We start from the raw sequence: 57,671 nt of genomic DNA, 5'->3' as shown, positions 1-57,671 counted from the left end.
GGTGGTCTGGTCGGGGGGCAGCTGGTGGACGTCGGCAGGCCGTCGAGCTTCACCCTGCTGTTCCTCATCGAAGCTGCGATGTTCGTGGTGCTCGGCGTGGTCGCCGCCACGGTGCGCCTGCCCCGTGCCCCCTCGCTCGCCGCCCCGGTGCCCGCCGACGGCACAGCGCCGAAGGCCGGGCTGCGGGTGCTGCTCTCGCACCGGGCCATGGTGCAGCTGTGCGTGCTGGGCTTCGTGATCTTCTTCGCCTGCTACGGACAGTTCGAGTCCGGTCTCGCGGCCTACGGCACCGAGGCCGCCGGGATCGATCCGTCCACCCTGGGCATCGCACTGGCGGCCAACACGGCGGTCATCGTCATCGCGCAGTTCGTCGTGCTCCGTCTCGTGGAGCGGCGGCGGCGCAGCCGTGTCATCGCGTGCGTCGGTCTGATCTGGGCCTTCGCCTGGATCGTGGCGGGGTACGCGGGTCTCGGGCACGGCAGCCAGACCATGGCGACGGCCGCGATGATCTCGACGTACGCCCTGTTCGGACTGGGTGAGTCGATGCTGTCGCCGACGGTGGCGCCGCTGGTCGCCGATCTGGCGCCTCAGGCCATGGTCGGTCAGTACAACTCGGCGTTCGCCCTGGTGAAGCAGCTGGCCCTGGCCGTCGGGCCGGCCGTGGGCGGGCCCATGGGCGCTGCGCTGCACGGGCCGTACATCGTGACATTCGTGCTGTTCTCGCTGGGCATTACCGTGCTGGCCCTCAAACTGGGCCGGCGACTCACCCCCGTACAGGACAATCCGTCGCTCGCGACGGTGCCGTCCCGGGTGGTCGCCGTGTCGCTGCCGGAGAGCGGTCCTGCGGTCACCGCGCCCACCACCGTGCACTGAGAGCCGGGGTCAGTCCGGGAGTGCGAATTCGCACCAGACCGCCTTGCCTCCGCCCGGGGTACGGCGGCTGCCCCAGGACGAGGCGATGGTCGCGACGATGGAGATGCCGCGTCCCGCCTCGTCGGCGGGTTCGGCGCGGCGGCGCCGGGGCAGGTGGTCGTCCCCGTCCGTCACCTCGATGATCAGCCTGCGGTCGGTCCGGCGCAGGCCGAGGCGCATGGGCGGGGTGCCGTGCTGGAGGGAGTTCGCCACGAGCTCGCTCGCGGCGAGCACCCCCAGGTCGCAGAGTTCCACGGGAAAGCGCCAGGACGTCAGGACACCCGTGGCGAAGGCGCGTGCCCTGGGGGCGGCCTCGATGCCGCCGAGCAGTTCGAGCGAGGCGTTGTGGAAGAGCTCCGCGCTCGTACCCGTGCGGGCGGGGTGCTGGACCACGAGGACCGCCACGTCGTCGTCGTGCTCCGCGGTGACACCCAGGGAACGGATGAGCCGGTCGCAGACGACCTGGGGTGATCCCTTGGCGCCCGAGAGTGCGCGCTCCAGGGAGGCCACCCCTTCGTCGATGTCCTCACTGCGGCGTTCGACCAGGCCGTCCGTGTAGAGCACGGCCGTGGAGCCGGGCGGCAGGGCAATCGTCCCCGAGGTGTGGACCCAGCCTCCCGTGCCTCCCGTGCCGAGCGGCGGTCCTGTCGGGTCCGCGGCGCGGTGGACCGTGCCGTCCTCGTCGCACACGAGGATCGGGAGGTGACCGGCGGACGCGTAGACGAGATGACCCTCGTTCGGGTCGTGGACGGCGTAGGCGCAGGTGGCGATCTGGCTGGCGTCGATCTCGGCGGCGAGTACGTCGAGGAGCTGGAGCACCTCGTGCGGCGGCAGATCGAGGCGTGCGTAGGCGCGGACGGCGGTGCGGAGCTGGCCCATGACGGCGGCGGCCCGCACGCCTCGCCCCATGACGTCGCCGATGACGAGCGCGGTCCGGCCGGCGCCCAGGGTGATGACGTCGTACCAGTCGCCACCGACCGCGGCGTCCGTGCCGCCCGGCTGGTACGTGGCGGCGATGCGCAGGTCGTCGGGCTGTTCGAGATCCTGCGGGAGCAGGGAGCGCTGGAGGGTGACGGCCGTTTCGCGGTGGCGGCGCTCGCTGGCGCGGAGCCTCTCCGCCGCCTCGGCGTGGTCGGTGACATCGGTGGCGTAGACGAGGACGCCCGTCTCCCCGTCGGGCCCGTCCGGGCTGCCGGTGGCCACGGGGGTGCAGGTCACCGTGTACGAGTTGCCGGCCAGGACCTTGCGGGACTTGACCGTACGCGGAGTGCCGCTGCGCAGGACCTGGTCCATGAGGGGCAGCAGGCTGAGCTCGGCGAGCTCGGGCATGGCCTCGGCCGCGGTCGCGCCGCAGGGGCGTGGGCCGAAGGCCGTGGTGTAGGCGGCGTTGACGTAGGTGATGCGGTGCTCGGAGCCGTGGAGCAGCGCGACGGGGGCGGGCAGCCGTCCGAGGAGCTCTCCGGCCGGCAGGGCCTCGGGTGAGGGGCCGGCAGCCGGGGGCTGCGAGGTCTCGTCCGGTGGTGCGGCCGCGGTGCTGGGCCGTAGGGACTCGGCGCGGGCGGCGGGTACGGAACTCTGGTCGTCCCGCGCGGCGGCTCGGCGCTGCGTTCCGGGAAGGCGGGCGCTCCAGCGCGTGAAGTTCACGGAATTTCTGGCCTCGTGTGTCGGTCTGGTCCGCTCGGGCGAGCTGCTTCTTCTGCTGGTCCTGCCGGCCGGTGGCTCCCCGTCCGGTTCTCATGTCTCATGCGGGGCCGGGGTGCCGGGGGCCGGGGGCTTCTTTCGTGCTGGTGGCCGTCGCTGCCGGTCACTGTAGGTGACTGCCTGCCGGGTAACTCTGCGCAGGTGTGAGCCCACCTATCGTCACACGCCCAGTGTGACCGGCCGTACTGACAGTTGCCGTACGGCGGTCGGTCCATCCGCTGAACTGCGGGCGTTCCAGGGGCGTACCGGTGGGCGGCGTACGGCGGATCAGCCGGATGTGCCCGGTGGCCTGCCGTTCTTCGGCGGGGTGTCGTCCGACGGGCCCGGGTGCGCGTGTCCCCGGGCGGCGAGGGCGAATTCGGCACGCGGGTGTTCGAGCGAGCCGAGGGAGACGATCTCTCGCTTGAAGAGTCCGGCCAGGGCCCACTCGGCAAGGACACGCGCCTTCCGGTTGAACGTGGGTACGCGGCTGAGGTGGTAGACGCGGTGCATCAGCCAGGCCGGATATCCCTTGAGCTTGCGCCCGTAGACATGGGCCACGCCCTTGTGCAGGCCGAGCGAGGCGACGGAACCGGCGTAGGAGTGCCGGTAGTCCTCGGCCGGCCGTCCCGCGAGCGTGGCCAGGATGTTGTCCGCGAGGACCTTGGCCTGGCGCACGGCGTGCTGGGCGTTCGGCGCGGTGTCCGTGCCCGGCTCGGACGAGGTGAGGTCGGGGACGGCCGCGGCGTCACCGGCGGCCCAGGCGTGTTCGGTGCCGTCGACGGAGAGGGCGGCGGTGCAGCGGATGCGGCCGCGGTCCGTGAGGGGGAGGTCGGTGGCGGCGAGGATCGGCGCGGGTTTGACGCCCGCGGTCCACACCAGCGTGCGGGTCGGGAAGCGTGAGCCGTCGCTGAGCACGGCCACCCGGCCTTCGCAGCTGTCCAGACGGGTGTCGAGCCGTACGTCGATGTTGCGGCCCCGCAGTTCCCTGACGGCATACCTGCCCATGGCCTCGCCGACCTCGGGGAGGATGCGCCCCGTCGCCTCGACCAGGATCCATCTCAGGTCCGTGGGCTTGATGTTGTGGTAGTAGCGCGAGGTGTACCTGGCCATGTCCTCGAGCTCGGCGAGCGCTTCCACACCGGCGTATCCGCCGCCGACGAAGACGAAGGTGAGGGCCGCGTCACGGATGGCGGGGTCCCGGGTGGCCGAGGCGATGTCCATCTGTTCGATGACGTGGTTGCGGAGCCCGATGGCTTCCTCGACGGTCTTGAAGCCGATGCCGAAGTCGGCGAGGCCGGGGACGGGCAGGGTGCGCGACACGGATCCGGGCGCGAGGACGATCTCGTCGTACGGGATCTCCAGGGCGCCGGTGCCGTCCTCGCCGGTGGCGAGCGTCGCGACGGTCACGGTGCGCTTGGCGTGGTCGACGCGCTCCGCCTCGCCGATGACGATCGTGCAGTACTTCAGGACCCGGCGCAGGGGCACGACGACATGGCGCGGCGAGATCGAGCCGGCGGCGGCTTCGGGCAGGAACGGCTGATACGTCATATAGGGCTCGGGGGTGACCACCACGATCTCGGCCTCACCGCTCTTCAGTCTCTGCCGGAGCTTCCGCTGGAGACGCAGCGCGGTGTACATCCCGACGTAGCCGCCGCCGACGACGAGAATGCGCGCACTTGGCCGGGTGCCGGGGGGTGCCCCCCGGGAATCTGGTGCCATCACCATCCCATGACGCAACGGAGTCCGGAGTTTGTCCACAGCCCCGGCAAATTGTGTGACCGGAGCTCCTCGGCCGTCCCGCCGCCGGCGGTCCTCGCCGGCTTCCGGAGCTGTGCAGGTCAGATGGGGCGGAAGGGGCGATGGAGAGGGGGCGAATCAGGGTCCAACCGGTCCTTGCTCCGATCGGGGGGCGCTCCGTGCGGAACTACCCCCTTCTGAATTGACCCGGGCTCAACTATGTTCGTACCCCGTTGGGGTGTCGGATTCGGACTGAGGTCCACACCCCGACCGACAGGCGGGGAAGTCTCCGGGGGGAGACGTCATAACCGGGGGAAGTTATGCACATTCAGGATCTGCATGGGCCGAGCGCTGTCTCATCCACAGATGAGGACCACGGGCGACTGAGCCCCGTGGCAGCGGTAGGTACGGTCGCGGCGGCAGGAGCGACGGGCCCCACGGCCCGGTCCGCGCCGCTCCGCGTGGACGCACAGCGCAATCTCGAACATGTCCTGCGCGCCGCGCGCGAGGTGTTCGGCGAGTTGGGTTACGGCGCGCCGATGGAAGACGTGGCACGCCGCGCGCGGGTCGGTGTCGGGACGGTCTACCGCCGTTTCCCGAGCAAGGACGTGCTGGTGCGCCGGATAGCCGAGGAGGAGACCGCCCGGCTGACCGACCAGGCGCGCTCGGCCCTCGGCCACGAGGACGAGCCGTGGTCGGCGCTCTCCCGCTTCCTGCGGACCTCGGTGGCATCGGGCGCGGGCCGGCTGCTGCCGCCGCAGGTGCTGCGCGTCGGTGCGGAGGCGGACGACCGGCCCGAGGCGGCGGGTATAGGCACGGCCGACAGCGAGACACGTGTCCCGCATCAGCGGCAGGGAGTGGACCAGCCCGGGCTCCGGGTGGTCGGCGCCCCCTCCTCGGGTGAGGAGGGGCTCGACGACGACCCGGGCGCTGCCGAGCTGCTGGAGGTCGTGGGCAGGCTGGTGGACCGGGCCCGTGAGTCGGGTCAGCTGCGGGGTGATGTGACGGTGGGCGATGTGCTGCTGGTCATCGCCACGGCGGCACCGGCTCTGCCCGACCCCGCCCACCAGGCCGCTGCCTCGGCCCGGCTGCTGGACATCCTGCTGGAGGGTCTGCGCCCGCATCCGGCGTAGGGGCTTCGGCCGGCGGGAGGAGCTCCGTCGCCCGAACATCCCCGAACATCCCGGACACCCGTGCGGGCAGGGGGCGTTGCTCCTTCCCCGTCCGGGTGACATCACCCCCCGGGGCACCGGAAGACACCACGGACGAGTGGTTGCTTCCGCTCCGGGGTTCGCCGCGCCGTGGCTCTGTGGCACTGTTGCCCCGGTATTTCGGGTCCGAGGGTGCATTACGGGGGCTCCGCGATGAGCGGTGACGCGCAGCAGCAAGAACCGTCCGACGGTGTCGCTGCCACGGGCAAGGGCAACAGCGGCACGGCGCCGCAGGGCCAGTCGCCTCCGGAGCGTTCCGGGGGCGTGCGGCCGGACGGCTCCGCCGAGGGTGGCACGGTGCTGCCCGGCCCGTGGCCGCCCGCGTCCACCGGTGCCGGGACGCCCCCGGAGCCCGGCGCGACGGGCTCGGTGAACACGGACGCCGTGAACACCGACACCCCGTACGCCGAGACCCCGTACGCCGACAGCGCGTACGCCGACTCCGTGTACGCGGTCCCGCTGCAGCGTGAGGGGCGCGCCGGGTCGGCCGATCTCGGCCCCTCCGACGCGCAGTTGATCCAGGGGATGCGCGAGGGCGACGACCAGGCGTACGAGGAGCTCTTCCGTCGCCACTCCGGCGCGGTGCGCCGCTATGCCCGCACCTGCTGCAGGGACGCGCACACCGCCGACGACCTGACGGCCGAGGTGTTCGCGCGGACGCTCCAGGCGGTGCGCGGCGGGAAGGGGCCGGAGGAAGCCGTCCGTGCCTACCTCATGACGGCCGTCCGGCATGTCGCCGCCGCGTGGACCAGGAGCGCGAAGCGCGAGCATCTCGTCGACGACTTCGCGGTGTTCGCCGCGCAGGCCACCCGCTCCGCCGGGCTTTCGGAGACCGACACCCTCGATCTGGGCGCCGATGTGCTGGCCATGCACGAGGCGGACAGGTCGATGGCCATGCAGGCGTTCCGCAGTCTGCCGGAGCGCTGGCAGGCCGTGCTGTGGCACACCACGGTGGAGGAGGAGTCGCCCAGCGAGGTCGCCCCCCTGTTCGGTCTGACGGCCAACGCCACGGCGGTTCTGGCCGTCCGGGCCCGCGAAGGCCTCAAACAGGCCTATCTGCAGGCCCATGTCAGCCAGTCGCTGACAGCAGGTGGCGACTGCGGGCAGTACGCCGACCGGCTCGGCGCTCATGCCAGGGGCGGCCTGCGCACCCGGGCGGAACGCGGGCTGCGCAAGCATCTGGACGAGTGCGCGAAGTGCCGGATCGCCGCCGGTGAGCTGGACCGGGTGAACGCCGGGATCCCGGCCGTTCTTCCGATCGCCGTCATCGGCTGGTTCGCCGCGGGCTATTCGCTCAAGGCGGCCGGCATCGTGGCCGGCGGCGCAGCGGGGGCCGCCGGTGCCGGAGCCGCCGCGGCGGCCACCGGAGGCGCGTCCTCCGGGAGCGGCGCGGCAGGCGGGGCCGCCGCGTCGGAGGGCCTCGGCGCTCCGGTGAAGGCCGGGATCGCCGCCGCGGTGGCCCTGGCGGTCGCCGCCGGTCTGGTGTGGGCCCTGGTCGGCGACGACCGGCCCGCGCCCGAGCAGAAGCCGGTGGCCGAACCGCCGGCCGCGGCACCCGCCGCCCCCACTCCCCCGCCCGCGCCGGAGCCGACGCCGCCCCCTCCGAAGAAGCCCTCGCCGCCCCCGCCCGCCGCACCCGCGGCGAAGACGCCGCCCGCCCCTGAGCCGACCCCGACACCCACGCCGACGCCGACGCCGACCCCTCCGAAGAAGCCCTCGCCGCCCCCCACACCCACCCCGGCCCCACCCCCTCCGAAGGAGCCGCCGCCGCCCGCGCCGGAGGTCTACCAGGTCAACGAGCTGGCGTACTCCCTCACCGGTGATCACACGGGTCCTGAGATCGTGCTCGGCCGGAGCCGCGGTGTGTTCTGGCAGCGTCAGGGGCTGTCGATCGCCTCCACGACGTACGCCCACGGTGTGACGGCCCCCTCCAGCTCCTCGGTGACCGTCCAGCTCAACCGGGAGTGCACCCGCTACGAGGCGATGGTCGGGGTCGACGACCTGGCCCTGGGGATCGGCGCCGTGCGCTTCTCCGTGTACGACGGCGAGGGGGCGCGGCTGTGGCAGTCCCCCGTGGTCCGGGGCGACGAGCCCGCCGTACCGGTGGACGTCGGCATCGAGGGCGTGGAGGCGATCCGGCTCGTGGTGGAGCCGTCGGGTCCGCTGGGCGGGGTCGTGCCGGCCGACTGGGCGCAGTCACGCATCAGTTGTCGCTGAGCTCCTCGGCGACCGCGGTCAGGAGGCCGAGGACCTCCTGAGGAGCCAGGCCACGCCCCAGGGCGCTCTCCTCGTCGTACCGCCGGAGGCCGAGCTCCTCACGCAGCCGCTCCACCGTCGCGGTCACCTCGGCCTCCTCCACCACCGAGCGGGGACCGTTCGCCCGCCATGCCCCGGACGCAGCGAGGACCCGGGCCGACACCGCGAACCGGTCCAGCCCGGCCAGGACGTCCCCGGCCGCCTCGGCCAGATGAGCGGTGAAATTGTCCGCGCATCCGGACGTCACGGCCAGCCGCAGCGCCTCCACCATTCCGCGCAGTCCCTCGGCGGGCCCGCCGGACGGTTCGTGCACCGCGATGCGCGCCGAGACTCCGAGGACGGCCGCCGTGAACTGCGGTGGCCGGGCGCCGTACGGCTCGCCGCCGACCGCCGCGTCGGCGTACCGGCGTGCCTGCGTGATTTTCCCCTCGCTCAGTGCGACCGCGGCCCGCAGGTAGTCGACGTAGGCCCGGGCGTCCTGCACATGCTGGCGTTCCGCTTCCGCCTCCGCCTCGTCCAGGCCCTTCCTCGCCGTGTCCAGGTCTCCGGCCCGGTAGGAGAGTTCCGCGAGACGGGCGATCAGGAAGGGTGCCTCCGCGTGGGCGCCGATCTCCCGGGCGAGCGCCAGTGCCTCCTGGTAAGCCGCACGCGCCTCCTCGTACCTCCCGCGCGTCATCCGGGCCTCGCCGGCGGCGCTCGCCACCTGGGCGAGCAGAAAACGGTCACCGACGCGACGAGCCAGGACGAGCAGCTCAGCGATGTCCTCGTCGATGCCGTCCATACCCCGAGGGGTGTCGATCAACATGTGGGTGCGGCCCATCAGAGCGACGCCGTACTCCCAGTCACCGCCGTACGCCCGGGCGTTGGCGACGGCCACGTCGTACTGCGCCACGTCGTACTGCGCCACGTCGGGTGTGTACTCGCGGCGCATGTACGAGGTCATCGGCCAGAGCAGTCCGGGAAAGCGGGCGGATTCCGGACCGCCCGAGCCGAAGACCTCGGTGACCTGGCTGACCAGTGCCTGGAACTCCTCGTCCTCGTGCAGGTTCTCGATCGGCCGGCTCTCCGCGGCGAGGAAGAACCGCAGCATGTGCACGCGCATGCGGGGCCAGTAGCGGGGGTCGGCCGGGTCCTGAGGGTCCTCGCCGAGAGCGGCGGTGCGGTTCGCCCAGGCCATGCCCTCGACACGAAAGTTACACACCCACCAGAACCAGCCCATGGCGAGCACCAGACGCAGCGCCTCCCGCTCGGACGGACGGTCGACGACCGTGCGGTGCAGTGCGGCGCGGATGTTGTCGAGGTCCGTCTCCAGGCGCCGGATCCACGGCAGTTGCCCCCCGGAGCGCAGCTGTGGATCGGCTTCCTCGGCCAGCGCGGTGAAGTAGGCGGTGTGGGCCGAGGAGGCGGCCGTCAGGATGTCCGGTCTCTCGGCAGCCCGCTCCGAGGCGTATTCGTGGATGGTCTCCAGGAGGCGGTAGCGCATCTTTGCGCCGTCTGCGTCCTGCATGGGCGCCGCGACCACGAGTGACTTGTCGACGAGCGCGCCGAGCAGGACGGCGGCGTCGGGGCCCGCCACCGCTTCGGCGGCGGCCAGGTCCCAGCCGCCGGCGAAGACGGAGACCTGCCGCAGCACGGTCCGCTCGTCCTGGGACAGCAGCTCCCAGGACCAGTCCACGACCGCCCTGAGTGTCTGCTGGCGGGGCAGCACGGTGCGGCTGCCGCTGGTGAGCAGCCGGAAGCGGTCGTCGAGGCGGTCCGCGATCTGGCGTGGGGTGAGCAGCCTGAGCCGGGCGGCGGCCAGTTCGATGGCGAGCGGGAGCCCGTCGAGTCTGCGGCAGATCTCGCCGATGGCGCGTGGATTGTCGGCGGAGTCGGCCCCCGGGTCGAAGTCCGGCCGCACGGCGCGGGCGCGCTCGGCGAACAGGCGGTGCGCGGGTTCCGGTGGCAGCGGGTCGACGGGGCGTACGGCCTCGCCCGGTACGCCGAGGGGCTCACGGCTGGTGGCGAGGATCCGCAGCCGTGGGCAGTGCGTCAGCAGGGTCTCCGCGAGAGTCGCGGCCGCTGCGATGACGTGCTCGCAGTTGTCGAGCACGAGGAGGAAGGGGCTGTGGCGTGACCGGTGCGCGAGGTGCTCGACGAGCCGCGCGGTGGGGTCGGCCCCGGGGTCGTGCCCGTCGTGCGAGCGGCCCTTCAGGAGAGCCGTCTCGCGCAGGCCGAGAGCGGAGAGCACGGCTCCCGGTACGGCGGACGGGTCGTCCAGCGGGGCGAGTTCGGCGATCCAGGCACCCTGCCCGGCCGCTGCCTCCTCGGCCAGCCTCGTCTTGCCCGAGCCACCGGGTCCTGTGAGTGTGACGAGGCGGGCGCGGGACAGGTCGGAGCGGATGTCGCGGAGTTCGGGCTCGCGGCCGACGAAGGAGGTGAGCCGGGGGCGGATGTTGCCCTCGCTCCTGTGCGGATCGTCCGGGGGCGGTGCGGCGGGCTCTCCGGCGTCGAGGAGCTCCCGGTGGAGTGCGGTGAGCTCCGGTCCAGGATCGGTGCCCAGCCCGTCGGCGAGGGCCCGGCGGGCGTCCTCGTACGCGACGAGCGCGTCGGCCTGCCGGCCCTCGGCACGCAGGCCGCGCAACAGCTGGGCGTGCAGCGGCTCGTGGTACGGGTGGGCTGCGGTGAGCTCTCTGAGCTCCGGTACGAGGCCCCCGGTGGCCCCGCGCCGTAGGTCTGCCTCGATGCGCTGCTGGAGCGCGGTGAGCCGGTGGGCCTCGGCCTGGATCCCGTGTTCCCGCCCGGGAAGGTCGGCGAGCACGGGACCGCGCCACAGGGCGAGCGCCTCGCGCAGGGTGCGGGCCGCCGCCTCGGGTGTGCCCGCGTCGAGCTCGGCGGCGCCCCTGCGGGCGAGCCGCTCGAAGACGTACAGGTCGATGTCGTCGGGGCCGGCGGCCAGCCGGTAGCCGCCCGGGGTCCCGGTGACCGCCTCCCGGCCGAGTACGCGCCGCAGCCGGCTGACGAGGGCCTGGAGGGCGGCGGGGGCGTCCTGCGGGGGATCGCCGTTCCATACGTCGTCGATGAGCGCGGCCACGGCCGCGGGCCGTCCGGCGCGCAGGGCGAGGGCGGCGAGCAGGGTGCGCAGCCGCGCTCCGCCGACGGGCAGCTCCCCGCCGTGCTCGTCTCGCGCCTCGGTGACGCCCAGGATCAGATACCGCACGTGGCCATTGTGTCCCGGCGACGTCGTGTCCCGCGGCGTCCACCCGTCGCACGCGCCAGCGGCGGGTGGGCGCCACGACCGGGGCGGGTGGGCGCTACGACTGGAGGGTGCGGCGGGCCGGGACGACTCCGCCGGCCACCGCTCGCTGCCGTGGGGCCGCCGTGCCGGTCCAGCAGGTCCCCCGGCGGGTGACCAGCCGGCGGAGCCAGAGCTCCGTGGACGCCAGTTCGGCCAGGCCGTCCAGGGGCAGCGGCTCGCCCTCGGCGGCGGCCCGCAGTGCCTTGCGTACGACGCGGGCCTCGACCAGGCCCGCGTCGGCGAGCAGCGGGGCGTCGAAGAGGGCGATCAGATCCGGGAGGGCGGTCCGCAGGCCGATGCGTCCCGCGGCGGTGGATGTGGCCTGTGACGGGGCGCCCCAGCCGGGCGGCAGGTCGTGGATGCCGGCGCCGGCGAGGACCCGGCGCAGGATCGCGGCACGGGCGCCCGGCTGGACCCGCAGCGATTCCGGGAGGGCGCGGGCCGCGCGTACGACCTGGTTGTCGAGGTAGGGGGCGTGCAGCCGTTGGCTGCGGATCTCCGCGGCCTGTTCGAGGATCCGCTGGTCGGCCGCGTGCCGGGCCAGGGCGGCGCGGGCCCTGGCCTCTCCGGGGCGCTGCACCGAGGCGGGCCTGATCGCCGCCTCCTGGAGGCGAACCGATACTTCCGCCAGTGCCTCCCCGGTGAGCCAGCGCGCCGCCGGGCCCGGCCGTGACCAGGCGAGGGAGGCGAGGGATGCGTCGGCCGGGGTGTCGAGGCCGGAGGTGTCACGCCTGGCGTCGGGCAGCAGGGCGGCGGCCGTTTCGAGCCCGGTGCGGTACGACGTACGGGCCAGCCTGCGGGCGGCCCGGTAGACGGCGAGCGGGACGAACAGGGAGTGGGTGGACGGCCCTTCGGCTCTGGCGAGCGCGGCGACGGGCCGCAGGATATGGCGCCTGCGCCGGTCCATGAGGAGGTCGGCCAGCCGCGCGGGGTGGGCGTCCAGGACCTGACGGGCGCCGTGGCCGACGAAGTGGTCGGCGCTGCCCGCGGCCAGCCGGCGGCGGTGGCGTTCGGCGACGACGAGGGAGGGGGCGGGTTCGTCGGTGAGCGGACCGCTCTCCAGTGACGCGTACGGCAGGGCCTCCTCGCCCGCCGCGACGACCACATGGTGCAGACGGGGGTTGGCCGCGATGGACCGGGCGCGCTCCAGCTCGTCCTCGCGGCCCTGAGCGGACAGGTCGTTGAAGGTGACGGCGAGCAGTCGTTCGCCCGCGCCCGTGCCGTGGCCGAGCACCGTGCCCGGCAGCCCTGGCAGTCCCGCGGCCAGCAGGGCGAGGGTGGCGGACGCGCTGCCGCCCGAGAGGTCCGAGCCGATGCCGGGTACGGGCGCGCCCCTGGCCGCACGGCGTTCGGCGGGGCCCATGCCGGGGACGGGTCCGGGATCGGGCGGCAGGGTCTCCGGGGCATGTCGCGGGGCCGTGAGCCGTGCGCGCACGGCGTCGACCAGTGCGTCCCGTACGCCTTCGACCGCGCTCACCGGGTCGGTCTGGGGGGCCGCCACGGCGAGCGAGGCCACCGCCTCGTACCCGGTGATCTCGCGCGAGCCCTCCCGGAGGATCAGCGCGTGCCCGGGCGGGATCCGCTTCACCCCCTCGTACGGTGTGCCGTCGCCCAGCGCCTCCGGGGTCTCGGGGCAGGCCAGCAGCGCGGCGAGGTGGCCGATGTCGAGCTGGGCCTCGATGAGGTCGGCGAGGGGGAGGGCGGCGGTGGCGTAAGCGGTGCCGTTGGCCCAGGGAGTGTGGAAGACGGGGCGAGCCCCGGCGAGGTCTCCGGCGACGGTGATGCGGCGGCCGATCTGCACGACGGCCGTGTAACTGCCGGACCAGGCGGTGAGATGGCGCAGCGCCCCGCCGCGCGCGGCGAGCAGCCCGACACGCAGCTGTTCGTCGGTGGCCCCGCAGCAGCCGAGGACGGCGAGCCGGGTGGTGGGGGCGCCCTCGGGAGTCGCGACCGTGATGATGCGGATCTCGTCGGGGCGCCAGTCGCCCACGGCCCACAGTGGATCCGGGTCGCCCCACAGGAGTTGGGAGCCCACCGGCTGGACGGTGCGCCCGTCCCCGTGGTGGCCGACAGCGCCCACCGTGCCGAAGCTCGCGGCGATACTGCTCCACCCCACCAACCAACGCATCGCCGCCTCCACAGGCTGTGGACGAACCGGCGCCCCAGGATCACGTGAACACCGTTGCGGGACATGCTGCCACGACAACGGCGCCCGGGAGGGGGTACGGGCGGCGCACACCGGATGCGCATGCGCCCCTGGCAAGAGCCTGGCCACGGCTCCGCGGCCGCCTCCGCAACGGAAGGGGACCGCCCGGGAGTTGTGGCGGCCGGCCCCCTGTGCAGGCCCCGCCTCGGCCGAGCCGCGCAACAGGCGTAATCCGGCCATACTCGGGCGGCCTCCCGGCGCCCTGCCCGAGCGGCACTATTCAGCCATTCTCCGATCGCGGTGGAACCGGGTGTTTCGCTCACGGCGGCGCACCCGGGGCACACCCCGAACGCCCCTTCCCCGACCGCGGACCCGGGCTTCCGACGGCCCGTGGTGGCACCCCGCGGCCCCCTGGGACATGCGGCGACGTGCGGGCCGGCGCATCCCCCCGGTGCGCCGGCCGGCACACCCTTTTCTCCGAACCCCGCCCGTGCGGCGCACAGTCCGGGAGGTGTTCGTCACCTCCCGGACCGGTTCGCCGCCCGCGGGGATTGGGGCGGCGGTCTCCCCCAGCCCGCCGAGTCCAGTTCGGCGGGCCGACCCACGCAGAACCCATCGAAGCGCTTGCACAGCGGCCGAACCAGAGCGCACGGCCGGGCGCACGGCCACACATCAGGAGCACGGTGCCGGAAGCCCCGCTCCGCACGGACAACATTCCCGCCATACGGAGGTCTGCCCCTTAACGGTAAGGATGCGGCGAACTACGCTGGGTTTACCGATGTTCTCAGCAGGGCGGCATATTCCACGGGGCTCGGCCAAATGCGTGTGCGGCCGGAGTGCCCGGGACAGTACCTGGGGAGAACACGGTACGAATGCCGCGCGCCTGACGGTGACGCGGCGGCCGTCTGTGTGTCGAGGGGTGACGCATGTCCAGGGAGCAACGCGGGCCGAACGAGAAGCTCGGCACGGTTCTCGCCCTCGCGGGAATCAGCAACGCCGGGCTCGCCCGGCGGGTCAACGACCTCGGAGCACAGCGCGGTCTGACACTTCGTTACGACAAGACGTCGGTGGCCAGGTGGGTGGCCAAGGGCATGGTGCCGCAGGGCGCCGCGCCCCATCTCATCGCGGCGGCGATAGGGGCCAAACTCGGCCGTCCTGTCCCGCTGCACGAGATCGGGCTCGCCGACGCCGATCCGGCGCCTGAGGTCGGTCTGGCCTTCCCCCGCGACGTGGGCGAGGCGGTCAGGTCGGCGACCGATCTCTACCGGCTGGACCTGGCGGGCCGCCGGGGCGGCGGCGGGATCTGGCAGTCGCTGGCGGGTTCCTTCGCGGTGAGCGCCTATGCGACCCCCGCGTCCCGCTGGCTCATAACCCCGGCCGACCCGTCGGTCGCGCGGGACACGGCCCCCGCCCAGGCCGCGCTCATCGGCCCGGAGGGCGCACCCGGGGCGCAGGGGGCGATCCCCGTCCAGCCCGGCCCGGACACGGCGGGCGCGGGGGGCGTGGAGGGACCGCTGCTGCGCGTCGGTCACAGCGATGTGACCAAGCTCCGCGAGGCCGCCCAGGACGCGCGCCGCTGGGACTCCAAGTACGGCGGCGGCGACTGGCGTTCCTCCATGGTCCCGGAGTGCTTACGGGTCGATGCCGCGCCACTCCTCCTGGGCTCGTACAGCGACGAGGTGGGCAGGGCGCTCTTCGGCGCATCCGCCGAGCTGACCAGGCTCGCCGGGTGGATGGCCTTCGACACCGGCCAGCAGGAGGCCGCCCAGCGCTACTACATCCAGGCGCTGCGCCTGGCCCGCGCCGCCGCCGACGTACCGCTCGGCGGATACGTCCTGGCGTCGATGTCCCTCCAGGCGACCTACCGTGGCTTCGCCGACGAGGGCGTGGACCTCGCGCAGGCCGCAGTGGAGCGCAACCGGGGGCTCGCCACCGCCAGGACCATGAGCTTCTTCCGGCTGGTGGAGGCGCGCGCCCATGCCAAGGCGGGCGACGCACCGGCCGCGGGGGCCGCTCTCCGGGCCGCCGAGAGCTGGCTGGAGCGCTCCCGGGCCGGTGACTTCGACCCGGCCTGGCTCGGGTTCTACTCCTACGACAGGTTCGCCGCCGACGCCGCCGAGTGCTATCGCGACCTCAAGGCACCCCGTCAGGTGCGGCGCTTCACCGAGCAGGCCCTGTCGAAACCCACCGACGAGTTCGTCCGCTCCCACGGGCTGCGGCTCGTCGTGTCCGCGGTCGCCGAGCTGGAGTCGGGCAACCTCGACGCGGCCTGCGCGGCCGGGACGCGGGCGGTGGAGGTGGCGGGCCGCATCTCGTCGGCGCGCACCACCGAGTACGTACGCGACCTGCTCCACCGCCTGGAGCCGTACGGGGACGAGCCCCGCGTCGCCGAGCTGCGGGAGCGGGCCCGCCCGCTCCTGGTCGCCCCGGTCTGATCCGGACGGGAGGCCCTGGGGCCGGTCTTTTCCTGGCGCGTTCCTGGTTCGAGCCCGTTGTCAGTGGGGCAGGGCAGTATCGGGGTGGGAGGTGGCGTGATGATGACGCACGCGGCGTACGACTGCGATGTGCTGGTGATCGGTGGCGGAATCGTCGGTCTGTCGACCGCGTACGCGCTCACGCGCACCGCGCCCGGCACCCGGGTCACGGTGCTGGAGAAGGAGTGGGGCCCGGCCCGGCAGCGGACCTGGCGCGGCAGCGGAGTCATCCACAGTGGCATCCACCACCCGCCGGGCTCGCTCAAGGCGCGCTACACGGTGCGGGGCGCGGCCGAGCTGGTGGACTTCTGCGCGGAGCACGCTATCGCCCACGCGGTGACGGGCAAGCTGATCGTCGCCACGGAGAGCGGCGAGCTGCGCCGGTTGCATGCCCTGGTGCAGCGCGGCCGGGCGCACGGCCTGCCGGTCAGGGAGCTGGGCCCCGCCCAGATCGCGGAGCACGAGCCGCGGGTGCGCGGCCTGGCGGCGATCCGGGTCGGGACCGCGGGGGTGTGCGACTTCGGCGCGGTCGCCGCCAGGTTCGCGGCCGAGGTGAGCGCGTCGGGCGGGCAGATCCGCCATGGTGCTCAGGTCGTCGCCGTCGACCGGCGTCCCTGGGGTGTCGCGGTGCGCACGGCTGACGGCCAGGTGGTCAGGGCCCGCGTCCTGGTCAACTGCGCGGGGCCGCAGAGCGACCGGGTGGCGCGGCTCGCGGGCGACGACCTGGGCGTGCGCATCGTGCCGTTCCGCGGGGCGTACTACGAGCTGGCCGGGCCTGAGCTGGTGCGCGGGCTCGTCGATCCGGTGCCCGACCCGGCGTCCCCCTTCCCCGGGGTCCGTCTGGTCAGATCCGTCGACGGCACGGTCCTCGTCGGACCGAACGCCGTGCCGGCGCTGACGCGCGAGGGACACGGCGGGGTAGCCGTCCGTCCGCGCGAGCTGGCCGGCGCCCTGGCCTGGCCGGGTTCCTGGCGTACCGCCCGGCGGCACTGGCGTCACGGCGCCGGTGAGGTGCACAGATCGCTGTCGAGGAGCGCGTTCACCCGGGCCGTCCAGCGGCTGCTGCCCGAGGTGACGGAGGCCGGTCTGCGGCCCGCCCCGGCGGGGGTCAGCGCCCAGGCGGTCCTGCGGGACGGCACGCTCGTGGACGACTTCCTGATCCGGGACGCCCCGCACACGGTCCATGTGCTGAACGCCCCGTCGCCCGCGGCCACCGCATCCCTGCCCTTCGGGAGGGAGGTGGCACGGCGGGCCCTGCTGCGGGCGCGCGCGACGGGGTGGGTTCCGCCCGCCGTGAGGGCTGTCCCTTGATCTCCGGCGTCGCCGGGGATCAGCCCGCCAGGGATCAGCCCGCCAGGGATCAGCCCGCCAGGGGGCAAGGGACAGCCCTTAGAATCGGGTCATTGTGTCTGAGCCCCTGAACCCCACCCCAGAGACGCCCGACGGCCCCTCCGCGGACGCGCGGCGCGCCGCGTCCTTCGAGCGCGCGCGCAGGCTGCGCCAGGAGCCCCGCTTCCCCGGCGGCCCGGCCGCCGACCCCGCGGGGTCGCACCACGAGCGTCGTATCCGCAGCTTCCAGCCCCGCCGCAGCCGGGTGACCGCCGGCCAGGAGGACGCCCTCCAGCGGCTGTGGCCCAAGTGGGGCCTGGACATCGACGGCCGGGGCGTCCTCGATCTCCCGGCCCTGTTCGACGGCCTCCCGGTGGTCCTGGAGATCGGCTTCGGCATGGGAGAGGCGACGGCCCGGATGGCGGCCGACGACCCGGACACCGGGATCCTGGCCGTCGATGTGCACACCCCTGGCCAGGGCAATCTGCTGGGCCTCGCGGACCGGGCGGGGCTGTCCAACGTCCGTGTCGCCAACGGTGACGCGATCATCCTGCTCCGCGAGATGCTGGAGCCGTCGGCGCTGGACGGGCTCCGGGTGTATTTCCCCGACCCGTGGCCCAAGAAGCGGCACCACAAGCGGCGGCTGATCCAGCCGGAGTTCCTCGACCTGGTGGCGGGGCGGCTGAAGCAGGGCGCGATCGTCCACTGCGCGACGGACTGGGAGCCGTACGCCGAGCAGATGCTGGAGGTCCTGACGGCCCACCCGCTGTTCGAGAACACCCAGGCGGACGGCGGGTACGCGCCCAGGCCCGCGTTCCGGCCGCTGACCCGCTTCGAGGGCCAGGGTCTCGACAAGGGCCACATCGTGCACGACGTGTTGTTCGCCCGTCGCTGATCGGCCACCACCGGCCGTCGCGGCGTGGCCAGGTGTCAGTGCCCGTCGTTAGGGTCGTCAGGTGCACGAAGGGGCCATGCGGCATCAGCAGCCGGCTGTCCCGGTTCTCGAGGAGCAGCGGCTCGACGAGTTCCTGGGCGCCGTCCCCGAGCGGGGCCAGTGGCGTTACCGGCCCCGCCGCGTCGGCATGGTCTGGCGCAGCAAGGCGTTCCGCGCCGGCGCGGTGGTCACCGTGCTGGCGCTCTGCGGTCTGGTGATCCTGGCCCTGGTGCGCCGGCAGACGGGGAGCGAGGGCTTCCTGGTGGGGCTGGGTCTTGCCGTGCTGCCCGTGCCGCTGCTGATGGCGGCGTTCCGCTGGCTCGACCGGGTCGATCCCGGCCCGTGGCGGAATCTGCTGTTCGCGTTCTCCTGGGGGGCGTGCGCCGCCGCGCTCGTGGCGATCATCGCCAACTCCTTCGCGACCCGGTGGATAGCGACGGCCACCGCCGATCCTGGGAGCGCCGACACTCTCGGGGCCACGGTCGTCGCGCCGGTCGTCGAGGAGAGCGCGAAGGCCATCGCGGTTCTGCTGATCTTCCTCTTCCGCAGACGGCAGTTCGGCGGGATCGTCGACGGCATCGTGGTCGCCGGCTTCACCGCGACCGGCTTCGCCTTCACCGAGAACATCCTCTATCTGGGCAATGCCTTCGGCGAGGACCAGCAGCTCGGCACCACGGGCTTCGCCTCAGTCACAGCGGGGACGTTCTTCGTCCGCGTGGTGATGTCGCCGTTCGCGCACCCCTTGTTCACGGTGCTTTCCGGCATCGGCTTCGGCATCGCCGCGCTCGGCGGCGCGCGTCACCGGGTGCGCCGTGTCGTCGTGCCGCTGCTCGGTCTCATCCTCGCCATGGGCATGCACGCCCTGTGGAACGGCTCGTCGTCCTTCGGACCGTACGGCTTCTACGCGGTGTACGGCGCGTTCATGGTGCCGTGCTTCGGGCTGGTGACCTGGCTGGCGATCTGGGCGCGCCGCCGGGAGCTGCGCACCCTCTCCACCGAGCTGCCGGTGTACGCGGCGGCCGGCTGGCTGGCCCCCGAGGAGCCGCTCGCCCTGGCCTCGATGCGGGCACGGGGCGTGGCCCGCGACATGGCCAGGCACTGGAACAGCCACCCGGACCGCGCCCGGGGCAGGGCCGCGGCCCGCGCCGTCGCTGAGTACGAGTCGTTCGCGACGTCCCTGGCCATGCTGCGCCGGAGGGCCCGCCGTGACGGTGCGGGAGAGGACTTCGCCCTCCGGGAGCAGGAGTTGCTGCACCACCTGTGGCACCGCCGGGACATCGCGGGGCCGGCCCTGGCATACGCGGCCCGTACGACGGGCCGGCTGCGCGTCTACCGGCCGCCGCCACCCCCGTTCCCCCGTCAGCTCCCCTACGGCGGCCCGCCGCCGCAGCACCTCCCGGCACCGCACCGGCACTACGGCGGGCCCAACCCGTATCTGGAGGACGGCGGGCGGCACGCCGGCCCGCCCGCCTGAGACCACCCGGCTCAGGACGGCAGGACGGCACAGCACCCCTCAGGGCATCAGAGCGTCAGGCGCATCCGGGCATCAGGGCGTCAGAGCGTCAGGCGGACGCCTCGGTGAGCTCCGCCAGCTCCTGCTCGGTCAGCCGGAGGTCGGCCACCGCAACGAGCGCGGGCAGCTGTTCGACCGTGCGCGCGGACGCGATCGGAGCGACGACGGTCGGCCGGGAGAGCAGCCACGCGAGCGCGACCGTGGCGATCTCCGCGTCGTGCTCCTGCGCGATCCTGTCGAGCGCCGCCAGCACCTTTCGTCCGCGCTCGGTCTCCAGGTGCTTGCCCGCCCCCTCGGCCCGAGCGCTCTCGACCGTCGCCCCCGGTCGGTACTTGCCGGTGAGGAAGCCCGAGGCGAGCGCGTAGTAGGGGACGCCGGCAAGACCCGCGCCGGCCGCCGTGTCCTGGAGCGCGCCCTCGTAGGTGTCGCGCGAGACGAGGTTGTAGTTCGGCTGCAGGGCGATGTAACGCGCCAGGCCCTCGCGCTCGGAGAAGTCCAGGGAGGCCTGGAGCCGCTCGGGGCTGATGTTGGAGGCGGCGATCTCCCGCACGGTGCCGGCCTTCACCAGCTGGTCGAGCGCGGTGATGATCTCCTCGACGGGGACGCTCTCGTCGTCGTGGTGCGTGTAGTAGAGGTCGATGTGGTCGGTGCCGAGCCGGCGCAGCGAGGCCTCGGCCGCCGCCTTGATGTTGGTGGCCGACAGCCCCCTGAAGTCGGGGTGGCCGCTGACCTTGGTGGCGATGACGACATCGTCGCGACGGGAACCGGCCGCCAGCCACTTGCCGATGAGGGTCTCCGACTCACCGCCCTGGTTGCCGGGGATCCAGGCGCTGTAGGAGTCGGCGGTGTCGATGAAGTTACCGCCGGCCGCCGCGTACGCGTCGAGGACAGCGAAGGTCTGCTTCTCGTCGGCCGTCCAGCCGAAGACGTTGCCGCCGAGAGAGAGGGGGAAGACCTGGAGGCTCGAAGTACCGAGCGGGCGCAGAGATGTCATACCCCGCGACAACCAGCTGACCGAAACGGCTATTCCGGATGCGCGGCCCGCACCGGGCCCCTGAGGCCCGCACCTGGGGCGCGTTTCGAAAGTAGCGCCGTCCGCCCGAAGGGCGGGCCCCGCACCCGGTCGGCGCCTCACGATCCAGGCAGACCGGCGGCCCTGACGTCGGGGGGTCGTGCGTCAGGGCCGCCGGGGTTGCGGTGCGCCGGTTACCGGCGGTCGGGCTCCCAGCCGGGTGCGGCGCCGGGCTCCCGGCCTGGCGCGGCATCGGGCACCCGGCCGGGTGCCCACGTCAGGCTCTCGCCGAGGTCAGACCGTGAGGCCCTTGCTGCGCAGCCAGCTCATCGGGTCGATACCGGAGCCGTCCGCGGTGTGGACCTCCAGGTGGAGGTGCGGGCCGGTCACGTTGCCCGTGGCTCCGACGCGCCCGATGGTGTCGCCCGTGTTGACCTTCTGCCCTGCGGTGACGTCCATCGAGGACTGGTGGCAGTACCAGATCTCCGTGCCGTCATCGAGCTCCAGGACCGTGCGGTAGCCGTACGCGCCGGACCAGCCGGCCGACTTCACGGTGCCGCCGTGCACGGCCTTGACCGGCGTACCGGTCGGAGCCGCGAAGTCCAGCCCGGTGTGATGGCCGGACGACCACATCGAGCCGGCCTCGCCGAACGTCGAGGTGATGGTGTACGAGGAGGTCGGAATGGCGTAGCTGGCGGCGAGCTTGGCGAGGCGCTCGGCCTCGGCCTTCTTCTTCGCCGCCTCTTCGGCCGCCTTCTTCTTCGCGGCTGCCTTCGCCTCGGCCTCGCTCTGCTGCTTCGCCGCCTCGGCCGCTGCCGCCTCTTCAGCCGCCTTCTCCTGGGCGGCCTTGGCCTCGGCGTCTGCTCCGGCCTGCTGCTGCTCGGCCTGCTGGAGGATACGGGCGCGAAGGGCCTCGCCGGCGTCGGTGGCACCCTGGTCGGCCTCGGCGGCAGTGATGCCCGCGCTGGTCAACGGGGCGGCGGACTCGGCGACCGCCTCCTGGTCCGCAGAGGAGTCGTGGGACATGAACGCGCCGACGCCGGGAAGGGACTTGGCGTCGGGGAGGTTGTCCGCGATGGAATCGGGAAGAGAGATGGAGACCGGCGGCTTGCTCTGCGCAGTGGCCATGCCACCCGCACCGACGGCCGCGATGACGCCGACGCCGAGGACGGTGGAGCTACGGGCGAGACCGCGCTGCTTGGCCACGCGGTGCCGACCGCGTACGGGACGGATGGACTCCTCGTCGGGGTTCCATTCCCCCCATGTCCTGTCCTCATCACCGAAGCTGTCGGTCCTGAAGGATGACGGGGCCTCGGGGGCAGGCTTGTTGGACGCCACGTGGGCGCACTCCTTTCCTTCCTTCTCGCCTACCGGGTTAGCTGACGGGTTCGGAGCAGGAAGGTCTCCTACGGGCCCCTTCGTCTCTCGCGAGACGCAGGTGTCCGATTCACCCCATGTAGGTGGTTCCCCGGTTCCCTTGCGGAATTCGGCGCTGCGCGCGGTGCCGCCTCTGGCGGCGGCAGGTACAACCGCGCTGCGTTATCGAACGTTAATAGACACCCGGGCCCGATTCCAAGCTGTTCCCACAGATCAGTCACGACTCCGGCCTGGACTTTCATGGGTCAACCGGGCGCAAACGGGCGACTTGAGCGCACTCCGTCCGTCCGACAGTTTCTGACGGTACGTCAAATGTTATGCGCAGCGAGGTCCTTCGACTACCCACCGTCGCGACGGGTCATCCACCGTCCCGCCCCACGATCTTCACCGTCGTCCGCCGCTCCTGCTGACCGTGCGCGGGACGGCCGACCGCGAGGAGCGCCAGGTCGTCCGTCGACCTGCCCCCGGTGTGCAGCCGTACGTCGTCGGTGAGCGCGGACAGCAGCTCGTCGGGCCCCGGGAACAGCCGGCCGCGCAGCCGGGCCGCCGGGTCGTAGAAGACGCCCTTCGCGTTCCGCGCCTCGGAGAGCCCGTCGGTGAACGCCAGGAACATCGACCCGGCAGGCAGCGTCCACTCGTCCGCCCGGTCGGGCCACGTGCCGAGCCCCATCCCGAGGGGCAGCGCGGGCGCCGACGGCGTCAGCACGTCGAGCGACCCGTCCCCGTGCAGCACGAGCGGCTCCGGATGCCCGCGGTTGATGACCCGCAGCGTCTCCGATCCGGACGGGATCTCCGCGATGACGGCGGTCACGAAGCCCTCCACCGTGTCGAACCCGCCCCGCCGCGAGCCCTCACGCGCCAGCGCCCGCTCCAGCCGCTGGACCACCGCCTCGAGCGACAGATCCCGCTCGGCGGCCTCCCGGAACGCCCCGATCACGACGGACACCGCCCCCACGGCGTCCAGCCCCTTGCCCCGTACGTCCCCGAGGACCAGGCGCACCCCGAACGGCGTGTCCGCTACGGCGTACAGGTCGCCGCCGACGAACTCGTCCGCCTGGGCCGCCTCGTACCGCGCCGCGACCAGCAGCCCGCCGACCCGGTCCTCGGGCCTCGGGAGCACCGCACGCATCGCGGTCTCCGCGATGACCCTGGCCGAGGCCAGCTGCTCGTTCATACGGCGCACGACGCGGTTGATGAGAAGGGACAGCACGGAGACGGTGACCAGGGTGAACAGGTCGGTGAGCGGCACGACCTCGCCGAGCGCGCCGGACGAGATCCGGATGACCAGCACCACGAGGGTCGCTGCCATGCCGATACGCGCGGTGCCGCCCGGCGAGAAGAAGGGGGCGGCGATCAGCGGGGCCGCGGCGAAGAGCGGCACAGCGGTGACCTCGGTCGGCGTCGCGAAGTCGAAGATCACACCGGCGCAGATCATCAGGACGGGCAGCACCCGCACGAACCGCCGGGAACGGGAGTTCCCGACCGTGCTGCCCCGCCGTTCGTCCCGCTTCCCCACCTGTTTGCTCCTGCCCGCTCCGCCCACGGGTGCGGACGGTACCGCGCCCCACCCAGGCTGGCCGGAGCCGCGCCGAACGGCGACTCGCCATCGGCCAAAGGGAGGAGCGCGCCGGAGCCCCGTCCCCCGGTGGTCAGTCGGAGAGCCGGCGCTGCGCGTAGAGCGTCAGTGCGTCCCGTACGAAGACGGCGGTTCCGTCCCCGTGGCGATCGTAGTTCCTCCCGAAGCGGGAATCGGCGACGTACATCTCCGCGATGCCGGCCACGTAAGCCCGCGTGACCTCCATGGTCACCGACAGCCACTCGCAGTGCCGTCGCGCGATGTCCTGCACCGCGTCGTCACCCGCCGCCAGACCGGCCGCCCTGGCCTCTCCGTAATCCCGGGCGATGGCCTCGTGCACACCCTGGAACCCGGCGCGTTCCTCCTCGCTCAGCCCGCGCCACCACCGGCCGCCGCGCTCGTACGCCTCCTTGCCCCAGCGCTCGGTGACTTCCTGCTCGTACGCCGTGTGGTCGAAGCCGTCGAACACTTCCTCCGCCATGATGTGCTCCCCTTTCTCGGTCCTGTCGAGAGTGGTCCGCACCGAGGCGATCTGCCGCCCGATGCGCTCACGCTCCTGCTCCAGCAGCCGCAGATGGGCCCGGAGCGCCACGCCGGTGTCCCGCTGCCCCTCCAGCACGTCCTTGATCGCGGGCAACGAGAGCCCCAGCTCCCGCAGCAGCAGAATGCGCTGGAGTCCGACCAGGGCCTCCTGGTCGTAATAGCGGTAGCCGTTGGCACCCGTGCGGCTCGGCGCGAGGAGACCGATGTCTCCGTAGTGCCGGAGGGTCCGGCTCGTGGTGCCTGCCCGCTTGGCGATTTCCTGGATCGACCACTCCATGCCGGAAACGCTAGAGGTTTACGTAACGTCAAGGTCAAGCCCTGCACCGGCGGCCGGGTGACGGCACATGTCGCGGCGGCCGGGTGGCGGCATACGACAGAGGCCCGGATCCTCGAAAGGATCCGGGCCTCTGTCTTCAGTAGCGGGGACAGGATTTGAACCTGCGACCTCTGGGTTATGAGCCCAGCGAGCTACCGAGCTGCTCCACCCCGCGCCGTTGTGATGCCAACTCTACGCCATCCGGGACGGCGCTCCGACCATTGATGGCCGCCGATCCCCCACCCCCTCCCCGACGGCAACCCCCCGGCCCCGACGTGGTGCACCAACTCATACTTCACACCGCGAAGTTGTCAGGCACGGTGGCGTACCCAAAGGTGGGCACACCTCCCGATCCAGCGTCTCGCCTGCATGGAGAAAGAATCCTCCACCGCGCCGCAGGGCTGACCCCTCGCGTCGTGCCTTCCGCCGGGCCGGGGCCCGGCGCGCGGGGCGTCCTGGACGGCGGCGGACAACCCGTATGTCCGCGCCCTCTTCCACGCAAACCAGAACATCGAGCCCTCGGCGCACCGCCGGCCGTCACGCCGGGCGCGCAATACCGAGGGAAAGCCGTGCTGGGAGGGTTACAGTCTGCATGCACCGCACGATGATCCGGACGCCCCCGGAGCGGCGCGGCACCGGTGGCGGCGTCTCTTCGCCCCACTGGTCGGGACCGGTCCGGCTTGTATCGCGGCGACTCGGTCACTGGGCTCTCACCACACACCTACGTACAGGACACCCGAGATGACCGACACGTCTGCCCGCACGACCCAGCGGCGCTCCGACGGCACGTCCGCCGCCGCGACCGCCGACACGGGCACCGCGGCGCCGCTGCCCACTCCGCAGTACGCGGGTCTGTTCGTCGAGCCCGACCTGCCGCCGGTCCCCGACGAACACGAATGACCGGGCGGCGGCAGCCGTACCCGGCCCGAGCGCCCGGCCCGGCCGACCGGCCTGTGACGGACCCGACCCGGCCGACCGACCCGGCTGACCGACCCGAGTGACCGGCCCGGCCGCACGGTCGTTGGAAGACCATGCGCATCCGTATCGGTGTGGTCGTCCTCGCAGTGGTCCTGCTGATCGCCGCGTTCATCTCGAACATCCCGTCCGAGGCCGAGACCGTGGCGGCCTGCCGAAAGGCACTCGACAACACGTCGACGCTGACCAACCGGCCGGACGTCTGCACGGACGTGTCCGCGGACACCTACCGGACGTTCCTCCTGATGTACGAGTTGCGGGAGGAGGGCCTGGACTGAGGGGAGGGCGCGCCTCCCGGTCCGTCAGCCCTGCTGCTCCTTCCACTCCGCCTGTGCCTCGTCGAGGTCTTCGGCGAACGTGTCCAGGAAGTCCTTGGCGCTCGTCTTCCCGAGCAGCACCTTCTGGAAGCCCGATTCGCTGTCGGCCTTGGACAGGGTGTTCCAGTCAGGCAGGTAGTAGGGAAGCTGGACGATCTTGGTGTCGCCCGAGAACAGCGCCTCGGCGCCGAGCTGCGTGGTCTCCGACTTGTCGAGCCAGGGGTCGTCGGCGGCTTCCTTGTTGGCCGGGATCAGGCCCGCGGACTCGCTGAACTTGGAGTTCGATGCGTGCGAGGCCGCGAACTCGATGAACTTCCAGGCCGCCGCCTTGTTCTCCGACGATTTGAGCAGACCGAGGCCGGAGACCGGGTTGGAGACCATCACCCGGGTCCCGTCGGCCAGTTCGGGCTGCGGAATACCGCGGAACGTGTCGCCGCCCAGCGAGGTCACATGGTCCTGGTACGACCCCAGGTTGTGGTTGAGCATGGCGATGCTGCCGGAGTCGAACTGGGCGACCATCTTGGTGAAGTCGTTGTTGAGGTCGGCCTCCGGGGTGGTCTTCCGGTACAGGCCGGCGTACTTCTCCAGTGCCGCGACGTTCTTCGGGTCGTTGACCGTGGTCTTCTTCCCCGAGTCGTCCCAGAAGGAGTCGATGCCCGACTGCCCGTACATCACGTCCAGCGCCTGGGCGATCGAACCCGGGCCGCCGCGGATGGTGTAGCCGAACTGGTTCTTCTTCCGGTGCGTCAGCTTCGCCGCGGCCTCGTAGAAGGCGTCCCAGGTGTCCGGCTCGCCAAGCCCGGCCTTCTTGAACAGGTCCGTGCGGTAGTAGAGGACACCGTTGGTCGCGCTGATCGGCACCGTGTACATCTCGTCCCGGCCCGCGGCGCTCCGTACGCTCTCGACCATCGCGTCGTTGAGCTTTCCCTTGAGCGAGCTCGCGTCGACCCGGTCGTCCAGCGGCTCCAGCGCGTCCTGCGCGGTGATCCCGGCGACCATCGCGGCACCCACGCCCCCGACGTCGGGCAGCCCGCCGCCCTGGATGGCGGTGTCGTACTTGGACTGGGCGTCGGTGGACGCGATGCCCACGTACTGCACCTCGATGTCCGGTTCGACCTTCTCGAAGTCGGCGATGATCTCCTTCCAGACCTCCGTGTTGACACCGCCGTTCTCGTCCCAGAACACGATCTTCCCCGTGCCAGGGCCTTCGGCGCCCTTCGCACCGGCGATGCCGCTGCCGTCGTCACCGCACGCGGTGGCGGTGAGGGCCAGGACGGAGACCAGGGATATCGCTGCGGCGATGCGGGTGTTGCGGGCGTCGGTCACGGTCGGCTCTTTTCTCTGGCTCTCGTATCGCGTCTCATATATGACATACGAAGGGCAACGCGAAGAACGTAAATCGGCCAACTGCCATGGTCAATGCCCGTGCAGGAGAAAGTTTTTGGCCACGGGAACGCCGCAGGGGCCGCCACGGGAACGCCACAGGAACGCCACGGGATCGCCGAAGCGCCCCGCCCGGTCGAACCGGTCGGGGCGCTTCCGGTGCCCTTCGGTGCTTCAGCCGATCACGGTCGGGCCTCGACCGAGACCGTGGCCGCCGGCGCGGGGCCGGCCCAGGCGTCCATGTCTCAGATCCTCGGCCATCTGTCGGCAGGGGCTTGGCGCCATGCACCCCCATTGCATCATGCACATCATGTGGCCTATGCACTTCTCCCTGAACATACGATGAAGCCAGCACGCACGACGGCACGACGACACACCGGCAAGGCCCGGCAGGAAGCAGGAGGTGCCCGCGCATGAACAGGGCGACGCAAGAGGTCGAGTACGAGCAGATGCTGCTCAGCCGACACGGCCTGCTGACCCACAGAAAGGGACGCCGCGAGGGCGGCCTCCTGGAGCGCAGCGCGTACGTTCTGCTCAGCCGCATCCGCGTCCAGGGCCCGATGTCCGTCGGCGAGCTCAGCGAGGCCTTCGACCTCGATGTCTCCACCCTCAACCGGCAGACCGCGGCGGTCATGCGCGCCGGCTTCGTCGAGCGCATCCCCGACCCGGACGGGGGGATGGCCCGCAAGTTCCGGATCACCGAGGAGGGCGCGAGGACCCTCGACGCGGAACGCGAAGGCATGGTCGGTTCCCTGCAGCGGGTCATGTCCGACTGGCAGGACGAGGACATCTCCGCCTTCGCCGGCTATCTGCGGCGCTTCAACACCGACCTCGAGCGCATCGGCGGCCGCCCCTGGCCGCGCCCCTGAGCCCTCGGGCACGACATGGGGACACCCGGGGGCCAGGAGAAGAACCACATGAACTCCTGGCCCTCCCCCATGGGTTGCTCAGTGCCCAGCGTGACCGGCCGGTCGCGGAGACCGCATCAGAGATGGGAGACTGTGACTCGCGCCGGACATGACAGATAGAGGCCCACTCGTGTATCGCTCCCACCCCGCCCTCGCCCTCCGCTCGATCGCCGTCACCGTGCTGCTCGCCGGTGCCGCCGTCGGCTGTGGCGGCGACTCCGACGAGGGCTCCTCCACGGATGCCGCTCCTGGCAGTGACGCCGCCTCCGTGGCACCCGACGGCAAGAGCAGCGAGGGCTCCTCCGCCTCGTCCCTCATCGATTCCGTCAACGAGACCATGCGCACGACCGCGTTCAGCAGCGTCGGCACGTCGACGGCCTTCGACGGCGCGTTGCAGCAGACCCGCTGGAACCCGGACCAGGGCTTCTCCATGAAGGTCACGGGCACACCGGACTTCGCGGGCGGCGAGATGTACTGCAAGGACGGCACCAGCTACATCAGCACGCCGTTGCTGGCCGAGATGCTGAAGGAGAAGGGCACGACCATCACCGTGCCCAAGCAGTACGAAGAGGTCTACGTGACCAGCGAGACGGGCCAGGGCTGCGACTCCTACTTCGCGGTCTCCTCATCGGGCACGTTCGCTCCGGACAAGGACACCACGATCGAGGGCAGGAAGGCCCGCGCCATCGAGGTGTCCGCCGCCGCGACGACCGACACCTACTTCGTCAGCGATAAGGCACCGAACCACCTGCTCAAGCTGAAGTCGACGCGCGAAGGCAGCACCAGCAGCACGACGTACACCGACTTCGGCTCGGCGAAGCCTGTCCAGATCCCGGCGAAGGACAGCACGATGCCGATGGCCGACTTCCAGAACGCCGTCACGGCCGGCTGACCGGGACACAACGAAGCACCCCGGTCGGCCGAAGCCGGCCGGGGCGCCGAGTCACAGGTCGGAGGGGGTTGCCTCCGCCCGCACCAGGTAGGCCGTGTGGGACTCGAACCCACAACCAACGGATTAAAAGCCCCGGCGAACTCGTGATCGCCGATTCGCCATGATCCTGCTGGGTGTGATCCGTCCTGGTCAGAGCCCTACGTCATGCCGTCGGGTTCGCGCCAGGGCGGATCGTGCTGCGCCGTCCGCTCACGCATCGCTCACGCACACCCGCGAGACGATGTACCCGCCAGAACCGTGTCACCAGCAGCGAACGGCGGCGACCGACCCTTCGGCATGAGCGTCCAGGACGACTCCTGTCGGCTTGGCCGCCCCGGCGGGCGTCAGGCAACTACCCGCCAGCTCGGGCACATCGCTGTAGCGGGCGTGGACGGAGACGGCGGGAAGCTTCACGATCAGAGTGACCGCGCTATCCGGATGGGCGAGCGGATCGCGGGCGTGACGCAAGTAGCTCCTCCGCCATCACCGCCAGGCAGACCCGTCGAAGGCCAGCGGTACAGGCGGAATTGAGGCCTGTCCCCCAAGAGCGCCAGGGCGTTGATCGTCGGCAGCCAACCTCACTGACAAGAATTCCGCCCCTTTCGCCGGTTTGGCAGGTTCACGCCTACCTGCGGAGGATATGTCACTGCAAGGCTGTCCCGCGACAGACCGTGAGGCCCTGGCGACCTCCCTGGACAGCCAGGAAGCACGGATTCGACTTGACCGCATTACTGGCTTCGGCGGGCCAGAAACCTGCACACGCCCAGTAATCTCCGAAACCAAAAGGGCGTGAATCGCATGACGGAACCCCAACGGGTAAAGAGGCCCTCATCGATGCTACTCGTTCTCCTGCTCTCGATACCTGGATGCGCCAGCGAGGGGAATGCCCATCCGAAACCCAAGGAGTTGACACCTACGCCCGCCTCCGGCACAGCGCAATCGAAAGGGCCTTGCTCGATCGCATCTCCGGATCCTGCTGACGCCCCTGACGTTCTACGCGCCATGGGCCCCGTTGGGGAGTGGTGCGGCGTTAGAAATTTGTGGGTACACACTCCCGCGGCTAGTGAAATAAGCAGCGTAGGCAAAGGGGCTTACCGGGTAAAGTTTGCTTCTGTCACCTTAAACGAGCAGGGCGAAATGAGTGAACACAACGGACCGCCACAAGTCACTGCTGTCCGAGCAGATGGCTCTGCTACGGCTCGTGGCAGCACAGGCGGGTACGCTACCGCCAGCGGAGATGGTGGGCGAGAAATCCGCTGGTGGCCAACTACTATTACTTTCCCCTCCGAAGGGCACTGGGAAGTAAAGGAATTTCTCGCCACCACTACTGTTCGGTTCACTCTCCATGTCTCAAGGAACTAAGGATCAGGACTACCTGAGGAAACCCGACGGCTTACTCCTGGGCGCTCCACAACGGTGCTGGCCAGAGGAGCAACTCCTCCATCCGCAAGTACCGGGCGCCGTACTTGGTGAAGGGGCCGGGAGGGCAGAGCCGTCCCCGCAGGACAGGAGGGCGAGGGTCCCGGGACGAACAGCGAAGCAACATCGGCGTGTGGCCACAATGCCCCGTCCTGTCCTCACGGCCGGGAACCTGGTGCGTTTGCTAGCGTCCGCGCCGCGCGGCCCCGGCGGGCCAGACCACGTCGACGGCCAGCCCGGCCTGGCGGGCTTGCTCGACGGTGTCGGCGGTGCCGCCGCCCTTGCCCGAAGGAGGTGTGCCGTCCCACACCGCGACGAGGAGATCCGCGCGGCGCAGCAGTTCGGTGTTCGCCGCCTCGTAGGCAGACCGGTTCGCCGTCGTGTGAGGCAGCGTCACCACTTCCCCGGACGTCTCGACCAGGTGGTCGAAGACGGCGGCGTGGGCCGGCTTCACCTTCGTGGCGCGGTAGTCCTCGGAGGGGATCACGGCGACCAGGCGCCCTCCGATCGCAGTCACCTCTTCCGCGAAGAGGCTGTCTGCCCCCGCGGCGATGCACGACACCCCGGTCAGGTCATCGCTGTACTCGGCGAGCAGTGTTCGCAGCGCGGCCCGTACCAGGGGCACGGTCTCGTCGGTCAGGTCCATGTGCCCGGTCACGGCAAGCGTCGTCATGCGCCCGTTCCTCAGCTCGACAGCAGGTCGCGGATACTATCCCGTGCCTCACGCACCGGACGTGAAGTGCTGTGTCCCACGGTGTAGGGATACAGCTGCCCGAGCTGTGCACGGACACGCCCCGACTGCGTACCTCGCGCGGCATGCACCGCCAGGACAGTTTCGGCGGCCGCGCCTTGGACGTCACCGGCGAGGAACTGGCACTCCGCCAGGCCGATGCGGTCGAGCGCGTGGGAGCGCCCGGCCTCGGCACCGCGGGATCCCAGGGCGGCCCGGATTTGGTCTGCGGCCTGGGCGGCGTGGCGTGGGTCCGTGCGGGCGAGGTCGAGGAGCCGTCCCCCGGTGACGCCCGCGAGTTCCGCCTCGTCGAAGTAGGCGATCCAGTACGGCTCGTCGCCATCCGCGCCGGCGTCGGAGAGGGCCTCGGCCGCCTTGGCAGTGGCCCGGTGGAATCCGGCGGTGCGGCCCTGTGCGGCGTAGGCCCACGCCTCGCGAGTGTGGAGCATGGCGCGGACCCGGGGGCCGATCGCGGCGCGGGCGCCCTCCTGGGCTAGGTGGATCAGCTGGAGCGCGTCGTCGGCCCGGTCGCGGTAGAGCATCTGTCGGGCCATACCGGCCAGCACGTTGGCCCCGAACACCATGTCTCCTCCGGCATGGGCGGCACGAAGGGCGAGACGGTAGTAGTCCTGCGCCCGCCTGTGCAGGCCGGAGTCCCACGCCATGGTGGCGGCGGTGCCGGCCAGCTGTGCCATGACGCGGTACAGGCGCTCTGTCACAGCTGGGGTCTGGTGGTCGTCGAGGGCGCCGGAGACCTCGGCGAGCTGGCCGAGGACCGCTTTTCTCCGCAGGCCGCCGCCGTACTGGTGGTCCCACTGGCGGAAGGCCCGCGCGGTGGTCTCCAATTCTTCGACTTCCCGCATCCCGAGTCGGCCCGGGCGGCGTTGCCCTGGGACGGTGGCGGCCGGGACGAGCCAGCCTTCGAGGCTGTCGAGGAGGCCAGCGCCGGTTACCGCGGCACTGGCGAGGGCGCGGGTGAGGGCGCGTCGGTCCATCACGAGATCACTCCTGGTGAGGTGGGCAGCCAGGTCCACGGTGGCGTCGGGCCGCCACGGGATCTCGTCTGTGTCTGGCCGGGCACCTGACGTTTCTGGCTGGTCCTGCTGTGCTGTCGTGTGTGCGCCCTCCCAGGGGCGTGGCGCGAGCCCGAGCAGACCGCCCGGAATACGAAGGCCGTCGGCGATCCGGCAGACGACGTCGAACGAGGTGACGCGCTGGGCCCCGCTGATGATCGTGGAAACCTTGCCAGGGGTGAGCTGGCAGGCGGATGCGATGCGGTTCTGGGAAAGGCCGCCCCACTTCTTGATCAGGGTGAAGACAGCGGCGAAGTCGTGCTCGATGAGCGCTGCCCGAACGTCTGCTCTGTCGAGCACATCGGGGGCGAGCAGGCCAGGGGTGGCGGCATCCATGGGCTGACTTCCGTTGCGATCCTATGCACGCGCAGGCGCCTTACTGGAGCGCCAACGAGTGTATTACCGCCTCGGTAACCCCAGCCGGTCATCCCGCAGTTACCTCGTCAGGACGACGCTGTGGTGGCGACGGAAACCGCAAGCGACGCGGAGAGACCCATGGCGATGACGATGAAGGTGTACGAGGTGAACCGCGACGGCGGGATCCGGGTGCTGCAACCGGAAGCTGAGATGGTCCCCCTCGAACGACCCGAGACCACCGACCGGTTCCCGGCCTGCGAGTGCCCACGGTGCAAGGGACGGCCGTGACCGCCACCCGGGAACTCCCCCCGCTCGAAACCCTCACGTGGGGCCAGTCCGCCGGCCGGGCCTGCGTCTGGTGCAAGAGGCTGCTCACGACCGGCGCCGTAAGCGCCGGCACCATCCGATGCCGCGACGGCGCCCACGTCCTCGACACCGAGGTCTGGGCCTGCCCCGAGTGCGACGCCGGAGAAACCCCACACACTTCCGCCCGGCGTACCGGCCAGGCGGGACCGCCCCGGCACCGGGGCACGTCCACCACAGGAGGAAGCACATGACCATCGCGTTGGAGCGTCCCGTGGGCACCACCGACCCGGCAACCCTCGTCGACCCCGAGATGTTGGAGCGGCTCGCCGCCCGCATCACCAAGGACCACCCCGACACCGACCTGCCCACCGCCCGCCGCATCGTCAGCCAGGCCGCGGCCTTCCTCGCCGCGAGTGCGGCCCTGCCCGACGCCGCGCTGTCGCCGAGCAAAGCCGTGGACGTCGGTTGGCACACGTGGATCCTCCACACCGTCGACTACGCCGCGTTCTGCGACCGCCTCGCCGGACGGTTCATCCACCACGTCCCCACCCCGCAAGGCGAGAGCGTCGAAGGCGGGCCTGATGCGGCCCGACAGCGCACCCTTGACGCGCTGGCGGCCGCAGGATTCCGAATCGACCACGATCTGTGGCCCGAAACCGCCAGGATGGGCGAGTGCTCCCAGTGCCACGCGGGCTGCACCGACAGCCCGAACGGCGGCAAGAAGTCGGCGTAGCAACCACCCTCCAGCCGGCCGCCCGGCGACGACCCGGGCGGCCGGCCCCATGAACGGAGCAGCAGTGACCGAGACCAAGGCATGGGACACGTACTCGCAGCAGAAGCCGGAGCGGCGCCCGGTGAACGCGGCGGGCGAGACGACCTGGTTCAACTGGACGCAGTACCCCGACCACGGCCCCGGCGCCGAAGTCCTCGGCGTACGCCCCGGCTCGGCCGTCCTCGAACTGGGCTGCGGCAAGGGCGGCAACCTCGCCCACCTCACGGCCCTCGGCGCCCACGCGGTAGGGGTCGACGTCTCGCCCGCTCAAATCAAGGCGGCCGGCGCCCGCTGGTCCGGCATGCAGATGGCACTGCACCGCACGGAGGCGACCCGCTTCCTCGAGGAGACCGGAGCCAGCTTCGACTCCGTGTTCTCCGTGTTCGGCGCCGTCTGGTTCACCGACCCCGCGGTCCTACTGCCCGCGATCCGCCGTCGGCTGCGCCCCGGTGGTGTCCTCGCGTTCTCGCAGCGGCCCCCGATCGAGGGCTGCTACGGGTGCCAGGCGTCGTACATCAACCGCTCCGAGGACGAAGACCCCCTCGTCGTGAAGCGCTGGGACTACTCACCCGACCAGTGGGTGGAGCTCCTCACCGAGCACGGCTTCACATCGGCGACCGCCCGTGTTCTGCCCGCCCCGCCTGGGCCGAGGAAGTTTGGCACGCTCCTCGTCCGCGCCCACGGGTAGACGGTGAGCGGCCCGTCCCGTGGACTTCACGAAGGTTCGGATCAGCTCCACACGTCAGCAATGCACGCACCGTTTCAGTATGTGAGACTGCCGCACCGAGACGCTGCGGCACTCCACGATCACGCTGACCTCTGACACGTACACGAGCCTGTTGCCCGAGGTAGACAAGGCTGCCGCAGAAGCCGCCGCCGCTCTGATGCCACGTGCCCGTAAGGCTTCCTCCGTAGCGTCTGATGTCGGACCGTCCGCTCACGCAAGAGCCCCGGAACGACGAAGCGCCCCGACCGGATGAAGCCAGTCGAGGCGCTAAGTAGCAGATCAGAGGGGGAAACCCCGCCCCGCCAGAGGTAGGCCGTGTGGGACTCGAACCCACAACCAACGGATTAAAAGTCCTGGCGAACTCGTGATTGCCGATTCTCCATGATCCTGCTGGGTTTGATCCATCCTGGTCAGAGCCCTACGCCATACCACCGGGTTCGCCCCAGGGCAGGTCGTGCTGCCCCGTCCGCTCACGCATCGCTCACGCACACACGCGACACGACGCACTGGCCAGAACTGCGTCACCGGCAGCGAACAGCGCCGACCGACCCTTCGACCAGGGCGGCCGGCCCGACTCCTGACGAACTAGCGGCCCAGGAGAGCGTGAGGCGGCTGCCCGTCGGCTCGGGCACGTAGCTGTAGATGGCGCTGACGGAGACGGCGGGAAGCTTCACGATCAAGGTGACCCCGCTATCCGGATAGGTGAGCAGAACGCGGGGGCGGGAGGCACATAGCCTCTCCGTCGTCATCAGCACCGTCAGACAGCCCGGTCGAGGGCCAGCGGTACAGGCGAAACCCGGGCACATCACCCAAGAGCGGCAGGGTGTTGATCGTCGGCAACCAACGTCGCTGGCACGCACTGCCGTCGGCGAATGCTAAAGAAGCATCGAGAATGAGCCATCCCATGCATGCTGCACGCAAGGAAGGCGCTTCCGATACCGCCACAAAAGACTTCCTTCGCCATTAGAGGCACAGTGTCGACGAGTAGTGGAAATGCGATCAGGCCCGCTGGCCTTTTTGGCGTCGCGACGCAGCTCAGCAAGCCGCACACGAGCTGCAAGGCCGCCTCGCCGCGTCGACCTGCAGCTCACACCACCGAGAGAATTCCGACTGCTTCCGAACTGCAGGGCGAGACGGGATGATCTCGGTGCACACGAGGCGACCAGTAGCGATGCGCAGCACGGGGCTGCTGCCACAGTCTAAAAGGCACGCCATACCCAAGGGATCTTCTCTGGTTGGCAGGTTCACGGCTGTCTGTGAAGGACATGTGACTGCAAGGCTGTCCTGCGACAGGCCGTAAGTGCTGGGGGCGTAGGTCCTGGCGACCTCCTGAGGCAGCCAGGAAGCGCGCATTCGGACTGATCGAATTACTGGCTTCGGTGGACCAGAAACCTGCCCGCACACCCTGTCATCAGATCCAGGCTGCGCGTCCCGGAACGACTCCCGGGGCGAATGCCATGGAGACTCTTCTCTACAGAGAGGTGCACTGATGAGTGCTTTGTTCAGTCGCCGAAGCTTGATCGTAACGGCAATCGGGGTCGCTGCAGGGGGCGTTGCAGGTGGTACGGCCGCCTCAGCTCAACCGCAGTCAGCGATGGCTAAACCGACTGTGGCGGACCTCCGCGTCGGTACGGTCACTGCACATGATGGACCAAACGTCGTTGTAGCCGTGACACAGAGCGTGGGGGCGCAGTCCACCGTCACCATGCCGGCCGTCGGCTTCCCCAAGGGCTGGCGGCTTCGTCCTGGCGATCGAGTCGGGCTGCGTAAAGGGATGAAGGGGGCAGCGAGCGTTGTCGCCTGTCCGCTGGTGCGACCCGTACGCGGGGTACTCAAGAGCAACCCCTCGTCCAGTGCGGAGCTCCGGATCGCCGACGCCAGCGGACTGCTCACCGAGCACAGCAGTGTCCGACTCTCCGATGGGAACGTGACCTACATAGCGGACTTCATCGACAACGATCACGGCGAGCGTTCGCTGTGCTTCGCGCTGAGACCCGAGCGCGCACCCCTGATCGCATGACGGGCGATCTCGCAGCCCTGGCACTGGCGGGTGTACTCGCAGGACTCCTCACCGGCCCAGGACTCGAGAAGCTTCGGGCTCCTGAGTCCTTCAGTTCGACCCTGAAGGCCCTGGGACTGCCATCGGCCATTCTGCGCACGGCGTCCATCACGTTGCCAGCGGCCGAGGTATTGGCGGGGGCCTGTGTGTTGCTCCTCCCATCGCAACTCTGGCCGATAGCACTGGTTATCGCGCTTGCCTTCGGGTTTGCTCTGGCTGGAGCATTGGGACTTCGGTCGGAGAGCCCCATCTCATGCTCATGCTTTGGCGGCGGTAGCGACGCTGTGCTGGGGAAACGTCAGCTGTACGCATTTCCGCTCTGGGCTGGTGCTGCTGTTTCAGTAGAAGCTATAGGCCGAAGCTGGTCCTCAGGCGAAGGGGCTGCGTACCTCGCAGTAGTGGTCGCCATCCTTTGTGGGCTCCGTGCTATAAGCCTCGCTCGCCTCTGGCGAGATGCGAAAGCAGACCGATTAGCAGCCAGCGAATCCCTCCAGCCGCGCCATGCTCCAATTTTCGATGTCGCCAAGGAGGCCACATGAGTATAGCTCTCCCGGTAATCGCCATCATTCTCGCGCTTTTCCTAGGGGGATGCACACTGCTCCTCTTGGGTTCCCAGGTGGAGCTGTTCCGCAGCCTGCAACAGGTTCGTGAACAGGCTGGTTTGCTTGACCGCGCGACGCCCGTAGATTTGGGTGGCGCACGGGGTCTGCGCGCGAGTGAAGTTGGCCTGCCTACCGGCTTGGACACAGAAACCAGCGCTCTCGTTCTTTTCCTGTCAGACAAATGCTTCGTATGCCGATCGATCGCGGCCGGCTTGCAAGGGGCATTGCCTCCTGGTGTCTGGCTGGTGTTGGATCCTGGATCGGCTGGGCCGGATGCTCAACTCGCGCCGGCACTGGGATTCAACGCGGAAGACGAAAAAGTTGTCGTCGACCCAGAGCGCAAAATCATGAAAGCTATCGGGACTCTGGGCACCCCCCTGGTTCTCGCAGTCGAGCATGGGCGTATAACGCGCGCATCAGGAATCACCTCAACACGGCAGGTCTACGAACTCGCAGGCTCGGCGCTGCCTCAACGGGCACACCCCGAAAGCGATCACGTGAAGCAGGAAGGAATGATGGCATGAGTGCGCTGATGGAGGCAGGTCGTCGAGTACTGAGCGGCCTCGCCAGTAAGCAAGCGGAGAGAGAGGCCGCTGGTGCATCAGCCGCCTGTGCCGACGGGTGCTGCTCCCTCGTATACTGCAATACCTGTGGAGTTTATGGATCTGCTTGCGAGCAGGTAAATTGCTCCTCGGGCTACCACCTTGAGGTCTGGCAGTGCAACGTGAGCGGCGGATACTGGCTCTGCTATGAGTGCACCACCGGCAGCACATGCTGGAATGGGACATTCAAGTGCTCTCAGGCTCGTCATTCGTCGGCCTGCAACTGACATCAGCGATATGGATGGGCCGCGGCTCTCCCGAATTGGGAACCAAACCTGATGCGGGATAGCCGCTGCGGCGTGACCCTTTATATGCCGTTCCGAGGAGATAGTGTGAGCATCACACCTACTGACATCAGTGTACTTTTTCTGGCCGCGACTGCAGGATTTGCTCAACTCTTCAGCCCTTGAGGACTGTCTTTCATAGGTACGCTCCGGCCTCGACTTCGGAGCGCACCTACTTCTCTGGTTCAGGGAAGGAAATGGAGTGAATCATATCGAGCACTGCCCGTAATACTTTTATGTGCGGGATTCCTCATGTCAAGCACGTTCATATTCGCGGGCGTGAACTACGTGACTGGAACTCTCGGAGTTGGAAACCTTCCTCTTACTGCACGCAACTCGATATCCGTGGGACTCTGCTGCGCATTTGCGGCGGTCGACGTGTGGGTAATCGTGCGAATGAAGGACTTCAGCATAGGGCTGTCTCGGCAGACACCTCGCCTACTAATTTACAAAGGGAGCACCCACGCGGGCGCTCTCATCTGGGGCTTGGATACCGGGTTGGCATTTACGACCTTCCGAGTGTCGGCAGCGACTTGGGCGGCCTTGGCCTTGGCCGCGACACATTCAGCCCCCCTGCTCACCGGCGCCGCATACGGTGCAGGATTTGCACTCCCGCTGGCGTGCGCCATCCTGCTCCCTAAGTGGCGCCAAGAAGAGAGTGGCGGGGATAGGATCGAGCCACAGTGGCTCCTCAAATTTTTGCGGCAGTACACCAGAAGCGTACAAGTCGCCGGCGTGGTCATCATGGCAGCAACGGCAATAGTTCTAATAATTGCCGAAGTTAAAAGGGCGTGAATAACATCACGAAGCCTCAAGGGTCCAAGAGGGCCTCATCGATGCTGCTCATTCTTGTGCTCTGGATATCTGGATGCTCCAACGAGGGGAATGGGCAGCCGAAACCCAAGGAATTTGCACCTACGTCCGCTTCCGACACTCCGCAATCGAAAGGGCCTTGCCTGATCACATCTTCGGACCCTGCTGACGTGCCTGACGTGCTACGCGGCATGGGCTCTGATGTGAAGTGGTGCGGCGATAAGGATTTGTGGGTGCGCACTCCTGGGGTAAGTGAAATCATCACCCTAGACAATGGGGCCTATCGGGCAAAGTACGCGTCTGTCACCTTGAACGAACAGGGCGAGATGAGTAAACACAACGGTCCACCGCAAGTCACTGCTGTCCAAGTAGATGGCTCTGCTACGGCTCGTGGCAGCACAGGTGGATACGCTACTGCCAGTGGAGAAGGAGGCCAAGAAATTCGCTGGTGGCCAACTACGATTACTTTCCCCTCCGCAGGGCACTGGGAAGTAAAGGAAGTTCTCGCCACCACTACTGTCCGGTTCACTCTTCACGTGTCAAAGGACTAAGGATCAGAGCTCCCGGGGGATGGCAGACTACAAGGAGGTGAAGTGAAGCAACCCCAGTGGAGCTATGGCCACTCAGCCACGTGAACTTAGTTACAGGCGTTTCCCTCTGGTCCTTCTTTTACGCTCCGCCGGCTGTCGGTATGGCGGTGCGTCAAACCGATGCGGTCACAGTGCTCAAGCAGCGGCACGACAACACGCCGTGTGGTGCCCAGGGCGCGGGCAGCTTCGCCAACAGAAAAGGGCTGTTGCAGCAAGGCGAGGATGCGCAACGCCTGGGCCGGGGCATCCGGAAGGAGAACCACCTGATCCGCAAGACGCAGGAGCGAGCCCGCTCGATTTACCGCAGCCAGCTCCTCGCTCCGCAATCCCAACTTCATTAGTTCCGGCGTTTCGGGAGCGGCGAACGGGGCTTCAGCGAGCCGAGCGGTAATTCGCTTCACAGCAGCGGCAACCTGGGGAGGCAGCGTCAAAGTGCCTCTGGAGATGATTCGCCCGTCTCGAACGCCGAGTGGCGGCTTGATCAATGCAACGACCAGCGCCCTGTCTGGCAGGTTCAGTTTTTGTCGTGCCGTCTCGATCGGCAGCCCATGTTCCAAGGGTCGGGTGGCGGTGTGGGTCTCGACTTCTTCCGCCAACCGTGAGCGCAACGAGTCCCAGTACGGGGGGTGCACGAGCCAGTCGTCAACTACGGCAGATCCACGTATCGGCACTCCCATGGCTTCGAGTTGACCTCGCTTAATCAGTAGCCGTTGTCGCAGCTCGACGGCTTCTCGGGGTGTGCCATCGTAGGTGCGCAGGGTTGCGCCACGATGTGCGGCGGCACCGCGTCGGCGTAGTTCTGGGGGCTGTACGTCGAGTAACGTCACACCGCTCAGCTCGCGGCGTCCGGGGTCCCTCAGCACGGCACGGTCGCCGATGCGCAACGGCAGCGGCGCAGACAGGGTGAGCCGGGCAGTGTCCTCTCCCAGCGGTCGGACGTGAACGGGCACAGCTGCGGAACCGATGTGCAGGATGGCGTTGCGCTTCCGCTGGGCGGTCAAGGGGTCCTTGCCCTGCACTCGCACGTCACAGACCGAACATTCCAGGAATGCCCCGGGGGTGAGCAGAACATCGCCTCGTCCGGTCTCATCCCGGTTCACGCCGCGAAGATTGAGAGCAACCCGAGCTGTGCCACAAACGGCGGGGGTGGATTGGCCGAGAGTCTGGATGCTCCGTACACGCACGGGACGCCCCGTACCGAGAGCGAAGAGCGAGTCTCCCGTGCGGACTCGGCCCACGTTCAGAGTGCCGGTGACCACGAGCCCACTGCCGTTGATGGTGAAGGCGCGATCCAGCCAGAGCCGCACGGGCGCCTCAGGATCGTTGCCGGGCAGCTTGGACACCATCCGTGCGAGCGCATCGCGCAGTTCGGGAAGCCCCTTCCCAGTGACTCCGCTCACCGTGACCGCCTCGACGTCACCCAGTGATGTGGCACGGATCTGCGCGAGGGCTTCCTCTCTGGCAGGGGACGGGTCGGCCAGGTCGCTGCGTGTCACGGCTAGCAGTCCATGTCGTACCTCCAGCGCGTCCAGCACCGCGAGGTGTTCTGCGGACTGCGGCATCCAGCCTTCGTCCGCCGCTACGACGAACAAGGCTGCGGGCACGGGCCCCGCGCCGGCGACCATGGTGGTGATGAAGCGCTCGTGTCCCGGCACATCGACGAACGCCAACCGTTCATCTCGCTGCTCCGAGTTCGCCGGGCCCCGGGAGGGGAGATCCATCCAGGCGAAGCCCAGGTCGATCGTCATCCCCCGTAGCTGTTCCTCCGCCAGCCGGTCGGGATGCGTGCCGGTCAGGGCCTGCACGAGCGTGCTCTTGCCGTGGTCGACATGGCCCGCTGTCGCGATCACGCGCACCTCAGACCTCCGCCGCGCGCAGTACGGCTGTGAGGACTTCGTCATCGTGCTGCTCTGGCACACAGCGCAGGTCCAGCAACAATCTGCCGCGTTCGACGCGGCCCAGAACCGCAGGGGTGCCTGTACGGAGCGGCTCGGCGAGAGCAGGGGATAGAGCGATCGCGTACGACGGCAGCACGGTGTCCGGTGCACCGCCTCCGCCGACGACTGCTTCCGAGGGCGTAACTACTGCCTCCAGTCCGTGCCGGGATGCGGTACGGACAAAGCGCTGCGAACGTTCCCGCAGCGCTTCCGGCGAGAGATGCAATGCCTGATGTACAGGTGACTCAGGGCCCCGGAGAGTTGCTTCCAGTGCGGCGAGAGTGAGTTTGTCGACGCGGAAGGCACGGGCCATCGGGTGCCGCCGGAGGCGAGCGACCGTATCCGCCGCTCCGAGTAGCAGCCCGGCCTGCGGGCCGCCGAGGAGCTTGTCTCCACTGGCGGTGACCAGCGTCGCGCCGGCCCGCAGCGCGGAGGTTGCGTCAGGTTCGCCGGGCAAGAGCGGGTCGGGCTTCAGTAGCCCTGAGCCGATGTCGACGACAACAGGTAGCCCCAGCCCGGCCACATCACGGACGCCTACTTCAGAGGTGAACCCGCGCACCACGAAGTTGGACGGGTGGATCTTCAGCACGAACGCGGTGTCGGGCCCGATCGCTTCGGCGTAGTCGCTCAGCCGGGTCCTGTTGGTCGTGCCCACCTCACGGAGCCGAGCTCCTGCGGCGGCCAATAGCTCCGGGATCCGGAATCCGTCACCTATCTCTACGAATTCCCCCCTGCTCAAGAGGATGTCCCGTCCCGCTGCCAAGGCGGTCGCGGCGAGCGCCAGGGAAGCGGCGCCGTTGTTCACAACGTGTGCTGCCTCTGCGTCCGCCACCGCCTCGCATAAGGCGCTGATCGCCCCTTGCCCCCGCGGAGCACGGCGACCGGTACGGAGGTCCAGCTCGACATCGGTATGGCCGGCTGCTGCGTTCACCGCGTCTAGCGCTGCCGCAGACAACGGCGCCCGGCCCAGGTTGGTGTGGACCACGACGCCGGTCGCGTTGTGCACGGGACGTAGCTCGGCGGCGTGTTCCGGCAATGCGGCGAGTGCAGCGTCCACAGCCGTAGCAGGAGTGATCTCCCCCTTCCTCACAGCCTGCTGAGCAGAGGTGACAGCGGCCTTCGTGATGCGTCGCCCTAAGCGCGCGGAAGCCTGGCGTATTCGCGGGTCGTCCAACAACTGGGAAGTACTGGGCACGTGGCGCCTGTCACCGGCGGGCGTAGGACATTGCGGATCGTCATACACCGTACGATCACTCCCCGAAAAGTTGGCGGAGGCGGACGGGAATCGAACCCGCCTGGCCCGGGTTCCGGACCACACCGATTTTGAAGATCGGGAGGGGCACCAGCCGCCCTAACGCCTCCATGTCGTGATTCTTGTTCTTCGAACACGCGAGTGACAAGAGTGAAAAGGTAACGGCATGACGTCCGTTGGCACATCGCATTCGAATCAGCCGTCCACCCCGGGCCCGGTGAGGAGGCTCACCTCGTATGCGCACGGGGGGGGATGTGCCTGCAAGATCCCCCCGGGCGAACTGGAGGAGATGGTCGCCGGTCTGCTGCCCGCTGGGCCGACCCTTCGTGGAGGAGAAGGGGAGCTGCTAGTCGGGCTGGACGATGGTGACGACGCGGCCGTGGTGCGTACTGGCCCAGGTACGGCGGTGGTGGCAACCGCGGACTTCTTCACCCCGGTTGTGGACGACGCCTACGACTGGGGCCGAATAGCTGCAGCCAACGCTCTGTCCGACGTCTACGCGATGGGCGGCCGCCCCATCGTGGCTGTCAACCTCCTGGGATGGCCCCGCGGAGTTCTGCCCATAGCCCTCGCACGGGAGGTGTTGCGAGGGGCCCAGGACGTGTCCCGACTCGCCGGGTGCCATGTAGCCGGAGGCCACAGCGTCGACGATCCGGAGCCGAAGTACGGAATGGCGGTCACCGGCCTGGTGGACCCTGGGCGCCTCCTACGGAATGACGCCGGACGCCCCGGAATCCCCCTGACCCTGACGAAGCCGCTGGGAATCGGTGTCCTCAACAACAGGCACAAGCGCACCGGTGAGAACTTCCCGCACGCCGTCGCGAGCATGACCACACTCAATGACCAGGCATCGGCCGCTGCCCTGGCCAACGGAGCAGTGTGTGCTACCGACGTCACCGGATTCGGCCTCCTTGGCCATCTACACAAACTGGCGCGGGCCAGTAGCGTCACCGCTGTCATAGATCCGGCAGCAGTGCCCATGCTCGATGGGGCGCGAGAATCTTTGCAGGCGGGATACGTCAGTGGCGGCACTCGACGCAACCTCGACTGGGTGCGCGCGCACCTCAGATCGGACAAGGCTGCGGAGGAGGAACTCCTTCTGCTGGCGGACGCCCAGACTTCCGGCGGGTTGCTGGTAGCCGGTGAGCTCCCCGGTCATCCCGTCATCGGCGAACTCATCCCCTCTGTACCCGGTACCACGATCATCCTTCGCTGAGGACTCCGCTTGGTGCCCGATGCGCGAGGTGCTCGCGATTCCGCCGAGGCTCTAGCTAGGTGGTCACCGGCCTCGTGTCCTGACCTCACGGCCGGGAACTTCGTGTGTTTGCTAGCGTCCGCGCCGCCCCGGCGGGCCAGACCACGTCGACCGCCAGCCCGGCCTGGCGGGCTTGCTCGACGGTGTCGGCGGTTCCGCCGCCTTTGCCTGAAGGAGGCGTGCCGTCCCATACCGCGACGAGGCGATCCGCGCGGCGCAGCAGTTCGGTGTTCGCCGCCTCGTAAGCAGCCCGGTTCGCCGTCTCGTGGGGCAGCGTCACCACTTCCCCAGCCGTCCCGACCAGGTGGTCGAAGACGGCGGCATGGGCCAACTTGACCCTCGTGGCGCGGTAGTCCTCGGAGGGGATCACGGCGACCAGGCGTCCCCCGATCGCGGTCACCTCTTCCGCGAAGAGGCTGTCTGCCCCCGCGGCGATGCACGACACCCCGGTCAGGTCGTCGCTGTACTCGGCGAGCAGGTCTCGCAGCGCGGCCCGTACCAGGGGCACGGTCTCATCGGTCAGGTCCATGTGCCCGGTCACGGCAAGTGTCGTCATGCGCCCGTTCCTCAGCTCGACAGGAGGTCGCGGATACTATCGCGCGCCTCGCGCACCGGACGCGACGCGCTGTGCCCCACGGTGTACGGGTACAGCTGCCCAAGCTGTGCACGAACACGCCCCGACTGCGTACCTCGAGCGGCCTGCACCGCCAGGACAGTTTCGGCAGCCGCGCCTTGGACGTCACCGGCGAGGAACTGGCACTCCGCCAGGCCGATGCGATCGAGCGCGTGGGAGCGCCCGGCCTCGGCACCGCGGGATGCCAGGGCAGCCCGGATTTCGTCCGCAGCCTGGGCGGCATGGCAGCGCGGGTCAGTGCGGGCGAGGTCGAGGAGCCGTCCCCCGGTGACGCCCGCGAGTTCCGCCTCGTCGAAGTAGGCGATCCAGTAGGGCTCGTCGCCATCCTCGCCGGCGTCGGCGAGGGCCTCGGCCGCCTTGGCGGTGGCCCGGTGGAATCCGGCGATGCGCCCCTGTGCGGCGTAGGCCCAGGCTTCGCGGGTGTGGAGCATGGCTCGGGCCCGTGGGCCGATCACGCCGCGGGCACCTTCCTGGGCGAGGTGGATCAGCTGGAGTGCGTCGTCGGCCCGGTCACGGTAGAGCATCTGGCGGGCCATGCCGGCCAGCACGTTGGCTCCGAAGACGACGTCTCCTCCGGCGTGGGCGGCGCGCAGGGCGAGGCGGTAGTAGTCCTGCGCGCGCCGGTGCAGGCCGGAGTCCCACGCCATGGTGGCCGCGGTGCCGGCCAGCTGCGCCATGACGCGGTACAGGCGGGCTGTGACTGCTGGGGCCTGGTGGTCGTCGAGGGCGCCGCAGACCTCGGCGAGCTGGCCGAGGACCGCTTTTCTCCGCAGGCCGCCGCCGTACTGGTGGTCCCACTGGCGGAACGCCCGCGCGGTGGTCTCCAGCTCTTCGACTTCCCGCATCCCGAGTCGGCCCGGACGCCGTTGTCCTGGAACGGTGGCGGCCGGGACGAGCCAGCCTTCGAGGCTGTCGAGGAGGGCAGCACCGGTAACCGCGGCGCCGGCGAGGGCGCGGGTGAGGGCCCGTCGGTCCATCACAAGATCACTCCTGGTGAGGTGGGCAGCCAGATCCACGGTGGCGTCGGGCCGCCACGGGATCTCCTCTGTGTCTGACCAGGCACCGGGATTTTCTGGCTGGTCCTGCTGTGCTGTCGTGTGTTCGCCCTCCCAGGGTCGTGGCGCGAGCCCGAGCAGGCCGCCCGGGACCCGGAGGCCGTCGGCGATCCGGCAGACGACCTCGAACGATGTGACGCGCTGGGTCCCGCTGATGATCGTGGACACCTTGCCGGGGGTCAGCTGGCAGGCGGACGCAATGCGGTTCTGGGAGAGGCCGCCCCACTTCTTGATCAGGGTGAAGACAGCGGCGAAGTCGTGCTCGATGAGCGCTGCCCGGACGTCTGCTCTGTCGAGCACGTCGGGGGCGAGCAGGCCAGGGGTGGTGGCATCCATGGGCTGACTTCCGTTGCGATCCTATGCACGCGCAGGCGCCTTACTGGAGCGCCAACGAGTGTATTACCGCCTCGGTAACCCCCGCCGGTCATCCCGCAGTTACCTCGCCAAGACGACGCTGGGGTGGCGACGGAAACCGCAAGCGACGCGGAGAGACCCATGGCGATGACGATGAAGGTGTACGAGGTGAACCGCGACGGCGGGATCCGGGTGCTGCAACCGGAAGCTGAGGTGGTCCCCCTCGAACGACCCGAGACCACCGACCGGTTCCCGGCCTGCGAGTGCCCACGGTGCAAGGGACGGCCGTGACCGCCACCCGGGAACTCCCCCCGCTCGAAACCCTCACGTGGGGCCAGTCCGCCGGCCGGGCCTGCGTCTGGTGCAAGAGGCTACTCACGACCGGCGCCGTAAGCGCCGGCACCATCCGATGCCGCGACGGCGCCCACGTCCTCGACACCGAGGTCTGGGCCTGCCCAGAGTGCGACGCCGGAGAAACCCCACACACTTCCGCCCGGCCTGCCGGCCAGGCGGGACCGCCCCGGCACAGGGGCACGTCCACCACAGGAGGAAGCACATGACCATCGCGTTGGAGCGTCCCGTGGGCACCACCGACCCGGCGACCCTCGTCGAACCCGAGATGTTGGAGCGGCTCGCCGCCCGCATCACCAAGGACCAGCCCGACACCGACCTGCCCACCGCCCGCCGCATCGTCGGCCAGGCCGCGGCCTTCCTCGCCGCGAGTGCGGCCCTGTCCGACGCCGCGCTGTTGCCGAGCAAAGCCGTGGACGTCGGCTGGCACACGTGGATCCTCCACACCGTCGACTACGCCGAGTTCTGCGACCGCCTCGCCGGACGGTTCATCCACCACGTCCCCACGTCGGAAGGCGAGAGCGTCGAAGGCGGGTCCGCAGCGGCCCGGCAGCGCACCCTCGACGCCATGGCGGCCGCAGGGTTCCGGATCGACCACGATCTGTGGCCCGATGCCGCCATGATGGGCGAGTGCTCCCAGTGCCACGCGGGTTGCACCGACAGCCCGAACGGCGGCAAGAAGTCTGCGTAGTACCACCCCTGTAACCGGCCGCCCGGTGCACAACCGGGCGGCCGGCCCCATGAACGGAGCAGCAGTGACCGAGACAAAGGCGTGGGACACGTACTCGCAGCAGAAGCCGGAGCGGCGCCCGGTGAACGCGGCGGGCGAGACGACCTGGTTCAACTGGACTCAGTACCCCGACCACGGCCCCGGCGCCGAGGTCCTCGGCGTACGCCCCGGCTCGGCCGTCCTCGAACTGGGCTGCGGCAAGGGCGGCAACCTCGCCCACCTCACGGCCCTCGGCGCCCACGCGGTAGGGGTCGACGTCTCGCTCGCTCAGATCAAGGCGGCCGGCGCCCGCTGGTCCGACATGCAGATGACGCTGCACCGCACCGAGGCGACCCGTTTCCTTGAGGAGACCGGAGCCAGCTTCGACTCCGTGTTCTCCGTGTTCGGCGCCGTCTGGTTCACCGACCCCGCGGTCCTACTGCCCGCGATCCGCCGTCGGCTGCGTCCCGGTGGTGTCCTCGCGTTCTCGCAGCGGCCCCCGATCGAGGGCTGCTACGGGTGCCAGGCGTCGTACATCAACCGCTCCGAGGACCAGGACCCGCTCGTCGTGAAGCGCTGGGACTACGAACCCGACCAGTGGGTGGAGCTCCTCACCGAGCACGGCTTCGCATCGCCGACCGCCCGGGTCCTGCTTGCGCCGCCCGGGCCGAGGAAGGTCGGCACACTCCTCGTCCGCGCCCACGGATAGGACACAGCGATAGGCGGAAGCCCCAGTGCACGCGCGGTCGCGGCTTCACTATGTGATCGTTTGCACTTCGATGGAGCATGGCGATCAGGCTCTCCTCGTCGGGTCAGCGGCGTGGGCGTCCCGGCCGGCTGGTGGGTGCTGTGGTTGTCATAGGCGGCTGGGTGCTGGGAGACAGGCCACTGAAGGCTGACGCGGTGGTGCTCCGTAGGCGGGCTGCTTCGGCACGGCGGTTGGGTGCGGGGTTGCGGCTGGTGTGCTGGATGCGGGTGATCAGGACGCGGGCGGGCCTGTGAGCGGTGCCGAGCTCACGGCGGGCGGCGGCTTCTTTGAGGAGCTGGTGGGGTTTGTGCCCGCCGGCTTCGGCGTCGGCGAGGACGGTGGCGAGCGCGGGCCAGCCGGGGTCGGCGAGGATCCGCTCGGCGTGTTCGGGGACGGCTGCGCGTACGTCGTTGGCCAGGATGCGACGGGTCTCCTCCTTGGAGGGCCGTGCTGCCAGTTCGGTGAGCGTCGAACTGAGCGCGTCATCGGCGGCTGACTGCAGGTGCTGGACGGCTTGGCGGGCGGCGTCGGCCTGGTGGGCGTGCCCCTTGGCCTCGTGCCAGCGTCCGGCGAGGATGGCGGCCCAGAGGAGTGCGGCGGTTAGGGCGGCGAGGGCACTGCCGTCGGGCCCAGTGGCAGTGTTGACGAAGACGCGAGCCGCAGACCGCAGGGCGTGGGCAGCGCGGTCTTCGGCACGGATCTGAGAGCGCTGCGCACGGGCGAAGGCCCGGCTGGCCGCATGCAGTTGCGCACGGATATCTCCGGGGGCCTTCTGGGCGGTGGCCTCGATGAGTTCGCCCAGGGCAGTGATGTGCGCCTGCGCTCGTGCGTCCCCACCGTCGTCGGCGCTCGTGCGGGTGATCTCTGTGTGGAGGGTGTCGAGGGTTTCGGTGGCCTGGTGCCAGGCGGTGGCGGGTCGGTTGCGCCGGGCGGTGGGGTGTTCCTCGGGGGCGCTGGTCTCCAGGCGGGCCTTCAGCTTGGGCAGGGACAGGTCGGGGGCGATCTTCCCGCCGGGGTGGTAGATCTGCTCGCCGTCCTTGTTCAGGTCGCCGGGGCGGCCTACGGCGTAGCCGAGGAGGTCTCCCGAGGGTCCTCGGCGGGGCTTGACCAGGATGTCGCCGGCTTCGAGGTAGGCGAGGAGTTCCTCGGCGCTGGTGGCGTGCGGGATGGCGGCGCGGATGTGGTCCTGGAGCCACTCGCGGCTGGTCTGCTCCCAGCCGAGGCGATCGGCTTTGTGCATCTCGGCTTGGGTGGGGCGCCGGGTACCGGTGCGGTCGCCCTTCTTCAGGCGGCGCAGCCCGTAGTCCTTCTCGATCTCCCGGCAGGCGTCGCCGACGCGGATGCCGCTGTCGTGGAGCTTGGGGCGCCGGCCGTCTTCGCGAACGGTGGTCGCGAGGATGTGGATGTGGTCATCGGCGTGGCGTACGGCGATCCAGCGGCAGGCCAGATCGTCACCTGCGGGGGCGATGCCGGCTGCCTGGACGATGCGCTGGGCGATCTCGCCCCACTCGGTGTCGGAGAGATAGCGGTCTTCGGGTGCTGCGCGGACGGGACAGTGCCAGACGTGGTCGGTGACCTTCTTACCGAACTCGCCGTTCCGAAGGTGAACAGGCTCGTCGAGATGGAAACCGAGTTCGGTGAGCGTGGCGTTCTCGTCGCGGCCTGGGTCGGGCATGCCGAGCATGGCGAAGGCGGCGACGAGGTGCGGGTCGAGGTGTTCGTCGTGCCTGCCGGGACCGTATAGGTAGGCGAGCAGACCGCGGGTGTTGGACCCGGCCGGTTTGATGGCGGCGATCACGCGGATCAGCCCTCCCTCGCATCGGTGGGCCGGTGCAGGGCCTCGGCGATCAAGGTGAGCAGGCGGTGGAGTTCGTCGAGGCGCTGGCGAATGTCAGGCGGGGTGAGGTCGCTGTTCAGCGCGCGGGCGATCTGATTGACGTTGCTACCGATGCGGTTGAGGGCGCGCAGGACCTGGGCACGGAACATGTGGGTACGGCGCCGGTCCTCGGACAGGGGGAGGTTCGCGGTGAAGCGGCCGTCGACGAAGGCGAGGACGACGTCGGCGGCGAAGCCGGATTCGCCCTTGTAGCCATGCTCAGCTGCGGCCTCGCGCAGGCTGGTGCGCTCGTCGTCGGTGAAGCGCAAGGGGCCCACGCGCTTCAGGCGCGCGTCACCGGTAAACCGGCGGATCGTGGGCTGGACGCTCGGCACGGCGGGTTCGCCGACGGTTGGGGCGTCAGTGGGCGTCGGGCGGAGGATCGCTTGCTGGGTGGCGTGAAGGTTGTCCGGGTCGGGGCCGTCCTCGGCCACGGCCACTTGGTCCGGCGTCCCCTGGCGCTGGGCCGTCTCCGCCACCCCCCGGGCGGAGCCCCCCGAAGACCGGCCATGAGTCGGACTCGGGGTACTACTGGCTCCGCCAGGAGCCGTCCGTCCGAACGCCCGCCGTAGACGTTCTGCCAGCGTAGGCGACTTCGTCAGCGGTATCGGCTCCTCGGAGTGGTACGGGTCATGCATCACGTGCGGGTCTCCAGGTAGAGGCGGGAGGGCAGACGGGCTCTCGGCAAGGTCCGTGTGCTGTGGGTGGTCACACGAATCTGCCCACAGGTGTGGATAAGTGAGCGGCGCGCGGGTCGACGCACCGCTGGCCGGGTGACCGGAACGGGTTCCGGTCACCCGGCATGTGCTGGTCAGCCGCTGGCCGGACCGCTTTCGGCGGAGGCTTTGAGTTCCTTCCGTAGGACGCCCATCACCTCAGTCAGCCGCTCACTGGAAATCGGAAGGCCCTTGTCCTCAACTGCCTTCCGGACGGTGGCCCGGGTGAGTTTTCCCTGCTCAGTACCAGCAGTCCTGCCGATCTCCACGAGTTCCCTAAGCGGGGCACCAGGCGGACGGCCGCCTCGGGGCTTGCTCTCCGGAACCTCCGCAGGAAGTTCCGAAGACCCATCGGACGCGGCGACCGGTGGTCCCGTGACGGGGTTGGGTTGTGCCGGCTCCGCTGGCATTCCGGCGGACCGGAGAGGTGCAGTGACCGGTGCCCTCACCACCTGCCCGGAACCTGCGGGCGAGGGCCGCTCTACGAGCTGGTGGACCTGCCGCATCAGTACGGCGAAGGCCACCATCGCGGCTGCCGGGGGAACTGCGGCCACCACGTAGTCGAGGAACGGGGTATCACCGGTATCCCGCGTGCCACTGACCCCAGCAACGTTCAGCGCTATGGAGCCGACCGATCCGATTACGGTCACAGCGATAGCCCATCGGTCGGTGACCCGGCGCAGGCCCGCCCGGAGCATGAGCAGCTCGCCCGCGACGATGAACGCATCCAGGGTGGCGGGCCACGCCCAGCGGCGGACAGGTGAACCTCCCAGCCCGTGCTGCCCGGCGACGTCGGCCAGGTGCGCGTACGAAAGACAGAAGGCTCCGGCGGTCAGGGCAACGATGACGATGCCGGCTGCGAGAAGCGCGTATCGCTCGGCATCGCCCCGGAGCGATTCCGGCCGTCCTTCGCCCGTCCGGCCGTCCGACGGCTGATGAGGCGGGGGTGAAATGGGAGGGGTGGGCAAGCGGGTGCTCCTGGGGTGGTGGTGTGGTGCGTCTTTGGCGTCTTGGCCGTTGCAAGTGCAGGTCAGGGCGGTACGGCAGCAGCTCCGGCTATCCGTCTCGGCGGGTGCAACCAACGTCAGCTATGCCTCTACAGGGCTCGGGCAGTTCGCCGCGACTGAGCCCGGCCCGGAGTGGCCGTCTCCCGAATAGGGGACGGCGGCTCGTCTTCCGTCTCGCCGACCAGAGCCGTGACCTGCACTGATACGGCAAGGACGCGAGAGACGGTGCAAGACGGATCCGGTCAGCGTCTTGGGCGGCCACGCCGGTGGTCGTGATCGCGTTGCCGTCTTGGCCCCGGTCGCCGTCTCGGCCGCAGGCCGTTTGACCTGCTAGATCACGGCAGGGACGGCAGGGACGGCAACCAGGGCGGCGGGCCTCAGCCCCTGCCGGGGGCGGGGCGGGAGTCGACGGGATGGACGGTGGGGCAGTACCGCCGCCAGCTGTCGAGGAACTTGTTGCGCGTGTAGCCCTTGCGCTGCGTTCCGTCGGCCATCCGGACGTTGCCCGGCCTGACGTCGAAGTCCCGCAGTAGCCTGCCTAGATCACGGGCGTTCAACCCGCCGCGACCCCACTCCGCCCACGGACCTTCGGGGTCCTGGCGCAGGTGGTGGAGGAGCTCTTCGGTGGACAGGCTGTCCACCTCGCGCTGGGCGGCGAAGATCCGGCGGATGTCGGCGAGGATCCGTGCGCCGCCGGGGTGGTCCTCCTCGGCTGCCACTTCGGCGGCGACCATCCGCGCGCACGCCACTCGGGCCCGGCGCGGCCACGAACCCCCGGCCAGCTCGGCGACGATCACCAAGGGCTCCCAGGTGTCGGCGGCGCGGTCCTCGACCGGCATATCCGGCTCAAGGATCGCTGCCTCCTCCAGAAGCGGCCTGGCCCACGCGTTGATCCGGTCGCGCAGGTCGTGCAGGGCAGGGATGTCACGGCGGGAGCGGAAGGGCTTCACCTTCTCCCCCTCCGCCCGCCGACGCATCCGGATCACGACCGACCGGTCCATGACCGTGTCGGGCAGGTCGCCGATCCCTGCGATGGCCGCCATGGCGAAGGTGGCGAACTTGTGTGGGGTGTGGTCGTTACCGACGACCCGCGTCACGTAACGCCCCCGCTGATGACCGGCGTTGAGCAGGCCACGCGTCTCTTCGTTCCGCTCCGCCTGCTTCGGCGTACCGAAGATGGTGTCCGCCTCGTCCACCAGAAGGGTCGGCGGCTCCTCCTCGGTGATCGAGCGGAAGATCGCCGCAGGCGTGGTGTTGATCGTCAGCATCGGCTCGTGGACCGTCTCGGTCAGCACGTCCAGGAGCCGCGACTTACCGCACCGCTTGGCCGGCCCCACCACCGCCAGGCGCGGCGCGTGTTGCCACGCGGGCTGGAGGTGCGTGGCTACCACCCACAACGTGATTGCATCCAGCGCCTCCGCTGACGGCGGGATCACGAACTGGGCTATCTGGATATGCAGCGCATCCAGCAGCGCGGAGCCCTGCGTCGACTCCGCATCAGGCATGTTCTCCGGCCCGCTCGACGCTTGCGCCTCAGCGGCGCCAGGCGCGGGCGCGTCGCCGGTCAAGCTCGGAGCGGCGTCGTCAGGCTGCGCGGCGCACAGATGGGCACCGGGCCGACCAGGGATTGCGGTGGGGGGCCAGCTCGCCTTGGCGGGCTCGGAATAGCCCTCGGGGTTCTCGGGTTCCACTGGGCAGCTCCTCGTCTGGCGGTGGCGGGCTCGCCCGCCCATTCCGCCGGGTCGGTTCTCATCGGATCGCTGGGGAGTTATGGGGCCTCCGGCGTTGCACCGCCGGGGGCTCTCCCCCCTTCCCGCAGGCACTGGGGTACCGCGAGGGACCACGGACAGTACGGTCACGCCCGTCCACAGTCCAGCGTTTCTGTGTCAGCTCAGCGCAGAACCCTTTGCTACGCTTCCGGCCTCTCATGCGGCCAGGCCCAACAGGATCAGCAGATCCGCGGTCACGACCCGATAGGCGCTGCCCAACCGGAGGACCTTGCACGGGTACGCGCCGCGCTTCGCCAGTTCGTACCCCTTGCTCCGCCCGAGCCCCAGGGCCCGGTTGCTGGTTTCGAGGTCAACGGCCACCGGCAGGGCAAGCAGGTCCTCACGGCTCATCCCCTTCGGCGACCCCTCGGTGCTGTTTTCGCGCATGCGCCATCCCTCTCGGTACAGCCGTCGGCGAACGCGGTCATCACGTCCGGCTCCAGGCGTCTACCAATCAGGATCCACAAGCTAATGTGTCTGCATGACACAACGTCGTGTGGATGATGATGCGGACGACTTCCCGGAGTGGGTGGACCGGGTCCAGGCGAACGTGGCCGGCGAAGTCCGCCGCAGACGAAAGGAGATGGGGTGGAGCGCGCAGGAGTTGGCCGACCGGTGCGAGCAGCTCGGGCACCCAATCCCGCGCAACGTGATCGCCAACATGGAGTCCGGCCGCCGGGCCGGCCTGCCACTGGTGGACGTCCTGGTCCTGGCCGCTGCCCTGGAGACGTACCCGGCCTGCCTCATCTTCCCGGTCGGCTACGTCGACCAGACCCAGGAACTCCCCTTCGAGCAGCTCGTGCCGACTTGGGACGCCCTCCGGCGCTTCACCGGCGAGCAGGAAGTGCTGGGGCACGACGCCGGCCTCGTGCCCGACTTCGAGGCACACGCCAGCCTCGTGGGCACGGCCCTGGCTGCACTCGACGAAGAAGAGCAGGCGCGTTTCGCGGCCAGGACGGCAACGAGCCGCGCCCAGCAGGAAGAAGCCGAACGCAGGCGGACCGCGTACGCCGACCAGGCCGTCTCGGCCAGGTACAAGCTCCGGTACCTCCGCCGAGACCTCCGCGACGACGGAGCCATTCCGCCCGATCTCCCGCCCGCACTCCACGACGTCGACCCGCCCGAATGGGTCCCCGATACCACCACCGAGGAACGCCCTTGAAGGGATCCACCCACCGCCGCTGCTACTGCCGTGACGCCGAGACCGGCAAGCCGCTCGGCAAGAAGTGCCCCAAGCTCGCCAGCCGCAAGCATGGCTCGTACTCCATACGCCAGGAGCTCCCGCCCCGAGCCGACGGAACCCGCCGCTCCTTCAACCGCGCCGGCTACGAGACGTTGAAGGCCGCGCAAAGCGATCTGGACCACGTCCGGGCCCTCATCGCCATCGCGGACTCGGACGATGATCACGACCTCGACCGGATCGCGGAGTTGCTCGAACAGGTCGCCGACGAGAAAGCTCCCCTGCCCGACATCGAGGACACCCGCAGGCGGTTCAGGGCGGGCTTGGACCTGATCGGACGGCGCACGGTGGGTGAGTGGCTCGATCAGTGGCTTGCTGCGAAGAAGTCACGGAAGACGACACTCAACGGGTACGCCTCTCACATCCGCGTCCACCTGAAGCCCCGCATCGGCCATGTCCGCCTCGACCGTCTCAACGTCGGCCACCTGGTGGAGATGTACGACGGCATAGCCGACGCCAACGAGGTGATCCAGGCGGAGAACCTCGAACGGCGCGAGCAGATCGCCAGGTGCAAGCCCAGCAGGCCGGGCCGTCCCGTCTCAGCCGAACGAGCCCTGCTCGCCCTCGAACGGGCGAAGCTCGCCGAGATGAAGCCGTTCCGGAAGATCACCGGGCCCGCTACGCAGCAGAGCATCCGGCGCACACTGCGAGCGGCCCTGAACGCGGCGATCGCGCAGCAGTTCATCACCTTCAACCCGGCCTCCCACGTCGAGCTGGAATCCGGCAAGCGCCCGAAGCCGCTCCTCTGGACTGCGCAGCGAGTGGAGCGCTGGCGCGCCACGGGTGAGCTGCCTTCGCCGGTGATGGTCTGGACGCCAGCTCAGTTCGGAGCGTTCCTGGACGCAGCCGAATCCGACCGGCTCTATGTGCTCTTCCACCTCGTGGGTACCCGCGGTCTTCGCAGGGGCGAGGCCGTCGGCCAGAACTGGACGGACGTCGACCTGGACGCCGGCCTCATCACACCGGCCAAAGAGATCGTGGTCGACGGCTGGGATCCGTACGAATCCGCTCCCAAGACGGACGGGAGCGCTGGCACGATCGCCCTGGACAGCGTCAACGTCGCTCTCCTGCGAGAGCACCACAAGGCCATGCTGGAAGCCCGGGAGAAGTGGGACACCGCGTGGAAGGAGACCGGCAAGGTCTTCACTCGCGAGGACGGATCCTGGCTGCACCCGGAGACGGTCTCCGAGACGTTCAGGCGCATCCTCGCCACCACGGATCTGCCGCCCATCACCCTGCGCGATCTACGCCACGTTGCGGCCACCCTCACCCATGGCGGGGGCGGCGACCTGCACACAATCAAGGAGACGCTGCGTCACTCCACGATCACGCTGACGTCTGACACCTACACGAGCCTGCTGCCCGAGGTAGACAAGGCTGCCGCAGAAGCCGCCGCTGCTCTGGTGCCCCGTGTCCGTAAAGCCCCCTCCGTAGCACCTGCTGTCGGGCCGTCCGCTCACGCATCGCTCACGCAAGAGGCCGGGAAAGACGAAGCGCCCCGACCAGCCGAAGCCGATCGAGACGCTAAGTAGCAGGTCAGAAGGGTTTCCCCTCCCTGCACCAAGTAGGCCGTGTGGGACTCGAACCCACAACCAACGGATTAAAAGTCCGCTGCTCTGACCAATTGAGCTAACGGCCCCTGATGGATCACCCCCGAGCATAGCTTCCCCGGACCCGGCAGCCGATCGGGTATCGGGTGCCGGGCCCTGTCGTGGCTGGGGCGGGGCCGGTCAGGCCGTGGTTTCGTCCGTGCTCGTGCGCTTGTGATCCGGGGCGGGCGGTACGAGGAACCAGTGGCGGGCCGATACCAGCCACCAGACGGCGGCGAAGCCGAGCACCACCAGCACCGCCAGCGGCGCGTAGTTGAAGCTCTCCCAGGTGACCGGGGAGACCTGGGGCAGCATGAAGAGCACCGTGATGACCCCGACCCAGGTCACCGCGATGATGCCGATGGGCCGGGACCACCGGCCCAGGTGCCAGGGGCCCCGGACGAAGTCGTCGCCCCGCAACAGCCTGAGCAGGGTGGGGATGACGTAGGCGATGTAGAGGCCGATGACCGCGATGGACGTCACGGCGGCGTACGCGGTGTCGTTGATCAGGTACGGCAGGCCGAGGACGAGCGCGCCGAGAGCGGCCAGCCAGACCGCTGCCACGGGCGTGCGGGTGCGGGGGCTGACCGTGTGCCACACCCGGGAGAAGGGCAGCGCCCCATCGCGTGAGAAGGCGTAGATCATACGGCTGTTGGCGGTCACCGAGGCCATCCCGCAGAACAGCTGGGCCCCGATCACGACGAGCAGCAGGAGCTTGCCCGTGGTGGCGCCGAGTGCGTCCAGCAGGATCTGGGCGGGCGGCGCACCGGTCGGGGAGTTCAGGGCGCCCTCGTACGACTGGATGGCGTAGGTGAAGCCCAGCAGGAGCACGAAGCCGGCGATCCAGGACGTCCAGATGGACTGCACGATGCCGCGCGGGCCCGCTACGGCCGCGTCGCGGGTCTCCTCCGTCATGTGGGCGGAGGCGTCGTAGCCCGTGAAGGTGTACTGCGCCATCAGCAGGCCGATCATCACGACGTAGAAGCCGCTCCCCCAGCCGGTGTTGTTGACGAACTCGGTGAAGACGTACGACGTCGACCGGTGCGAGTCCGGCACGAAGGTGAGCGCCCCGACGATCACCGCGACACCGATGACGTGCCACCACACGCTGACGTTGTTCAGGAAGGCGACGATTCCGACCCCGAAGGTGTTCAGCAGGCCGTGCAGGACCAGGATCGCCGCGAAGAGCAGGATCGTACGGCCGGGCGTGACCTCGAAGCCGAACTGGAGGTTCAGGTACGCCCCGAGGAAGGACGCCGCCCCGAAGTCGATGCCCGCGGTGACCGCGACCTGACCCAGCACGTTGAACCAGCCGGCGAACCACGCCCAGGCCGCGGCGGAACGCGGCGGGGCCAGGCGGTGGGCCCAGAAGTACAGGCCCGCGGATGTCGGGTACGCCGAACAGATCTCGGCCATTGCGAGGCCGACGAACAGGGTCATCAGCCCGACGCCGACCCAGCCCCAGGTGATGACGGCGGGGCCGCCGGTGTTCATGCCGAACAGATACAGCGTCAGGCAGCCGGAGAGCACCGAGATGATCGTGAACGAGACCGCGTAGTTGGAGAAGGCGGACATCCGGCGCGCGAGCACCTGGGTGTAGCCGAGTTCGGCCAGCCGTTCCTCGTCGGACGTGGGGGCCGACAGACCCGGAAGAGCGCCGGCGTCGGCATCTGGGGGCGGCTCGGCGGACACCGCTTCGTCGTTTGTCATGCCCCCAGCGATGCCCTCGGGGGCTCGCCGGAAACGCCGCAGGGCCCGCACACCACCGAAGTGACGTACGGACCCTGCGGGTCGGTCAGACGGACAGGCAGCCGTCAGCGGGACTCAGCCGTTGCGCTTCCAGCGCGGCTTGTCGTCGCGGCGGCCGAAGGTGCCGGTGCCACCACGGTGGTCGTCGCGGCGGCCGTTCGGGCGGTCGCTGCCGCCGGAGCGGAAGCCGCCCGACGGACGGTCGTCACGACGGTCGCGGTTGAACGGACGGTCGCTGCCGCCGGAGCGGAAGCCACCGGACGGGCGGTCGTCACGACGGTCGCGT

The 57,671-nt window shown here is 69.8% G+C and carries 43 protein-coding genes, 3 tRNA genes, 1 pseudogene and 1 riboswitch (1 of these 48 running past the window's edge); of the genes and pseudogenes, 21 read left to right on the top strand and 26 right to left on the bottom strand.

Translation table 11 applies throughout. The annotated features are described in order from the left end of the window. Window positions 1-873 carry the 3' portion of an MFS transporter gene (locus AB0C75_RS04370; protein ID WP_362886942.1) on the top strand. It extends 429 nt beyond the left edge of the window, so 873 of the gene's 1,302 nt are visible here — the last part of the coding sequence; its start codon lies off the left edge, out of view; it ends in the stop codon at window positions 871-873. A gap of 9 nt (window positions 874-882) precedes the next feature. Here the strand turns inward: AB0C75_RS04370 and AB0C75_RS04365 are convergent, their stop codons facing one another. Beyond that, window positions 883-2,556, bottom strand: a complete 1,674-nt coding sequence (locus tag AB0C75_RS04365; RefSeq protein ID WP_362886910.1) for a SpoIIE family protein phosphatase — start codon at window positions 2,554-2,556, stop codon at window positions 883-885. A gap of 324 nt (window positions 2,557-2,880) precedes the next feature. Beyond that, on the bottom strand, window positions 2,881-4,314 hold the full coding sequence (locus AB0C75_RS04360; RefSeq protein ID WP_362886908.1) for an NAD(P)/FAD-dependent oxidoreductase: 1,434 nt from the start codon (window positions 4,312-4,314) through the stop codon (window positions 2,881-2,883). Window positions 4,315-4,652: 338 nt separating this feature from the next. On the opposite strand from AB0C75_RS04360, the gene AB0C75_RS04355 reads away from it, so the two are divergent. Further along, on the top strand, window positions 4,653-5,465 hold the full coding sequence (locus AB0C75_RS04355) for a helix-turn-helix domain-containing protein (RefSeq protein ID WP_362886906.1): 813 nt from the start codon (window positions 4,653-4,655) through the stop codon (window positions 5,463-5,465). Between the two features lie 231 nt (window positions 5,466-5,696). After that, the gene (locus tag AB0C75_RS04350) at window positions 5,697-7,760 is read left to right on the top strand and encodes a sigma-70 family RNA polymerase sigma factor (protein WP_362886904.1); all 2,064 of its coding nucleotides are present in this window, start codon (window positions 5,697-5,699) and stop codon (window positions 7,758-7,760) included. Here the strand turns inward: AB0C75_RS04350 and AB0C75_RS04345 are convergent. Together AB0C75_RS04345 and AB0C75_RS04340 are read right to left on the bottom strand one after the other, a co-directional pair. Then, entirely contained in the window at window positions 7,747-10,998 is a 3,252-nt protein-coding gene (locus tag AB0C75_RS04345; RefSeq protein WP_362886902.1) for a BTAD domain-containing putative transcriptional regulator, read from the bottom strand. The two genes, AB0C75_RS04350 and AB0C75_RS04345, sit on opposite strands and share 14 nt — an antisense overlap. 94 nt (window positions 10,999-11,092) lie before the next feature. After that, a complete protein-coding gene (locus tag AB0C75_RS04340) occupies window positions 11,093-13,204 on the bottom strand; it encodes an asparagine synthase-related protein (protein WP_362886900.1) in 2,112 nt (703 codons plus the stop codon). A 944-nt stretch (window positions 13,205-14,148) separates the two neighbouring features. Here AB0C75_RS04340 and AB0C75_RS04335 point away from each other — a divergent pair. The 4 genes from AB0C75_RS04335 (at window position 14,149) to AB0C75_RS04320 (ending at window position 19,433) form a co-directional block, all read left to right on the top strand. Beyond that, window positions 14,149-15,657: a sporulation protein gene (locus AB0C75_RS04335; protein WP_362886898.1), complete on the top strand. Its 1,509-nt coding sequence runs from the start codon at window positions 14,149-14,151 to the stop codon at window positions 15,655-15,657. 99 nt (window positions 15,658-15,756) lie between these two features. Beyond that, complete coding sequence (gene lhgO / locus AB0C75_RS04330) at window positions 15,757-17,007, top strand: L-2-hydroxyglutarate oxidase (protein WP_362886896.1); 1,251 nt, start codon at window positions 15,757-15,759, stop codon at window positions 17,005-17,007. 94 nt (window positions 17,008-17,101) lie between these two features. Beyond that, window positions 17,102-17,920, top strand: a complete 819-nt coding sequence (gene trmB, locus AB0C75_RS04325) for a tRNA (guanosine(46)-N7)-methyltransferase TrmB (RefSeq protein WP_362886894.1) — start codon at window positions 17,102-17,104, stop codon at window positions 17,918-17,920. A 61-nt stretch (window positions 17,921-17,981) separates the two neighbouring features. Beyond that, window positions 17,982-19,433, top strand: a complete 1,452-nt coding sequence (locus AB0C75_RS04320; protein ID WP_362886892.1) for a PrsW family intramembrane metalloprotease — start codon at window positions 17,982-17,984, stop codon at window positions 19,431-19,433. Between the two features lie 88 nt (window positions 19,434-19,521). Here the strand turns inward: AB0C75_RS04320 and AB0C75_RS04315 are convergent, their stop codons facing one another. From AB0C75_RS04315 to AB0C75_RS04295, 5 genes are all read right to left on the bottom strand, one after another. Next, the gene (locus AB0C75_RS04315; RefSeq protein WP_362886890.1) at window positions 19,522-20,466 is read right to left on the bottom strand and encodes an aldo/keto reductase; all 945 of its coding nucleotides are present in this window, start codon (window positions 20,464-20,466) and stop codon (window positions 19,522-19,524) included. Window positions 20,467-20,778: 312 nt separating this feature from the next. Further along, window positions 20,779-21,822 (bottom strand): M23 family metallopeptidase, encoded by a 1,044-nt coding sequence (locus AB0C75_RS04310; RefSeq protein ID WP_362886889.1) that lies wholly within the window; start codon window positions 21,820-21,822, stop codon window positions 20,779-20,781. An 11-nt stretch (window positions 21,823-21,833) separates the two neighbouring features. Beyond that, window positions 21,834-21,986: riboswitch (cyclic di-AMP (ydaO/yuaA leader) on the bottom strand. 233 nt (window positions 21,987-22,219) lie between these two features. Then, on the bottom strand, window positions 22,220-23,377 hold the full coding sequence (locus tag AB0C75_RS04305) for a PP2C family protein-serine/threonine phosphatase (protein WP_362886887.1): 1,158 nt from the start codon (window positions 23,375-23,377) through the stop codon (window positions 22,220-22,222). A gap of 133 nt (window positions 23,378-23,510) precedes the next feature. Beyond that, window positions 23,511-24,257 carry a MerR family transcriptional regulator gene (locus tag AB0C75_RS04300; RefSeq protein WP_362886885.1) on the bottom strand — a complete coding sequence of 249 codons (747 nt, stop codon included), beginning with the start codon at window positions 24,255-24,257 and terminating at the stop codon, window positions 23,511-23,513. 140 nt (window positions 24,258-24,397) lie between these two features. Continuing rightward, window positions 24,398-24,471 (bottom strand) — tRNA-Met (locus AB0C75_RS04295). 566 nt (window positions 24,472-25,037) lie between these two features. Between AB0C75_RS04295 and AB0C75_RS04290 the strand changes: the two genes are divergently transcribed. Together AB0C75_RS04290 and AB0C75_RS04285 are read left to right on the top strand one after the other, a co-directional pair. Then, window positions 25,038-25,196 (top strand): hypothetical protein, encoded by a 159-nt coding sequence (locus AB0C75_RS04290; protein WP_362886883.1) that lies wholly within the window; start codon window positions 25,038-25,040, stop codon window positions 25,194-25,196. 131 nt (window positions 25,197-25,327) lie between these two features. After that, window positions 25,328-25,549, top strand: a complete 222-nt coding sequence (locus AB0C75_RS04285; protein WP_362886881.1) for a hypothetical protein — start codon at window positions 25,328-25,330, stop codon at window positions 25,547-25,549. A 24-nt stretch (window positions 25,550-25,573) separates the two neighbouring features. Here the strand turns inward: AB0C75_RS04285 and AB0C75_RS04280 are convergent, their stop codons facing one another. Beyond that, window positions 25,574-26,914 carry a sugar ABC transporter substrate-binding protein gene (locus AB0C75_RS04280; protein WP_362886879.1) on the bottom strand — a complete coding sequence of 447 codons (1,341 nt, stop codon included), beginning with the start codon at window positions 26,912-26,914 and terminating at the stop codon, window positions 25,574-25,576. A gap of 470 nt (window positions 26,915-27,384) precedes the next feature. On the opposite strand from AB0C75_RS04280, the gene AB0C75_RS04275 reads away from it, so the two are divergent. Both AB0C75_RS04275 and AB0C75_RS04270 read left to right on the top strand, forming a co-directional pair. Then, window positions 27,385-27,840, top strand: coding sequence for a MarR family transcriptional regulator (locus AB0C75_RS04275; protein WP_362886877.1), 456 nt, complete (start codon window positions 27,385-27,387; stop codon window positions 27,838-27,840). A gap of 169 nt (window positions 27,841-28,009) precedes the next feature. Then, on the top strand, window positions 28,010-28,771 hold the full coding sequence (locus AB0C75_RS04270) for a hypothetical protein (protein ID WP_362886875.1): 762 nt from the start codon (window positions 28,010-28,012) through the stop codon (window positions 28,769-28,771). 1,642 nt (window positions 28,772-30,413) lie between these two features. On the opposite strand, the gene AB0C75_RS04265 is transcribed toward AB0C75_RS04270, so the two are convergent. Next, window positions 30,414-30,902, bottom strand: a complete 489-nt coding sequence (locus AB0C75_RS04265) for a hypothetical protein (protein ID WP_362886873.1) — start codon at window positions 30,900-30,902, stop codon at window positions 30,414-30,416. Window positions 30,903-30,913: 11 nt separating this feature from the next. Then, window positions 30,914-32,368 carry a helix-turn-helix domain-containing protein gene (locus AB0C75_RS04260; protein WP_362886871.1) on the bottom strand — a complete coding sequence of 485 codons (1,455 nt, stop codon included), beginning with the start codon at window positions 32,366-32,368 and terminating at the stop codon, window positions 30,914-30,916. Between the two features lie 574 nt (window positions 32,369-32,942). Here AB0C75_RS04260 and AB0C75_RS04255 point away from each other — a divergent pair. Both AB0C75_RS04255 and AB0C75_RS04250 read left to right on the top strand, forming a co-directional pair. Further along, a complete protein-coding gene (locus AB0C75_RS04255) occupies window positions 32,943-33,428 on the top strand; it encodes a hypothetical protein (protein WP_362886869.1) in 486 nt (161 codons plus the stop codon). A 64-nt stretch (window positions 33,429-33,492) separates the two neighbouring features. Further along, window positions 33,493-34,155 carry a class I SAM-dependent methyltransferase gene (locus AB0C75_RS04250; protein WP_362886868.1) on the top strand — a complete coding sequence of 221 codons (663 nt, stop codon included), beginning with the start codon at window positions 33,493-33,495 and terminating at the stop codon, window positions 34,153-34,155. Window position 34,156: 1 nt separating this feature from the next. Here the strand turns inward: AB0C75_RS04250 and AB0C75_RS04245 are convergent. Further along, window positions 34,157-34,237 (bottom strand): annotated as a pseudogene (locus tag AB0C75_RS04245) (ankyrin repeat domain-containing protein); the annotation flags it as partial. A gap of 1,626 nt (window positions 34,238-35,863) precedes the next feature. Here AB0C75_RS04245 and AB0C75_RS04240 point away from each other — a divergent pair. From AB0C75_RS04240 to AB0C75_RS04230, 3 genes are read left to right on the top strand one after another with little or no spacing between them, the layout of a single operon-like run. Then, on the top strand, window positions 35,864-36,214 hold the full coding sequence (locus AB0C75_RS04240) for a hypothetical protein (protein ID WP_362886867.1): 351 nt from the start codon (window positions 35,864-35,866) through the stop codon (window positions 36,212-36,214). Beyond that, window positions 36,211-36,792, top strand: coding sequence for a MauE/DoxX family redox-associated membrane protein (locus tag AB0C75_RS04235; RefSeq protein ID WP_362886866.1), 582 nt, complete (start codon window positions 36,211-36,213; stop codon window positions 36,790-36,792). Before AB0C75_RS04240 ends, AB0C75_RS04235 begins: the two co-directional genes overlap by 4 nt. Beyond that, a complete protein-coding gene (locus AB0C75_RS04230; RefSeq protein WP_362886865.1) occupies window positions 36,789-37,379 on the top strand; it encodes a hypothetical protein in 591 nt (196 codons plus the stop codon). Before AB0C75_RS04235 ends, AB0C75_RS04230 begins: the two co-directional genes overlap by 4 nt. 1,812 nt (window positions 37,380-39,191) lie before the next feature. Here AB0C75_RS04230 and selB read toward each other — a convergent pair. The 3 genes from selB to AB0C75_RS04215 form a co-directional block, all read right to left on the bottom strand. After that, window positions 39,192-41,000 (bottom strand): selenocysteine-specific translation elongation factor, encoded by a 1,809-nt coding sequence (gene selB, locus AB0C75_RS04225; RefSeq protein ID WP_362886864.1) that lies wholly within the window; start codon window positions 40,998-41,000, stop codon window positions 39,192-39,194. A 1-nt stretch (window position 41,001) separates the two neighbouring features. Then, window positions 41,002-42,324, bottom strand: a complete 1,323-nt coding sequence (gene selA / locus AB0C75_RS04220) for an L-seryl-tRNA(Sec) selenium transferase (RefSeq protein WP_362886862.1) — start codon at window positions 42,322-42,324, stop codon at window positions 41,002-41,004. Between the two features lie 23 nt (window positions 42,325-42,347). Beyond that, window positions 42,348-42,443, bottom strand: a tRNA-Sec gene (locus tag AB0C75_RS04215). Between the two features lie 56 nt (window positions 42,444-42,499). On the opposite strand from AB0C75_RS04215, the gene selD reads away from it, so the two are divergent. Further along, window positions 42,500-43,549 (top strand): selenide, water dikinase SelD, encoded by a 1,050-nt coding sequence (selD, locus tag AB0C75_RS04210; protein WP_362886860.1) that lies wholly within the window; start codon window positions 42,500-42,502, stop codon window positions 43,547-43,549. A gap of 85 nt (window positions 43,550-43,634) precedes the next feature. Here the strand turns inward: selD and AB0C75_RS04205 are convergent, their stop codons facing one another. Then, window positions 43,635-44,144: a hypothetical protein gene (locus tag AB0C75_RS04205; RefSeq protein ID WP_362886858.1), complete on the bottom strand. Its 510-nt coding sequence runs from the start codon at window positions 44,142-44,144 to the stop codon at window positions 43,635-43,637. Window positions 44,145-44,155: 11 nt separating this feature from the next. Continuing rightward, the gene (locus tag AB0C75_RS04200) at window positions 44,156-45,613 is read right to left on the bottom strand and encodes a helix-turn-helix domain-containing protein (protein WP_362886856.1); all 1,458 of its coding nucleotides are present in this window, start codon (window positions 45,611-45,613) and stop codon (window positions 44,156-44,158) included. Window positions 45,614-46,187: 574 nt separating this feature from the next. On the opposite strand from AB0C75_RS04200, the gene AB0C75_RS04195 reads away from it, so the two are divergent. Together AB0C75_RS04195 and AB0C75_RS04190 are read left to right on the top strand one after the other, a co-directional pair. Then, a complete protein-coding gene (locus AB0C75_RS04195) occupies window positions 46,188-46,673 on the top strand; it encodes a hypothetical protein (RefSeq protein WP_362886854.1) in 486 nt (161 codons plus the stop codon). 64 nt (window positions 46,674-46,737) lie between these two features. Then, window positions 46,738-47,400 carry a class I SAM-dependent methyltransferase gene (locus AB0C75_RS04190; protein WP_362886852.1) on the top strand — a complete coding sequence of 221 codons (663 nt, stop codon included), beginning with the start codon at window positions 46,738-46,740 and terminating at the stop codon, window positions 47,398-47,400. Between the two features lie 103 nt (window positions 47,401-47,503). On the opposite strand, the gene AB0C75_RS04185 is transcribed toward AB0C75_RS04190, so the two are convergent. The 5 genes from AB0C75_RS04185 to AB0C75_RS04165 all read right to left on the bottom strand — a co-directional run bounded on the left by AB0C75_RS04185 (window position 47,504) and on the right by AB0C75_RS04165 (window position 53,194). Continuing rightward, on the bottom strand, window positions 47,504-49,237 hold the full coding sequence (locus AB0C75_RS04185; RefSeq protein WP_362886850.1) for a mobilization protein: 1,734 nt from the start codon (window positions 49,235-49,237) through the stop codon (window positions 47,504-47,506). Between the two features lie 5 nt (window positions 49,238-49,242). Further along, window positions 49,243-49,794, bottom strand: coding sequence for a MobC family plasmid mobilization relaxosome protein (locus tag AB0C75_RS04180; RefSeq protein ID WP_362886848.1), 552 nt, complete (start codon window positions 49,792-49,794; stop codon window positions 49,243-49,245). A 332-nt stretch (window positions 49,795-50,126) separates the two neighbouring features. Continuing rightward, window positions 50,127-50,999: a DUF2637 domain-containing protein gene (locus tag AB0C75_RS04175; RefSeq protein ID WP_362886846.1), complete on the bottom strand. Its 873-nt coding sequence runs from the start codon at window positions 50,997-50,999 to the stop codon at window positions 50,127-50,129. Window positions 51,000-51,415: 416 nt separating this feature from the next. Beyond that, a complete protein-coding gene (locus AB0C75_RS04170; protein ID WP_362886844.1) occupies window positions 51,416-52,729 on the bottom strand; it encodes a DUF3631 domain-containing protein in 1,314 nt (437 codons plus the stop codon). 234 nt (window positions 52,730-52,963) lie between these two features. Continuing rightward, a complete protein-coding gene (locus tag AB0C75_RS04165) occupies window positions 52,964-53,194 on the bottom strand; it encodes a hypothetical protein (protein WP_147958455.1) in 231 nt (76 codons plus the stop codon). Window positions 53,195-53,288: 94 nt separating this feature from the next. On the opposite strand from AB0C75_RS04165, the gene AB0C75_RS04160 reads away from it, so the two are divergent. Together AB0C75_RS04160 and AB0C75_RS04155 are read left to right on the top strand one after the other, a co-directional pair. Then, on the top strand, window positions 53,289-53,969 hold the full coding sequence (locus AB0C75_RS04160) for a helix-turn-helix transcriptional regulator (protein ID WP_362886842.1): 681 nt from the start codon (window positions 53,289-53,291) through the stop codon (window positions 53,967-53,969). Next, on the top strand, window positions 53,966-55,579 hold the full coding sequence (locus tag AB0C75_RS04155; RefSeq protein ID WP_362886840.1) for a site-specific integrase: 1,614 nt from the start codon (window positions 53,966-53,968) through the stop codon (window positions 55,577-55,579). Before AB0C75_RS04160 ends, AB0C75_RS04155 begins: the two co-directional genes overlap by 4 nt. A gap of 33 nt (window positions 55,580-55,612) precedes the next feature. Here the strand turns inward: AB0C75_RS04155 and AB0C75_RS04150 are convergent. The 3 genes from AB0C75_RS04150 to AB0C75_RS04140 all read right to left on the bottom strand — a co-directional run. After that, a tRNA-Lys gene (locus AB0C75_RS04150) sits at window positions 55,613-55,686 on the bottom strand. A gap of 91 nt (window positions 55,687-55,777) precedes the next feature. Next, entirely contained in the window at window positions 55,778-57,346 is a 1,569-nt protein-coding gene (locus tag AB0C75_RS04145; protein WP_362886838.1) for an amino acid permease, read from the bottom strand. Between the two features lie 114 nt (window positions 57,347-57,460). Continuing rightward, on the bottom strand, window positions 57,461-57,671 hold a 211-nt coding region (locus AB0C75_RS04140; RefSeq protein WP_362886836.1), incomplete at its 5' end, for a hypothetical protein.

This window comes from Streptomyces sp. NPDC048565 (assembly GCF_040650935.1).
Classification (GTDB): Bacteria; Actinomycetota; Actinomycetes; order Streptomycetales; family Streptomycetaceae; genus Streptomyces.
This window is presented reverse-complemented; position numbering and strand designations above follow the sequence as displayed.

Coding starts and splice junctions, on each gene's coding strand:
- AB0C75_RS04360 (WP_362886908.1), bottom strand. CDS start 4,314: ATGGCACCAGATTCCCGGGGGGCACCCCCCGGCACCCGGCCAAGTGCG.
- AB0C75_RS04230 (WP_362886865.1), top strand. CDS start 36,789: ATGAGTATAGCTCTCCCGGTAATCGCCATCATTCTCGCGCTTTTCCTA.
- AB0C75_RS04355 (WP_362886906.1), top strand. CDS start 4,653: ATGCACATTCAGGATCTGCATGGGCCGAGCGCTGTCTCATCCACAGAT.
- AB0C75_RS04205 (WP_362886858.1), bottom strand. CDS start 44,144: ATGACGACACTTGCCGTGACCGGGCACATGGACCTGACCGATGAGACC.
- AB0C75_RS04195 (WP_362886854.1), top strand. CDS start 46,188: ATGACCATCGCGTTGGAGCGTCCCGTGGGCACCACCGACCCGGCGACC.
- AB0C75_RS04200 (WP_362886856.1), bottom strand. CDS start 45,613: ATGGATGCCACCACCCCTGGCCTGCTCGCCCCCGACGTGCTCGACAGA.
- selD (WP_362886860.1), top strand. CDS start 42,500: ATGACGTCCGTTGGCACATCGCATTCGAATCAGCCGTCCACCCCGGGC.
- AB0C75_RS04350 (WP_362886904.1), top strand. CDS start 5,697: ATGAGCGGTGACGCGCAGCAGCAAGAACCGTCCGACGGTGTCGCTGCC.
- AB0C75_RS04300 (WP_362886885.1), bottom strand. CDS start 24,257: ATGGAGTGGTCGATCCAGGAAATCGCCAAGCGGGCAGGCACCACGAGC.
- AB0C75_RS04340 (WP_362886900.1), bottom strand. CDS start 13,204: ATGCGTTGGTTGGTGGGGTGGAGCAGTATCGCCGCGAGCTTCGGCACG.
- AB0C75_RS04160 (WP_362886842.1), top strand. CDS start 53,289: ATGACACAACGTCGTGTGGATGATGATGCGGACGACTTCCCGGAGTGG.
- AB0C75_RS04235 (WP_362886866.1), top strand. CDS start 36,211: ATGACGGGCGATCTCGCAGCCCTGGCACTGGCGGGTGTACTCGCAGGA.
- AB0C75_RS04265 (WP_362886873.1), bottom strand. CDS start 30,902: ATGACGACGCTTGCCGTGACCGGGCACATGGACCTGACCGACGAGACC.
- AB0C75_RS04165 (WP_147958455.1), bottom strand. CDS start 53,194: ATGCGCGAAAACAGCACCGAGGGGTCGCCGAAGGGGATGAGCCGTGAG.
- AB0C75_RS04260 (WP_362886871.1), bottom strand. CDS start 32,368: ATGGATGCCGCCACCCCTGGCCTGCTCGCCCCCGATGTGCTCGACAGA.
- AB0C75_RS04255 (WP_362886869.1), top strand. CDS start 32,943: ATGACCATCGCGTTGGAGCGTCCCGTGGGCACCACCGACCCGGCAACC.
- lhgO (WP_362886896.1), top strand. CDS start 15,757: ATGATGACGCACGCGGCGTACGACTGCGATGTGCTGGTGATCGGTGGC.
- AB0C75_RS04335 (WP_362886898.1), top strand. CDS start 14,149: ATGTCCAGGGAGCAACGCGGGCCGAACGAGAAGCTCGGCACGGTTCTC.
- AB0C75_RS04285 (WP_362886881.1), top strand. CDS start 25,328: ATGCGCATCCGTATCGGTGTGGTCGTCCTCGCAGTGGTCCTGCTGATC.
- AB0C75_RS04315 (WP_362886890.1), bottom strand. CDS start 20,466: ATGACATCTCTGCGCCCGCTCGGTACTTCGAGCCTCCAGGTCTTCCCC.
- AB0C75_RS04145 (WP_362886838.1), bottom strand. CDS start 57,346: ATGACAAACGACGAAGCGGTGTCCGCCGAGCCGCCCCCAGATGCCGAC.
- AB0C75_RS04275 (WP_362886877.1), top strand. CDS start 27,385: ATGAACAGGGCGACGCAAGAGGTCGAGTACGAGCAGATGCTGCTCAGC.
- AB0C75_RS04290 (WP_362886883.1), top strand. CDS start 25,038: ATGACCGACACGTCTGCCCGCACGACCCAGCGGCGCTCCGACGGCACG.